Origin of the sequence: Methanogenium marinum (assembly GCF_028912405.1) — an archaeon.
Taxonomy (GTDB): Archaea; Halobacteriota; Methanomicrobia; order Methanomicrobiales; family Methanomicrobiaceae; genus Methanogenium; species Methanogenium marinum.
In genome coordinates this window covers 979,429-1,037,099 of the sequence record NZ_JAKELO010000002.1, presented here as the reverse complement: position 1 = coordinate 1,037,099, position 57,671 = coordinate 979,429, and the positions used below count along the sequence as shown (strand labels likewise).

General features: G+C 50.4%; 56 protein-coding genes and 1 pseudogene (2 of these 57 only partly in view). 33 read left to right on the top strand and 24 right to left on the bottom strand.

What is annotated here, in order from left to right:
* From L0665_RS05405 to L0665_RS05380, 6 genes are all read left to right on the top strand, one after another.
* On the top strand, positions 1–107 hold the final stretch of the coding sequence (locus L0665_RS05405; protein WP_274924678.1) for a desulfoferrodoxin family protein. 295 nt of this gene lie to the left of the window's left edge; 107 of the gene's 402 nt are visible here — the last part of the coding sequence; the start codon falls outside the window, past its left edge; its stop codon occupies positions 105–107.
* A 133-nt stretch (positions 108–240) separates the two neighbouring features.
* Positions 241–1,710: a TrkH family potassium uptake protein gene (locus L0665_RS05400; RefSeq protein ID WP_274924677.1), complete on the top strand. Its 1,470-nt coding sequence runs from the start codon at positions 241–243 to the stop codon at positions 1,708–1,710.
* 74 nt (positions 1,711–1,784) lie between these two features.
* Positions 1,785–2,294 carry a YqhA family protein gene (locus L0665_RS05395; RefSeq protein WP_274924676.1) on the top strand — a complete coding sequence of 170 codons (510 nt, stop codon included), beginning with the start codon at positions 1,785–1,787 and terminating at the stop codon, positions 2,292–2,294.
* A gap of 51 nt (positions 2,295–2,345) precedes the next feature.
* Positions 2,346–3,164, top strand: a complete 819-nt coding sequence (gene cfbC / locus L0665_RS05390; protein WP_274924675.1) for a Ni-sirohydrochlorin a,c-diamide reductive cyclase ATP-dependent reductase subunit — start codon at positions 2,346–2,348, stop codon at positions 3,162–3,164.
* Positions 3,124–4,176 carry a nitrogenase component 1 gene (locus L0665_RS05385; protein ID WP_274924674.1) on the top strand — a complete coding sequence of 351 codons (1,053 nt, stop codon included), beginning with the start codon at positions 3,124–3,126 and terminating at the stop codon, positions 4,174–4,176. Before cfbC ends, L0665_RS05385 begins: the two co-directional genes overlap by 41 nt.
* Positions 4,169–5,287: a nitrogenase component 1 gene (locus L0665_RS05380; RefSeq protein WP_274924673.1), complete on the top strand. Its 1,119-nt coding sequence runs from the start codon at positions 4,169–4,171 to the stop codon at positions 5,285–5,287. Before L0665_RS05385 ends, L0665_RS05380 begins: the two co-directional genes overlap by 8 nt.
* Before the next feature lie 11 nt (positions 5,288–5,298).
* On the opposite strand, the gene L0665_RS05375 is transcribed toward L0665_RS05380, so the two are convergent.
* On the bottom strand, positions 5,299–6,153 hold the full coding sequence (locus tag L0665_RS05375) for an ion transporter (RefSeq protein ID WP_274924672.1): 855 nt from the start codon (positions 6,151–6,153) through the stop codon (positions 5,299–5,301).
* A gap of 151 nt (positions 6,154–6,304) precedes the next feature.
* Between L0665_RS05375 and L0665_RS05370 the strand changes: the two genes are divergently transcribed.
* The 4 genes from L0665_RS05370 (at position 6,305) to L0665_RS05355 (ending at position 11,078) form a co-directional block, all read left to right on the top strand.
* Positions 6,305–6,853 (top strand): diacylglycerol/polyprenol kinase family protein, encoded by a 549-nt coding sequence (locus L0665_RS05370; RefSeq protein WP_274924671.1) that lies wholly within the window; start codon positions 6,305–6,307, stop codon positions 6,851–6,853.
* Between the two features lie 71 nt (positions 6,854–6,924).
* The gene (locus L0665_RS05365; protein WP_274924670.1) at positions 6,925–8,271 is read left to right on the top strand and encodes a hypothetical protein; all 1,347 of its coding nucleotides are present in this window, start codon (positions 6,925–6,927) and stop codon (positions 8,269–8,271) included.
* A 194-nt stretch (positions 8,272–8,465) separates the two neighbouring features.
* The gene (locus L0665_RS05360; protein ID WP_274924669.1) at positions 8,466–9,851 is read left to right on the top strand and encodes an MATE family efflux transporter; all 1,386 of its coding nucleotides are present in this window, start codon (positions 8,466–8,468) and stop codon (positions 9,849–9,851) included.
* A 27-nt stretch (positions 9,852–9,878) separates the two neighbouring features.
* A complete protein-coding gene (locus tag L0665_RS05355) occupies positions 9,879–11,078 on the top strand; it encodes a deoxyguanosinetriphosphate triphosphohydrolase family protein (protein WP_274924668.1) in 1,200 nt (399 codons plus the stop codon).
* Between the two features lie 131 nt (positions 11,079–11,209).
* Here L0665_RS05355 and L0665_RS05350 read toward each other — a convergent pair whose 3' ends face one another.
* The 9 genes from L0665_RS05350 to L0665_RS05310 all read right to left on the bottom strand — a co-directional run bounded on the left by L0665_RS05350 (position 11,210) and on the right by L0665_RS05310 (position 19,473).
* Positions 11,210–11,806, bottom strand: coding sequence for a CDP-alcohol phosphatidyltransferase family protein (locus L0665_RS05350; protein WP_274924667.1), 597 nt, complete (start codon positions 11,804–11,806; stop codon positions 11,210–11,212).
* Complete coding sequence (locus tag L0665_RS05345) at positions 11,803–12,315, bottom strand: adenylate kinase family protein (RefSeq protein WP_274924666.1); 513 nt, start codon at positions 12,313–12,315, stop codon at positions 11,803–11,805. The genes L0665_RS05350 and L0665_RS05345 overlap by 4 nt, the downstream gene beginning before the upstream one ends.
* Positions 12,312–13,376 carry a pyridoxal phosphate-dependent aminotransferase gene (locus L0665_RS05340; protein ID WP_274924665.1) on the bottom strand — a complete coding sequence of 355 codons (1,065 nt, stop codon included), beginning with the start codon at positions 13,374–13,376 and terminating at the stop codon, positions 12,312–12,314. Before L0665_RS05340 ends, L0665_RS05345 begins: the two co-directional genes overlap by 4 nt.
* On the bottom strand, positions 13,357–14,490 hold the full coding sequence (locus tag L0665_RS05335; protein ID WP_274924664.1) for an aspartate aminotransferase family protein: 1,134 nt from the start codon (positions 14,488–14,490) through the stop codon (positions 13,357–13,359). The genes L0665_RS05340 and L0665_RS05335 overlap by 20 nt, the downstream gene beginning before the upstream one ends.
* A gap of 45 nt (positions 14,491–14,535) precedes the next feature.
* Entirely contained in the window at positions 14,536–15,453 is a 918-nt protein-coding gene (gene guaA, locus L0665_RS05330) for a glutamine-hydrolyzing GMP synthase (RefSeq protein WP_274924663.1), read from the bottom strand.
* A gap of 6 nt (positions 15,454–15,459) precedes the next feature.
* Positions 15,460–17,046 carry a CTP synthase gene (locus L0665_RS05325; protein ID WP_274924662.1) on the bottom strand — a complete coding sequence of 529 codons (1,587 nt, stop codon included), beginning with the start codon at positions 17,044–17,046 and terminating at the stop codon, positions 15,460–15,462.
* A gap of 209 nt (positions 17,047–17,255) precedes the next feature.
* Positions 17,256–18,365: an SPFH domain-containing protein gene (locus tag L0665_RS05320; protein ID WP_274924661.1), complete on the bottom strand. Its 1,110-nt coding sequence runs from the start codon at positions 18,363–18,365 to the stop codon at positions 17,256–17,258.
* 1 nt (position 18,366) lies between these two features.
* Complete coding sequence (locus tag L0665_RS05315) at positions 18,367–18,816, bottom strand: NfeD family protein (protein ID WP_274924660.1); 450 nt, start codon at positions 18,814–18,816, stop codon at positions 18,367–18,369.
* A gap of 240 nt (positions 18,817–19,056) precedes the next feature.
* Positions 19,057–19,473 (bottom strand): PaaI family thioesterase, encoded by a 417-nt coding sequence (locus tag L0665_RS05310; RefSeq protein ID WP_274924659.1) that lies wholly within the window; start codon positions 19,471–19,473, stop codon positions 19,057–19,059.
* 97 nt (positions 19,474–19,570) lie between these two features.
* Here L0665_RS05310 and L0665_RS05305 point away from each other — a divergent pair, with 97 nt between their 5' ends.
* The 3 genes from L0665_RS05305 to L0665_RS05295 all read left to right on the top strand — a co-directional run bounded on the left by L0665_RS05305 (position 19,571) and on the right by L0665_RS05295 (position 21,953).
* Positions 19,571–20,086 carry a DJ-1/PfpI family protein gene (locus L0665_RS05305; protein ID WP_274924658.1) on the top strand — a complete coding sequence of 172 codons (516 nt, stop codon included), beginning with the start codon at positions 19,571–19,573 and terminating at the stop codon, positions 20,084–20,086.
* 5 nt (positions 20,087–20,091) lie between these two features.
* The gene (locus L0665_RS05300; RefSeq protein WP_274924657.1) at positions 20,092–20,793 is read left to right on the top strand and encodes a dolichyl-phosphate beta-glucosyltransferase; all 702 of its coding nucleotides are present in this window, start codon (positions 20,092–20,094) and stop codon (positions 20,791–20,793) included.
* A gap of 89 nt (positions 20,794–20,882) precedes the next feature.
* On the top strand, positions 20,883–21,953 hold the full coding sequence (locus L0665_RS05295; protein ID WP_274924656.1) for an HD domain-containing protein: 1,071 nt from the start codon (positions 20,883–20,885) through the stop codon (positions 21,951–21,953).
* Between the two features lie 121 nt (positions 21,954–22,074).
* Here the strand turns inward: L0665_RS05295 and L0665_RS05290 are convergent, their stop codons facing one another.
* Positions 22,075–24,363: an efflux RND transporter permease subunit gene (locus tag L0665_RS05290; RefSeq protein ID WP_274924655.1), complete on the bottom strand. Its 2,289-nt coding sequence runs from the start codon at positions 24,361–24,363 to the stop codon at positions 22,075–22,077.
* A gap of 223 nt (positions 24,364–24,586) precedes the next feature.
* Here L0665_RS05290 and L0665_RS05285 point away from each other — a divergent pair, with 223 nt between their 5' ends.
* On the top strand, positions 24,587–25,876 hold the full coding sequence (locus L0665_RS05285) for a COG1361 S-layer family protein (RefSeq protein ID WP_274924654.1): 1,290 nt from the start codon (positions 24,587–24,589) through the stop codon (positions 25,874–25,876).
* 5 nt (positions 25,877–25,881) lie between these two features.
* Positions 25,882–27,228 carry a COG1361 S-layer family protein gene (locus tag L0665_RS05280; RefSeq protein WP_274924653.1) on the top strand — a complete coding sequence of 449 codons (1,347 nt, stop codon included), beginning with the start codon at positions 25,882–25,884 and terminating at the stop codon, positions 27,226–27,228.
* Positions 27,229–27,351: 123 nt separating this feature from the next.
* Here L0665_RS05280 and L0665_RS05275 read toward each other — a convergent pair whose 3' ends face one another.
* Entirely contained in the window at positions 27,352–27,585 is a 234-nt protein-coding gene (locus tag L0665_RS05275; RefSeq protein ID WP_274924652.1) for a hypothetical protein, read from the bottom strand.
* Between the two features lie 6 nt (positions 27,586–27,591).
* Between L0665_RS05275 and L0665_RS05270 the strand changes: the two genes are divergently transcribed.
* Positions 27,592–28,194, top strand: coding sequence for a hypothetical protein (locus tag L0665_RS05270; protein WP_274924651.1), 603 nt, complete (start codon positions 27,592–27,594; stop codon positions 28,192–28,194).
* A 126-nt stretch (positions 28,195–28,320) separates the two neighbouring features.
* Entirely contained in the window at positions 28,321–28,773 is a 453-nt protein-coding gene (locus tag L0665_RS05265) for a DUF6508 domain-containing protein (protein ID WP_274924650.1), read from the top strand.
* Positions 28,774–28,945: 172 nt separating this feature from the next.
* Here the strand turns inward: L0665_RS05265 and L0665_RS05260 are convergent, their stop codons facing one another.
* The 3 genes from L0665_RS05260 to L0665_RS05250 are packed head-to-tail and all read right to left on the bottom strand — an operon-like array spanning position 28,946 to position 34,440.
* Positions 28,946–30,562 carry a response regulator gene (locus L0665_RS05260; RefSeq protein ID WP_274924649.1) on the bottom strand — a complete coding sequence of 539 codons (1,617 nt, stop codon included), beginning with the start codon at positions 30,560–30,562 and terminating at the stop codon, positions 28,946–28,948.
* On the bottom strand, positions 30,552–33,542 hold the full coding sequence (locus L0665_RS05255) for a response regulator (protein WP_274924648.1): 2,991 nt from the start codon (positions 33,540–33,542) through the stop codon (positions 30,552–30,554). Before L0665_RS05255 ends, L0665_RS05260 begins: the two co-directional genes overlap by 11 nt.
* Positions 33,532–34,440, bottom strand: coding sequence for a CheR family methyltransferase (locus tag L0665_RS05250; RefSeq protein WP_274924647.1), 909 nt, complete (start codon positions 34,438–34,440; stop codon positions 33,532–33,534). The genes L0665_RS05255 and L0665_RS05250 overlap by 11 nt, the downstream gene beginning before the upstream one ends.
* A gap of 482 nt (positions 34,441–34,922) precedes the next feature.
* Here L0665_RS05250 and L0665_RS05245 point away from each other — a divergent pair, with 482 nt between their 5' ends.
* The 4 genes from L0665_RS05245 (at position 34,923) to serS (ending at position 37,398) form a co-directional block, all read left to right on the top strand.
* Positions 34,923–35,486 carry a hypothetical protein gene (locus L0665_RS05245; protein ID WP_274924646.1) on the top strand — a complete coding sequence of 188 codons (564 nt, stop codon included), beginning with the start codon at positions 34,923–34,925 and terminating at the stop codon, positions 35,484–35,486.
* The gene (locus L0665_RS05240) at positions 35,483–35,632 is read left to right on the top strand and encodes a hypothetical protein (protein WP_274924645.1); all 150 of its coding nucleotides are present in this window, start codon (positions 35,483–35,485) and stop codon (positions 35,630–35,632) included. Before L0665_RS05245 ends, L0665_RS05240 begins: the two co-directional genes overlap by 4 nt.
* Positions 35,610–35,990, top strand: coding sequence for a cupin domain-containing protein (locus tag L0665_RS05235; protein WP_274924644.1), 381 nt, complete (start codon positions 35,610–35,612; stop codon positions 35,988–35,990). Before L0665_RS05240 ends, L0665_RS05235 begins: the two co-directional genes overlap by 23 nt.
* A 130-nt stretch (positions 35,991–36,120) precedes the next feature.
* Positions 36,121–37,398, top strand: a complete 1,278-nt coding sequence (serS, locus tag L0665_RS05230) for a serine--tRNA ligase (RefSeq protein ID WP_274925723.1) — start codon at positions 36,121–36,123, stop codon at positions 37,396–37,398.
* Positions 37,399–37,525: 127 nt separating this feature from the next.
* Here the strand turns inward: serS and L0665_RS05225 are convergent, their stop codons facing one another.
* The 3 genes from L0665_RS05225 to L0665_RS05215 all read right to left on the bottom strand — a co-directional run bounded on the left by L0665_RS05225 (position 37,526) and on the right by L0665_RS05215 (position 40,216).
* Positions 37,526–37,906: a hypothetical protein gene (locus L0665_RS05225; protein WP_274924643.1), complete on the bottom strand. Its 381-nt coding sequence runs from the start codon at positions 37,904–37,906 to the stop codon at positions 37,526–37,528.
* Positions 37,907–38,088: 182 nt separating this feature from the next.
* Positions 38,089–39,495 (bottom strand): hypothetical protein, encoded by a 1,407-nt coding sequence (locus L0665_RS05220; protein WP_274924642.1) that lies wholly within the window; start codon positions 39,493–39,495, stop codon positions 38,089–38,091.
* Positions 39,488–40,216, bottom strand: a complete 729-nt coding sequence (locus L0665_RS05215) for an ABC transporter ATP-binding protein (RefSeq protein ID WP_274924641.1) — start codon at positions 40,214–40,216, stop codon at positions 39,488–39,490. Before L0665_RS05215 ends, L0665_RS05220 begins: the two co-directional genes overlap by 8 nt.
* 268 nt (positions 40,217–40,484) lie before the next feature.
* Here L0665_RS05215 and L0665_RS05210 point away from each other — a divergent pair, with 268 nt between their 5' ends.
* The 8 genes from L0665_RS05210 (at position 40,485) to trpA (ending at position 48,551) form a co-directional block, all read left to right on the top strand.
* Positions 40,485–41,858 (top strand): serine hydrolase, encoded by a 1,374-nt coding sequence (locus L0665_RS05210; protein ID WP_274924640.1) that lies wholly within the window; start codon positions 40,485–40,487, stop codon positions 41,856–41,858.
* 343 nt (positions 41,859–42,201) lie between these two features.
* On the top strand, positions 42,202–43,692 hold the full coding sequence (locus tag L0665_RS05205; protein ID WP_274924639.1) for an anthranilate synthase component I family protein: 1,491 nt from the start codon (positions 42,202–42,204) through the stop codon (positions 43,690–43,692).
* Positions 43,689–44,264, top strand: coding sequence for an anthranilate synthase component II (locus L0665_RS05200; protein ID WP_274924638.1), 576 nt, complete (start codon positions 43,689–43,691; stop codon positions 44,262–44,264). Before L0665_RS05205 ends, L0665_RS05200 begins: the two co-directional genes overlap by 4 nt.
* Complete coding sequence (gene trpD / locus L0665_RS05195) at positions 44,261–45,277, top strand: anthranilate phosphoribosyltransferase (RefSeq protein WP_420847022.1); 1,017 nt, start codon at positions 44,261–44,263, stop codon at positions 45,275–45,277. The genes L0665_RS05200 and trpD overlap by 4 nt, the downstream gene beginning before the upstream one ends.
* A complete protein-coding gene (locus L0665_RS05190) occupies positions 45,274–46,023 on the top strand; it encodes an indole-3-glycerol phosphate synthase TrpC (RefSeq protein WP_274924636.1) in 750 nt (249 codons plus the stop codon). The genes trpD and L0665_RS05190 overlap by 4 nt, the downstream gene beginning before the upstream one ends.
* Positions 46,014–46,583, top strand: a complete 570-nt coding sequence (locus L0665_RS05185; protein WP_274924635.1) for a phosphoribosylanthranilate isomerase — start codon at positions 46,014–46,016, stop codon at positions 46,581–46,583. The genes L0665_RS05190 and L0665_RS05185 overlap by 10 nt, the downstream gene beginning before the upstream one ends.
* Positions 46,580–47,746, top strand: coding sequence for a tryptophan synthase subunit beta (gene trpB / locus L0665_RS05180; RefSeq protein WP_274924634.1), 1,167 nt, complete (start codon positions 46,580–46,582; stop codon positions 47,744–47,746). Before L0665_RS05185 ends, trpB begins: the two co-directional genes overlap by 4 nt.
* Positions 47,733–48,551, top strand: coding sequence for a tryptophan synthase subunit alpha (trpA, locus tag L0665_RS05175; protein ID WP_274924633.1), 819 nt, complete (start codon positions 47,733–47,735; stop codon positions 48,549–48,551). The genes trpB and trpA overlap by 14 nt, the downstream gene beginning before the upstream one ends.
* A 25-nt stretch (positions 48,552–48,576) precedes the next feature.
* On the opposite strand, the gene L0665_RS05170 is transcribed toward trpA, so the two are convergent.
* On the bottom strand, positions 48,577–49,458 hold the full coding sequence (locus L0665_RS05170; protein ID WP_274924632.1) for a hypothetical protein: 882 nt from the start codon (positions 49,456–49,458) through the stop codon (positions 48,577–48,579).
* A 219-nt stretch (positions 49,459–49,677) separates the two neighbouring features.
* Between L0665_RS05170 and L0665_RS05165 the strand changes: the two genes are divergently transcribed.
* Entirely contained in the window at positions 49,678–50,103 is a 426-nt protein-coding gene (locus tag L0665_RS05165; protein ID WP_274924631.1) for a hypothetical protein, read from the top strand.
* A gap of 80 nt (positions 50,104–50,183) precedes the next feature.
* Here L0665_RS05165 and L0665_RS05160 read toward each other — a convergent pair whose 3' ends face one another.
* On the bottom strand, positions 50,184–51,758 hold the full coding sequence (locus tag L0665_RS05160) for a hypothetical protein (protein ID WP_274924630.1): 1,575 nt from the start codon (positions 51,756–51,758) through the stop codon (positions 50,184–50,186).
* A gap of 224 nt (positions 51,759–51,982) precedes the next feature.
* On the opposite strand from L0665_RS05160, the gene L0665_RS05155 reads away from it, so the two are divergent.
* The 3 genes from L0665_RS05155 to L0665_RS05145 all read left to right on the top strand — a co-directional run bounded on the left by L0665_RS05155 (position 51,983) and on the right by L0665_RS05145 (position 55,068).
* Positions 51,983–53,314 carry a condensation protein gene (locus tag L0665_RS05155; RefSeq protein ID WP_274924629.1) on the top strand — a complete coding sequence of 444 codons (1,332 nt, stop codon included), beginning with the start codon at positions 51,983–51,985 and terminating at the stop codon, positions 53,312–53,314.
* Between the two features lie 317 nt (positions 53,315–53,631).
* On the top strand, positions 53,632–54,135 hold the full coding sequence (locus L0665_RS05150) for a TIR domain-containing protein (RefSeq protein WP_274924628.1): 504 nt from the start codon (positions 53,632–53,634) through the stop codon (positions 54,133–54,135).
* 12 nt (positions 54,136–54,147) lie between these two features.
* On the top strand, positions 54,148–55,068 hold the full coding sequence (locus L0665_RS05145) for a macro domain-containing protein (RefSeq protein WP_274924627.1): 921 nt from the start codon (positions 54,148–54,150) through the stop codon (positions 55,066–55,068).
* Positions 55,069–55,394: 326 nt separating this feature from the next.
* Here L0665_RS05145 and L0665_RS05140 read toward each other — a convergent pair.
* The 4 genes and pseudogenes from L0665_RS05140 to hisD all read right to left on the bottom strand — a co-directional run.
* Positions 55,395–55,739 (bottom strand): annotated as a pseudogene (locus L0665_RS05140) (histidinol dehydrogenase); the annotation flags it as partial.
* 34 nt (positions 55,740–55,773) lie between these two features.
* Positions 55,774–56,322 (bottom strand): hypothetical protein, encoded by a 549-nt coding sequence (locus L0665_RS05135; RefSeq protein ID WP_274924626.1) that lies wholly within the window; start codon positions 56,320–56,322, stop codon positions 55,774–55,776.
* Positions 56,323–56,411: 89 nt separating this feature from the next.
* A complete protein-coding gene (locus L0665_RS05130; RefSeq protein WP_274924625.1) occupies positions 56,412–56,627 on the bottom strand; it encodes a type II toxin-antitoxin system HicB family antitoxin in 216 nt (71 codons plus the stop codon).
* Between the two features lie 179 nt (positions 56,628–56,806).
* A protein-coding gene (hisD, locus tag L0665_RS05125; protein WP_274924624.1) for a histidinol dehydrogenase crosses the window boundary here: on the bottom strand, positions 56,807–57,671 show its 3' portion. Its footprint extends 383 nt past the window's final position; 865 of the gene's 1,248 nt are visible here — the last part of the coding sequence; the start codon falls outside the window, past its right edge — the gene reads right to left on this strand; it ends in the stop codon at positions 56,807–56,809.

Genomic DNA, 57,671 nt, shown 5'->3' with positions numbered 1-57,671 from the left:
ATTATCTAAAACCCGGGGATGCACCAGAGGCCATATTCCCCTGCCCGGACACGAACGTGAAAGCGTATGAGTGCTGTAATATCCACGACCTCTGGGTAAATCGCTGAAACGTATCCCCTTCATCCCTATTTTTGAATATTTCCACAATTATGCGCATATTTTGTGATTCAGCCGGAATGTTGTATTTCCTGTCCTGTAACAAAAGCCTAATAGTTGCCCTCCTGCAATGAGTACATGCGTATGGATCGTCTTCACCAGTACCTGACACTGACCACGGATATCGGCATAATTCTCCGGTATATCGGTGCCGGTACCTGTATTCCGCTTGTAGTTGCCCTCATCTACCAGGAATATGATATGCTCCTTCCGATGGCATCAGTGCCGGTGTTCCTCGTATGTCTCGGGACGGTTTTCATCCATCTTCCGGCAACAGACCGGGAACCGCGTCTCTCCATGTCCCTTTTTTCGGTGGCTGCAATCTGGCTGATTTGTGCTCTCGTGGGTGCGCTTCCCTTTGTATTCGGTGCCGAAATGTCCTATATAGACGGTTTTTTTGAGGCGATGTCGGGGTGGACAGATACCGGAATGACAATGGCTCCTGATGTGGATGCCCTGTCCCACACCCTTATTTTCTGGCGTACCCTGATGGAATGGTTTGGTGGAATTGGAATTGTTGCGTTTACCGTTGCTCTCTTAAACCGTTCCTCTGTCTCACGGCACCGCCTCTACAGTACAGAACGTATGGAGGGGCGCAGTGATGCCTTCATGCCAACTGTGGTGGAGCAGGGAGCACAGACGTGGCGAATTTATCTGATTCTTACTCTTGCCGGAGTGCTTCTCATTCTGTTATCCGGTGTCCCGCTCTGGGACGCCATCAATATTGCAATGACTGCTATTTCCACCGGTGGGTTCACCATCCACTCCGGGGGTATCCCATCATACAACAATGTGCTCCTCGAATTGCTTATTATTCCTGTGATGCTTGCAGGGGCACTGCCATTCAAGATATATTATCTGATGTACCGGAAAAAAGAAGTAAGTCTGTTTAAAGATGAACAAGCAAAATTGCTATTTTTGCTGGTTCTTCTGGGGTTCCTTATCATAACGGCTGACCTGATCGTCTTTAACGGCCTGGACGAGGGGTCTGCACTTGTTAACGGACTCTTTATGGCATCCGCGGCAGTCACATCAACGGGATTTCAGACAGCAGACCTGGCAGTCTGGGAACCGGTATCTGTCCTCTTTCTTACCCTGCTGGTCTTCATTGGCGGGTCATCCGGCAGTACATCGGGAGGAGTAAAACTCTCCCGTGTTCTGATCGGTCTGAAAGGTATCAAATACTGGTTCCGCCGGTCGTTCGTCAGTCCAAAGGCGATGCTCTCTCTAATCTACAATGGGAAGAGGTATCAGCGGGCTGAGGCCGAATTCCTTGTTTCGCGCAATATGCTCACGTTTATTCTCTTCCTGCTGCCGATTTTCTTTGCTCTTGTCATTATCATGCATTTTGAACAGCCTGACATTGATACCACCCTTGTGATCTTCGATGTGGTCTCTGCAACCTGCAACAATGGTATTTCCACCGGCTTTGTGACACCTGATTTGACCGTCTGGTCAAAACTGGTTCTCATTCTCCAGATGTGGCTGGGAAGGCTTGAAGTGATGGCGGTGATGGTCTTCTTTATTGGTCTGATTCGTGGATTTGAATGGTGATATCTGAAGCAGGGGTGAGGGATATCATTATATGAATGAAAGATTGTCTTTACTGCAAAAAAGGCGGGTAAAAGATGGTCTGGAAATATTTTACGAAAACACGATATCTGGTAATAATCGCAGCGATTTCCTCTTTTTTTGGTTCGGCGCTGATGTTTTTCATCGGTGTTGAAAAGACCATCTCAGCATTCGTTTACTTTTTTTATGGGCGTTCGTTGTCTGGAGGGGATATCCTTCCCGAATATCTGACACCTGGTGATCTCGCAACGGTGTCACTGGCGCAGTCTATTGATGTCTTTCTTTTTGCTCTGGTGATGATGATCTTTGCCTATGGCATTCTGTATCTCTTTCTTGTAGAAGATGAGGAGAAAGAGCGGCTCAGTTTTCCCGGATGGCTGCGAATAAAAAACATTTTTCAGCTGAAGATGATTCTCGGGGAAGTCATTGTCTTCATCCTCTTTGTCCATTTTCTTGAGACGGCGACAAAAACAGGGTATGCCAACCTGACCCTTGAAAGCCTTATTTTGCCGGCCTCAATTCTTCTTCTTTCAGTCAGCCTGATGGTACTCCGGCAGGGTGAGTGACTTGTCCTCAATCAGGAGGAATAAAGAGCTTGCACAACTAAACTTTAGTCAATGAAACAGATCGCCCTCTACGGGAAGGGTGGTATTGGGAAGTCCACCACATCCGCAAATCTTTCGGCAGCCCTCTCTGACTGTGGGCTTGACATCATGCAGATTGGGTGTGACCCGAAACATGACAGCACACGGATGCTGATGTGGGGGGAGTGGATTCCGACCGTCCTTGATCTTGTCCGTGAACGTGGAGATGCTGATATCACGGTGTCTGATGCAGTGTTCACCGGGTATGGGGGTATCCGGTGTGTTGAAGCAGGCGGGCCGGAACCAGGCATCGGTTGTGCTGGCCGTGGTATCATCGCCACATTTCAGCTGCTCCAGCGCCTGGAGGCACTCTATGGTGATGTCATCATCTATGATGTCCTCGGTGATGTGGTCTGCGGCGGGTTTGCGATGCCGATGCGTGAAGGGTATGCACGGGAGATATATCTCGTGACCTCCGGCGAGTTTATGTCGCTCTATGCGGCAAACAATATCTGTAAGGCAATCGCCCGTCTCTCCAAACGCACCCGCAGTGTGTGTTCCCTTGCAGGCGTAATCTGCAATGCGAAAAATATTCCCGGTGAGGAAGAACTGGTGCGTGAATTTGCTGAACGCGTGAACTCACGGATGGTTGCCTATATTCCCCGTGCAAGAATCGTCCAGATAGCTGAGGTGAATCAGCGAACGGTTATTGAGTATGCACCGGAGTCAGAACAGGCAGATGTCTACCGGGAACTGGCCAATACGATTATGGAGAACACCACGTTTACTATCCCCACCCCCCTTGAGATGAATGAACTCGAAGAACTTGCACGGTCGCACCTCACGCTATGAGGGATGTACGGTCATGGGCGTCCTCTCGGTCAGTGCCTTTCTGACAGACGCAGTGACCCTGATCCATGGGCCGGACGGGTGCACCCATATCAATACATCTCTCCTCTACTCCACCCTTGCTGAACATGATATCTTCCGCATCCCGGAGATTGTCTCCACCGGCCTTGGAGAGGATGAGATCATATTCGGCGGTGAAGATGCACTGGAAGATGCCCTGACAACTGTGTGTGGCAATGACCCTGCTGCGGTGGTGGTTGCAAGCACCTGTGTCTCCGAAACCATCGGGGATGATGTGGCGGGAATCTGCAGCCAGTCGTGGGATGTTCCTGTCATCTATGTGCCCAGTTCCGGGTTTCTCGGCGGCACCTTCACGGATGGATATACCAGTACACTGACTGCTCTCTCTTCTTTTATCGCGCCTCCCTCCTGCTGGAAAAAAAATACCGGCACGGTAAATATTGTCGGTGAGAAAAACCTCGAGTTTGAGGCGGAGGACAATTTCCAGGAAGTCTCTCGTATTCTCGGTCTGCTGGGTCTTGACGTGAACATCCGGTATGTGCGTGACATCACGGTTGAGGATATCGGGATATTTGGCGATGCAGAACTGAACCTGTTCCGGGAGGACAAATATGGAATTCTGGGGCGGCACTTCGATGCCTTCACTGGCATCCCCTCCCTCCCTGAGTTTCCGGTCGGACTCTCTGCTACTCTTGATTTTATCCGGGACGTGGGTCGTCTCACTGGTCGGGACACAACAGACGCAGTCAGTGCCGAAGAAGAACAGCTGGCTGGCCTCACGGATGAATTTTCTGATCTAAGAGGTGAATATGTAACCTTTGATTCGTTTGGGTTCCAGTCAGCAGAGATGGAAATGTTTACCGAGGTGGCAGAGGCGGTGGGTATCAGAGTTTCTGAGGAAGGCACGGTTATTCCTATTCCCTTCTGTATGCCGGTGGGCACCCTCGGGCTGCGGCGGATGCTCCGGCAATGGCGGAGGTTTATCGATGGCTAAACCATGCACCAATCCCATTTGGCCCTGTGCAATGGTCGGTGCAGCAGCAGCGATGGCCGGGCTGGACGGGGCAGGTGTCATCATCCACGGTGCATCGGGGTGTTACTTCTATGCAGACTCTGTCATCCCTGACCCGGTGAACTGCACCTATCTTGTTGAAGATGAGGTAATATTTGGCACCGGTGACCGCCTGCAGGAGGTGGCAGAGGGCCTCATGCCCTTCAGTGAGAAGATTGTGGTCATCAATTCCTGTGTGCCTGCAACCATTGGTGAAGACCTCGCACCATATTGTGCGGGTGCTGATGCACTCATCATCGATGCCCCCGGCTACTGTGGGGATATGATGGATGGGTACAGGATTGCACTGAAAGCCTTCCCGGCAGAGATTGATTCGGGACGTAAAGGAGTGAACATTGACGGGCTCATATCGACCGATCCATTTGCTGTCGGCAACCGGATGGAAGCTGAACGCCTTCTCTTTTCTGCGGGCATCCCGGTTGCGGCGAAATACTGTAATGATACGCTGGCGTCAGCCCTCAGTCCGGCAAAGATGACGGTGACGGCGCTTCCCGATGTGGCATCCGGTATTGGGCAGTCGGTTGGATCACTGTGTGGACTGGATGCGATTGGGGCAACCTTTTCTTCCCTGCAGGAGGTGTTCCCCGATGCAGACTGTGCCCCTGTCATGGATATCTGTGAGGAGACCGAAGAACTGGTGGTCAAGGCGTGTGATCGCTATCTCCGTGTCAACGATCCCCCGCGGGTGGCCCTCTTCGGGATCGCAGGCTACATGGATATGGCAGCAAATTTACTCACCACATTCATGGAGGCTGAAATATGTGGTGCCGGTGCCCGTAACCGGCCTTCGGAAGACTCGGGATGCACCTGGGCACCGGATCTGGGGACGGTGAAACAGATAATTGCAGCAGGTGAGCCTGATCTTATCATCGGATCCCGGTATGAAGCAACCCTAGCACCGGGCGTCCCCTTTGTGCAGACAACGATACCCATCCGGAAACATTCAATGCTCTGTCATCGCCCGCTGATAGGTACAGAGGGAGTCCTCTGGCTCATTGAGTCTGTGGTAAACGCAGGAAAAAACGGGTGCTGAATATCTGATTTTTATTTCTGTCTGTCTTCCGGACGTATTTCACGTCCACAGTGAGGACAGACATCATACTCGCCTGTTTTATTCGTATCTTTTTCCGATTCCTGTTTCAGTTTTATCTCCTTCTCTTCTCTGACGACTTCGGAGTATCCGGATGCAAGGATACCGGCAGGGAGGGCAAAAAGACCGATCCCAACGAGGGAGATGACAAAACCCAGTCCTTTTCCCAGCGGGGTGACAGGCACCATATCACCGTATCCGATGGTAGCGATTGTTACAATGCCCCACCACATCGATTCAGGAATGCTGGAGAATACCTCCGGTTGGGCAGAATATTCAATCTGGTACATCAGGGTTGAAGCGATGATGATGACCACCATGATGATGAAGACGGCACCAAGCATCGATTCTTTATTTCGCTCCAGTACCCGGATCATAACCTGGAATGATCGGGAATATCTGCCCAGTTTAAAGAAGCGAAATACCCTGAGTGTCCGCAGGAATGTGACATTGACGCCGGGTATCAGCAGGGTGAGATAATAGGGCAGGATGGAGACAAAATCAATGAAGACAAGGGGTGTCAGGGCATAGCGTAATCGCCCGGTAATTGGTTTATGATATCGTTCATCTTCTGTGCATGACCACATCCTGAGAATATATTCAATGCTGAATGCAACTGCAGTGACGATTTCAATAATGATAAATATCCACAGATGGCGAATGAGCATACCCGGGACGGTTGCAAGAATTAACTCTGCAACGCTGATGGTGATGAGACAGATGATGACCATATCAAACCAAAAACTGGTTTTGTCCCCCTCTTCAGGTGAAGATACAATCTCAAATACGCGTTTTTTTATCCGGCCCATCTGTCCATCCTCCTGTGTTAGTATTTTTTATCAGATTTCTTCAGGGTTTTGGTCTGCTGTTTATTTCGGTTCTTCTTTGGTATTCTTTCTGTGTCACCTTTTGCGGGTCAATTCCGGCGCATTTATCCGCTGGTATCACAAATACCGGATAATGAATGAAGACTGCCGTCAGCTGGTGCATCTGGGGTTTGGTGTCCTCATTGCCCTCGCGATATTTATCCTTGGCAGGGAATATGCTATCATGGTGCTTGCCCTCGGCCTCTTCGGTGGGTTTGTGCTTATTGACCTTGTGGACCGCGGATATCGGGTACCTGTTGCATCAGCGCTGGTAGATAATCTTGAACGCACCGGGAGGATGCCGGGATATGGGTCGGTATGTTTTGTGCTCTCTGCGTTATTCTGCCTGATTTTCTTCCCGGTGGACTATGTGGTGGCAGGAGTGCTCACCCTTGCGGTTCTGGACTCTTTCAGCACGATTGTGGGGCTGCATTTCGGCCGGCATCGGATCTTCAATGGCAAATCATGGGAGGGCACCGCAGGTGGTATCATTGCTGCATTTATTCCTCTTGCATTCCTTCTGGCACCCTTCCCTGCAGCAGCTGCGGCAATTGTTGCCGGTATTGCAGAACTTTTCTCACCCATTGAAGACAATCTGGTGATACCGCCGGTTGTCTGCCTCCTCTGTTTTGCTCTTGTATGAGAGTATTCCCCCTTTTTTGACGGTCTGATACAAAGGCATATCCCCCAGTAACCCGGATTCCCTGAGTGAATATGAAAGATCCTCGGGCCCGTCATGCTGAAATGCATCCTGCTTCGGCGTTTGATGTTGCAAATATCCACTTTTCAGCGGTCTATGACCCTATGCTCCACCTTGTTCTGCAGGCAGATGGTGCCTTTGATGTGTCTGCTCTGGAAACTGCAGTGGAGGCAGCCGGAACAATGGCGCCCATCCTTGCATCACACTATGGTGAGAAAAAGGACCGGGGATACTGGCAGTGCGGTATGGGTGAGAAACCTGCTTTTTCGGTTCATGTGACAACGGGGACAATGGACCCGAATCTTCTCCCGCTTGCGTCAATAGACCCGTTCACCGGCCCTCAGCTGGATGTGCGCCTCTGCAGGAGTGCAAAAGAAGATGGAGGAAAGAGTGGAGATGTCCTTATCATCTCCGCCCATCACGGGGCGATGGATGCAAACGGTCTTTTTCAGGCAGCATCCCTCTGTGCTGATGCCTATCGGCGGGTGTGTGAGGGGAAGCCTCCGGTCTTTCAGGGGCCGTCATGGGAACCCCGTGGCACAGATGCTGTGAGTGCGCCGTTTTCAGCAGAAGAACTCGAAGCTGTGTATGAGCGTGAGTCTTCGTTTACCGACGACTGGTCGTTTCCGTGTCGGGAGGGACCATGCGGGCACCTTCTCTGGGACACATTTACGATTGGGGCAGATGAAGTAACTGCCCTCAGGGCTGCCGGGAAAGCTGCTGGTGTGACCCTCAATGACCGGATTATGGCAGCTTTTTTCTGTGCTCTCATGGAGGTCTGCGGTGATGCGTATGCGGATTCACCCCGTCTGGGTATTCTCGGTGCAATGGACCTGCGCCGGTATCTCCCTGTTGCACCATACAGGAGTATCAGCAATCTTTCCGTTGAATATGAACTCCCTCTTTATCCCGCCTGTGGTGAAGGGATGGGTACAGCCCTGCCTGCCGTTTCTCAGGCGATGCAGGGGATGAAGGAGGGGAACTTCGGTCTGGGATCGATGGAATTATATGAACGTCTCTATGCAGGCGGCGCCGGTGCGGTGAAGGCATTTCTGGCCGGTATTGCAAAGGAGTATCTTGTTACCGGGAAGAAGAATCCCTTCCTGAGTAATGTGGGTGCTATTCCTTCGACCGCGGCAGCATTTCAGCATGGTGAGGAGGGCACACCTCTGCAGGTAACGGCAGCATACCTCACCTCCCGTGAAGTCTGCCCGCCGGGCATTGGAGTCTATGTCTCCACCTACCGCGGGGAGATGACGGTGACCATTCCCTCCTGTGCTGATGCACATGATCCGCAGGATATTCGTGCCCTTGCGGGTGCGATGCGGGGGTATCTCTTAGAAGATGTCTCCCTTCAGTGACATTTTATTATCATTATTTTATAGGATTTTTCCTCTCCGGGGCAGGGTTATCATTTCTGCGGATTAAATATCAGGTAGATGAATGGTATTCAGGTGGTTCGGGTCTGTCTTTTGCTCTGGGTTTGTATCTGGTATGACATCAGATGTATCTGCAATGGCCGTAATCCATCCCCCTGCATGCCGGAGGGAACTGCATGAAAGGTCAGATGAAAGCAGGTGTCGAAACCCTTCTCGGAGATCCGAAACCGGCCATCCGCAGTCTCGCCTGGCCTGTTATGGTCGGCATGTTGCTCCAGACGATCTATAACCTGACCGATGCATTCTGGGTGGCAGGCATTGGTGCTGATGCGCTTGCGGCAGTCGGTTTTTTCTTCCCGTTCTTTTTTGCCGTATTCGGCTTTGCAAACGGCATGGGAGTGGGTGTGGGGGCGGCTGTCTCCCGCCATATCGGGATGCGGGATCATGAAGGAGCGAACAATGTTGCTACACACACGGCTGTTCTGGTTCTGTTATTTTCTATTATCATCACGATCGCGGGGCTCTCTGTTACCGGCAGTTTCGGGAAGATTCTCGGAGATACACCTGTCACAGCGATGGCCGCAGGATATGCTCAAATCATATTTTTAGGCACATTTTTTATTCTCTTTCTTGCCATCGGGAGTGCGTTACTCCGCGGTGAGGGAGATGCAAAACGAACCATGTATGTGATGCTCGTCAGTTCTTTGGTGAATATCATCTTAGACCCTGTTTTTATCTATGGGCTGGGACTCGGTGTCGAAGGTGCGGCCTGGGCGACGGTTGTCGCATTTATCACCGCCTGCATCCCGATGTTCTGGTGGATCTTTGTGAAACGGGATACCCATGTTCAGCTGGATTTTGCCGGTTTTTCGTTCTCACGGCCCATTACATGGGAAATTCTGAAAGTAGGTATTCCTGCCTCATTTCAGCATGTGTCAATGGCAATGACGACATTTGCTCTGAACCTCATCATTCTTATCGTGGCAACCACCGACGGGGTTGCTATCTTTTCCACTGGCTGGCGGGTGGTTTCTATCGGCATCACACCGCTTATTGCCATCTCCACTGCGGTTGTTTCAGTTTGTGGGGCAGCCTACGGGGCGGGCCTCATTCGCAAGGCAGAAGAAGGGCATCTCTATGCCATCCGGCTGGGGGTTATAATCAGCCTTTTTGTCACAGTCTCGGTCTATCTCTGTGCCCCATATATTGCCCAGGTATTCACCTACAGTGAGGGTGCGGCACATCTTTATCCTGGTCTTGTATCCTTCCTGCAGACGGTCTGCTTATTTTTCCCTGCAGTGAGCTTTGGTATCTTTTCGGCATCCCTTCTTCAGGGATTTGGGCGGGGCTTTGACTCCCTTGTGATCACCGTTATCCGCACCATTGTCATGACAGTCATATCGTGCTATCTCCTGGCAGTTACCTTTGGATGGGGCATTATGGGCATCTGGTGGGGTCTTGTCATCGGGAATTCGGTGGGTGCCGGTATTGGATATGTCTGGGCCCGGTTCTATACAAAAAAGCTCATCAGGGAGACGGGTCTGTTGGAAGAATCGGTTTAATGATGTCCGGCAGGCAATCCTCATACCATGGAGATTACGGATGTACAGCTGGAGAAAATTACCCGGCGACAGGAGGAGAAGGCGGCGCTTCTCTCTTCTCATGCCTGCCGTGACGATGCGGCCATCCGGCGGGATGGTGGCCTTCCTGAGGACCGGATCATCCGGCCGCCCTTCTTCCGGGATGTTGACCGTATAATCCACTCCCGTGCATTTTCACGGTATATCGACAAAACCCAGGTATTCTATCTCTTAGATAACGAGCAGATCACCCATCGGGCTATCCATATCCAGCTGGTGGCAAAAATAGGCAGGACCATCGGCCGTGCCCTCTCCTTAAATGAGGATTTAATTGAGGCCATTGCCCTTGGCCATGACATCGGCCACCCGCCGTACGGCCACTTTGGGGAATCCTGCCTTTCCACTCTCTGTAAAAGACATCAGATTGGCCCCTTCCGTCATGACGTGCAGAGCATTCAGTTTCTGGACTCGATAGAGGACACCAACCTCACCCTGCAGGTTTTGGATGGCATCCTCTGCCATAACGGGGAGGTGCACAACACCCACCTTGCCCCGGAACCGATCACTACCCGAGAGGAATTGTCCCGGAAAAAAGAGATGCTTTTGCAGGGAGGTGATCCAGCCCCCGGCACCCTTGAAGGGTGCGTGGTGCGGGTTGCAGACACCATCGCCTATATCGGCCGCGACCTGCAGGACGCAATCGAAATCGGTTTTCTTACTCCCTCCCTTCCCGATCTGCCGAAAGACTGCCGGAATACATTTTCCCTCACGGGAGACTACCGCCGGTTTAACGCATCCATCATTGATACCGTCTGCCGGGATGTCATCGCCTGCAGTTTCGATTGTGGGGAGGTTCGTTTTTCACCGGAAATATCGGCCTGTGTGAAGGCACTGAAGCAGTACAATTATGAAATGATTTACGAGAATCCGGTTCTGCATGCTCAGGACCCTCTCATCAAAAACCTCTATGGGGTCCTTTTTGACCGTTTCCTCAGAGATATCGAAGAGGGGCGAAAAGACTCTTTCATCTACAAGGATTTTATTGAGGCGAAGTGGGTCTCATTGGCATACCTGAATACAGCCTCACCCGCAGAAATGGTGCGGGACTATGTCGCGGGGATGACCGACAAATACTTTGAGTCGATTGCCCGGGAACTGTTGATCCCGAAACGGCACTTCCGGAATCATGTAGGGAAAAAGGATGAGTAAAATAGTCTGAATCAGATTCTGTGGGATTTGGTATAGGGGAGTGTACCCTACGGGAACTGAAGACTCAGGTATATACTGTATTTGGATTGAGAGATTCTGAGAAAAAAATATTTTTATCGTTTAAGTAAAAATCAGAGCTGTTTCCATGTTCCGTGGAAACGCTGCAGAGCAGTGATATGACCCAGGACACCGAATATCAAAAGCATCACATCCATCACCGTGATGCCTGCATACACCGCTCCCGAAATAAATGCGGCTGCGATGCCGAAGACAATCAGAAGGAGCAGGCGGTCAGCCCTCCCGAGGATGCCGCCATAGACCCTGCCCACACCCACTGCCTGTGCCTGTGTCCCGAGATAGGAGGACATGAGGACGCCGGTGAGGGCAAAGACGCCGATAAAGGGTGAGGCAAGAGGACCTGCGAATATGCCGGTGATGATGAATATGTCCGCATACCGGTCGATGACATGGTCGAGGAAGTCCCCTTTCAATCCTGCGGTTCCGGTGACACGGGCAATTGCTCCGTCCACCCCGTCAAAGAAGGCATTGAGGATGATACAGATGACAGCCAAAAGGGCCGCTTCAAAATAGAACGCAGCCCCCCCGGCGACCGCCACCACAAGTGCAATAACAGAGCAGACATTCGGGGTAAACCCGACTTTTGCCATACCCTTCGCTACTGGTTCAACGATCCATTGCACACGGGGGCGGAGGTTGTCAACTGTCATACATGTCTTCCCAGAAATTCTGACCAGTCAGGTACTGTGAGGGTATGTGGCGCATCACTACGGATAAATGCCTCGATTTCATCCGCTGTGTCTTCCGGATTCTGTTCTGTTGTGTCAATTACCATGATATGGGTCTCCGGGTGCACTTCTAATGCTTCAATAAGGATAGCATCAAGTGCTTCTGCCTCTGCATTCTCCTGTACCTTCTCATCATGGTATCCTCGCTCTCTCAGCCGTGCGGCAAGGATATCCGGGCGGCAGCGCAGGACAACCACACGGTCTGCCGGCAGAAGGTGGGTGAGATGGCCTTCGATTATGCCATCAACCGGGACAAAGGCATCCACCCATGCATCCTCATCGATGATATCGGTGTCGCGCTCAGCGTCATGCTCGAGGAGATAAGGTCCCATCGTCTCCTTCTGCGACAGAGTCTGAATCCCACGTGCCCTGAGTACGGACGCGATGGTTGATTTTCCGGTGCCGGGTGTCCCGGTAAGTGCTGTCATCATGGCTGGTAAATTTCACCTATTGCGGTGATGAATGCTTCGTTCTCCCATGGTTCACCGATGGAGACACGGATATAATGGTTCGGAAGACCGGGGAAACTGGCGCAGGACCGGACGACGACACCTTTTTGTGCAAGTTCTGTCACCACATCCTCGGCTGTGTGGGGTGCCACGTCTATCATCACAAAGTTTGCCCCGCCGGGAACGACAGGATACGGGCATTCATCGATGAACCGCTGCCGCCACTCCTGGACGACCGATACAATCGTTTTCACATGCACGGTGTCTCTCAGTGCCGCTGTGGCGGCTGCCTGTGAAACCACGTTGAGAGTGAAAGGGGTTGCCGCCCGATGGTAAAATGGTTCATACCATTCCGGCACAAAGGCGTATCCAACCCGAAGACCAGCAAGGGAATACGCCTTGGACATTGTCCTTCCTATGATGAGGTTGTCGTATTTCTTCATCAATGGACGGTAGTCGGTTCCGTCAAATTCGATATATGCGCAGTCAAGGAAGAGAATCCCGTCATAGTTCTCGCAAATATTTGCGATTGTTTTCGGTGTCTCTGTTGACCCCGTCGGATTGTTCGGGGTGCAGAGGAAGGCAAGTTTTGTCCCTGCTGCTTCCCTGCAGAATACTGCCGGATCAACGGAAAAGTCGTCCTTCCGGGGAACAGATATAGCAACTCCTCCCTGTGCCCGGACAGCAAGCCCGTAGTAGGAGTAGGTGGGTGTTGCCACTGCAACCCGGTCACCGTCTGAGATAAGAGTGCGGAGGATGGTATCAATGATACCGTCCATCCCGACGCTTGCCACAAACTGGTAGTCACCGTGTCGCTTTTTCAGTGCGGCAATGAACTCCCGGTTTGTCTCATCCGGGTAGCGGTTGGCGGTGGGCAGGACATCTGCTGCCGCTTTGATTGCCTTTGATGATGGCGGATATGGGTTTTCGTTGCTTGCCAGTCGTGCCGGGCGGGTGTGCCCCGCAGCACGGGCTATATCTGCTGCCCGTGTCGCGAAGACATACCCTTCTTCCAGAAATTCTTTACGAATTAAGTGCTTCATTGATGACCCTGACCGCCTGGTCAATATCCTCGTCTGTGATGACGAGCGGCGGGACGATACGGAGGTTTCCGCTGGTGCAGTTGACAAGCACCCCATGTTCCTCACAATACTGCTTCACCGGTGCACAACGGTCCCCGAGGGTCACCCCAATCATGAGGCCCCGCTGACGGGGATTGTATGCAGCAAGACCATCACGGAAACGGCGACCTTTGCGCTCGATATCACCGATTATATCCTCAATGACGTCCATCGTTGCGTGTGCTGCTGCACAGGCGAGTGGGCCGCCGTTGAATGTACCGCCGTGCTCGCCGGGGAGAAACTCCAGTCCCTCCCGTGCGACGATACCACCCATGGGAAATCCTGAGGCGATGCCCTTTGCCATCGTGATAATATCAGGCTTGATTGAAGTGTGCTGGAAGGCGAACCATTTGCCGGTCCGTCCGAATCCGGTCTGCACTTCATCAACGATCATGAGAGCGTCATTTTCGTTGCAGACGCTGCGCACATCCTCCATGAAACCTGCCGGTGCAGGAATGACTCCTGCTTCTCCCTGTATTGGTTCAATAATAACAGCAGCAACCGTTTCGTCCATTACGGCCTTCAGACCTTCGATGTCTCCGTATTCGACGAATTCGCATTCATATGGCAAGGGGGTGAAGGGGAGGCGGTAGTCTTCCTTGTGTGTCATAGAAAGAGCCCCATAGGTCCGGCCGTGGAATCCGGATTTAAACGCGACGAATTTCTTTTTTCCGGTACGGACACGGGCAAGTTTAACAGCCGCTTCAACGGCTTCACTGCCGGAATTGGAGAAGAAAACACGCCCTCCATTGAGACCTGCCTTCTCTGCAATCCGTTTTGCTAGTTGTGCCTGGCCGGGGATGTAGAAGAGGTTTGAGATATGGATAAGCTCTTTTGCCTGGCGGCAGATGGCATCAGCAACCTTTGGGTGACAGTGGCCGGTGGAACAGACAGCAATGCCTGCCACACAGTCGATGTATTCATTTCCCTCATCATCCCATACCCGTGCTCCTTTGCCCCGCGTGATTAAAATATCACGGCTGAAGTTGCGCATCAGGTATGTTTCACACATATCGCGGTATTCATTCTGTACCATTATTTTTCGCTTCCTCTGTATGTATCTTAATTATGTTTTTTGTATTCACTCGTATTCGATTGTTGCGGGTGGCTTTGGGGTGATGTCATAGACTACCCGTGAAACACCCGGTATTTCTGCTGTTATCCGTGATGCGATGCGGTGCAGGTTTTCCCATGGGACTTCGACCGGTTCAGCAGTCATTGCATCACGTGAGTATACTGCACGGACAGCGACAATCCAGCCATGGAGGCGGATGTCTCCTTTCACACCGGTACCGAGGCCGATGACTGCTGCAAGGCACTGCCATGGGTTGAACTGTTCGACGAGTTCTTCTTCTGCGATGGCATTTGCCTCGCGGACCACGGCAATCTTCTCTTCTGTTACTTCGCCCACACAGCGGACGGCAAGGCCGGGGCCGGGGAAGGGCATCCGGTGCTGGATCTCGGTGGGCATGTTAAGGGCGCCTGCCACTTCTCTGACCTCATCTTTATAGAGATCAACGAGCGGTTCGATGACGCCCTTGAAGTTGATGTCAACGGGGAGACCGCCGACATTGTGGTGGCTTTTAATGCCGCCTTCACTTTCGATGATGTCAGGGTAGATGGTGCCCTGTAAGAGGTAGGCGGCATTTGTCTCGCGTGCTTCTCGTTCAAATACACGAATGAACTTCTCGCCGATAATTTTGCGTTTCTTTTCCGGGTCTGTAACGCCTTTCAGGGCTGAGATGAACTCCTCGCCTGCATCGACCATCTTCAGACTGATGTCACAAAAGAGTTCTTTTATCCGCTCGCTCTCACCCTTGCGCATCAGACCGGTGTCCACATAAATCGGAATCAGGCGGTCGCCTATTGCCCGCTTCGCAAGTTCTGCACAGACGGAACTGTCCACGCCGCCGGAGAGTGCCATAACGACATAGTCATCGCCGGCCTTCTGCCGGATATCCGCGATTGCTTCTTCGATAAATTTCTCTGCTTTTACCATGATTGTCTACTCCTGGTTCTGTAATTTCTGTTCACGGCATGCCTGCACAAAGCCGACATAGGGGGGTGACGGGCGGGTTGGTGTTGATTTGAATTCGGGATGGAACTGGGTCGCGAGGAAGAATGTATCCTGATTTAGTTCGCAGGTCTCCATTCGCGGGCCGCAGGTGCCGGAAAATACCAACCCTGCCTCTTCTAACTGTTCGATATATTCAGGATTCACTTCGTAGCGGTGGCGGTGCCGTTCGGTGATGGTGTCAGTGCCATAAAGTCCATGCACCCGGGTACCTCTGCGGATATCTGCGGTGCAGTTTCCAAGGCGCATCGTGCCACCCAGGTTTTCTACATCTTCTTGCTCAGGAAGAATGGCGATGACATGGGAACCGGGGCCCATCTCTTCGCTTGTCGCATCTGTGATGCCTGCCACATTGCGGGCGAACTCGATTACTGCGAGCTGGAATCCAAGACAAAGGCCGAGATAGGGCTTCTTATGTGTTCGGGCATATTCAATGGCCCGAATTTTCCCTTCAATCCCCCTTTGGCCAAATCCACCGGGTACAAGGATGCCGTCCACATCTGTGAGTTCATCGCAGGAGAACGTTTCTGCATCCAGCCACCGGATGTCCACCTCGGTTGCAAGAGCGAACCCTGCATGTTTCAGGGATTCCTTGATGGAGATATAGACATCCTCGATGCCGTATTTGCTTATGATGGCGATGGTCACACGGGCCGTGCTCTCCCGGTTGATGAGAGTGTACCAGCTGTTTTCCGGAACTTTCGCCTTCAGGTGCAACTGTTCGGTGATCACTTCTGCAAGCCCCTCTTTTTCCATCTCCATTGGTACCAGGTAGATGTCGGGTGCTGTTATTGCGCTTATTACCGCCTTCGCGGAAACATCTGTGAAGGCAGATATTTTTCTCTTTGTTGAAGCACTCATGATGCAGTCACTTCTGCCAACGATAACGTCCGGCTGAAGGCCCAGTTCCCGCAGGGCCTTCACTGAGTGCTGGGTTGGTTTGGTCTTGTGGTCACCCATATTGTCAGCAGGAACCAGGGTGACATGGACAAGAGCCATATCCTCCTTTGGAAGTTCTGCGCGCATCTCACGGACTGCCTCTAAAAATGGCATGCTTTCGATGTCACCAACCGTGCCGCCAACTTCCACCAGGCAGATCTCCGGAACCTCACCTGGACTGACCTCAATTTTCGCAGCTTCTGCGATTGAATTTCTGATCTGAGCAGTAATATGGGGGATAATCTGGACGGTTGCACCGAGATAATCTCCCCGGCGTTCTTTCTCGATTACTTCACGGTAGACCTTGCCTGTGGTAATATTATGAGTGGAAGTGAGTTCGATGTCTAAGAACCGCTCATAATTACCAAGGTCAAGGTCGACTTCGCCGCCATCTGAGAGGACATACACCTCTCCGTGCTGTCCCGGGTTCATCGTACCTGCGTCAATATTCAGGTACGGGTCTATTTTTACCGCGGTTACTGCATACCCACGGTTTTTTAGCAGACGGCCAATAGATGCGGTGGTGATGCCTTTCCCAAGGCCACTCATCACACCGCCTGTTACAACAATATATTTCACCTGATTTCCCCTTCCCGACCGGAGTTAAGAGAACCTACTGGTACTCCTTGCCTATATTATTACATGTACCCTGACTTTATCATTGAGGTTACGGGTAGTCGGTGCTATTCACAGTTAGGAGTATTGTGAACGGGTTGGTGGGACAGGAAACCTGGCGGTGCGCAGTGGGGTCTGTGAAACCGAAAAAATGGGTGAAGAAAGAGACCAGGTTATTCCCGTTCTGTGCGTGGGGGTTCCGACGGTTTGACGGTGGCATCCAGATTCACCGGAGTGGTCGGGTCTTCCAGGGTCTTTATCTTTCTCTCGATTTCTTTTACATACTCTGTGGCGTCCTCAATTCCTTCTTCTGCCGGAGATTTGCCGAGGATGGATTCGTCGAGATCAATATTCTTCCAGTCTTCATCGACGAGAATTTCTGCTTCTTCGCCGAGGAACTTTGCACTCTGTTTAATGAGGCCAGAGAGTTCGAACGGGAAGATTATCTTCGTTGCCTGTCCGTCAGCCATCTGCTTGAGGGCATCCAGAGAGAGAACAGTGATGGCTTTCCTGTCAAGCGCCCGTGACCCGAGAGAGAGGATGCGCAGACCCTGTGCCTCACCCTGTGACTGCAGGATACGGGATTTCCTGTCACCTTCCGCCCTGAGAATCTTACTCTGACGGTCCCCCTCTGCTTCGAGGATCATGGACTGGCGCTTTCCTTCCGCGGTGAGAATCGCAGATCGCTTCTCACCGTCTGCACGCAGGATTGCAGCACGGCGTTCACGTTCTGCTGCCGTCTGTTCGGTCATCGCATTCTTGACGGCACCGACCGGATCGACCTCTTTTATCTCGACCCGCTCTACTTTTACTCCCCACTGGTCAGTCTCGCGGTCGAGAATGTCACGCAGACGGGTGTTGATCATCTCACGGTTGTAGAGTATTTCATCGAGCTCCATGTCACCGATGATGCCACGCAGACTTGTCTGGGCAAGTGCAACGGTTGCCATCCGGAAGTCGGATACCTCAAAGGCGGACTTCTCCGGGTCAACCACCCGGACGTAGACGATGGCGTCAACATTTGTGGGAGAGTTATCCTTGGTGATGACTTCCTGGCGGGGGACGTCCATCACCTGTGTTCTCAGGTCAATTTTGATGATATCCGTGATGAAGGGAATCACCCAGCGAAATCCCGGGTTTAACCGGCCCTTGTACTGGCCCAGCCGTATTTCAAGCGCCTGCTGGTACGGCTGCACAATCACGACACCTTTTGCAAAGATGAGGATGATTGCGAGTACGAGAATGATGGTGAAGAGGGTGTTTCCCAAGTCAATTAATGCCATATTATTTTATTTCCTCAACGACGACGTGCACCCCTACGGATTCCACGACGCGGATTTTTTTTCCAACAGCGATACTGCCGCCGGCAGACCGGGCACTCCAGTCCACATTGCCAATGACGACCTTTCCTTTGATAGAATCCTCCTCCACAGTTATTGTTACCATGCCGGTCTTTCCTGCAAGAGAGTCCTGACTTATTGTTGAAGGCACTTTGTCCGGAGTAATCCGTGCATACAGCCACACACTCCCACCCGCGGCAACGAGGGCGGTCACAATGCCTATCAGAATGATCCAGGTAGAGCTGAATATATCCGGGAAGAGCAGTGAAACGGCACCGATGATGATGAGCGTGGTGCCGGGGACTGCGAGGAAAAATCCCGGGTTGAAGGCTTCAACCAAAAGTAATATGACCCCTATTGAGATCAGAATCCATCCAAGAGCTAATAATTCCATTATTTTACACTGCTAAATACAGGTTAGGATTGTATAAAGATAGTTGAAAAAATGCCCTTTGAAGAGTTTTTTTGAGATAGTGAAAATCCTTGTGTATTTTTGAAGGGCAGGATATTTCAATCCATTTCTCCTGCAAAAGGCGGGATGGGGATGCAATGATGGATTCTGCCTGATTACTACTGCCTAACTCCCCTGATCTGTTGGAAACTATCGCTGAATGACTGTCTGATTACTGCCGGATTACTGCTGTTGTATCACAGCGAAGGATGCAGAGGATTCAGCAAGGGTTTCACCGTCCTTTTCCGGCCGCCGAACTACGGCTTTGGTGAAGGCAACTTTCCTGCCTTTCCGGATGACGGTGCCTTCCGCAACAATTGTACCGTCCCGCACTCCCCGATAAAATGAGGTGGATTCACTGATGGTTGCGGTGATCTCTGTTTCCTTCAGGACGGTGAAGAGAGCAAGAGCCATTGCCTCGTCTGCAAGTGCGGTATATACCCCGCCCTGTAGCCATCCGTCACCGTTCATCATATCGGGCCGAATATCCATGGAGAGGACTGCATGTCCCTCACCGTATGATACAATCTCAATTCCCATCATCCGGAAGAATGGGTTTGCGTCCCGGCCTTTCAGGGATATTTCGTCGAGGTAGCTCATTATCTGTATATTTGCGGTTCTTTCCCTTATGGATTGGGCTTTCCCTGTCCAGTATCATCTGCGCAGGCTTATTATCCTGTGATACTGACCTAACTGTATGAAACTGCTCATGGTCATCGCACATGAAAAGTTCAGGGATGAGGAATATCTGATCCCTGCACAGGCCTTTGCCGAAGCAGGCATTGATTTTGATGTGGCCACTGATCAGCCGGGTTCCTGCATGGGTATGCTGGGGGAGACGGTTGAGGTGAAACAGTCCATAAAGGAGAGTGACCCCTCTCTCTATGATGGGATTGTCATCGTCGGTGGCCCAGGTGCTGCTGAGTATCTCTGGACAGATGCAGACCTGCGCCCCCTCATCCGGGCGATGCATGGAGACGGGAAAGTGGTGGCGGCGATTTGTCTTGCACCAGTTGTCCTTGCCTATGCGGGCATCCTTGAGGGTCGGCAGGCCACGGTCTTTAAGACCCGCCTCTCTGAGAAGTCATTTGCCGATAAAGGAGCAATCTTCACCGACATTCCCGTGGTTGTGGATGGCACCATTATTACCGCCAATGGGCCACTTGCTGCCACAGCATTTGCAGAAGAAGTCATTATCGCCCTCTCCTGCTAACCAGTATGAAGGTCAGTGAAGAGGACTGCACCATTGTAATTCCGGCCTACAATGAAGCGGGTCGGATTGGGGGGCTGCTGGACGGGCTTGCGGAATATCATGGGCAAATAATTGTCGTCTGTGACGGCGATGACAATACCGCAGGTGTTGTCCGTTCCTTTGCAGAGTCACACCCGTCCTGCCGGATGGAGTGCCGGGAATACAACGAGCGTCTGGGAAAGGGCGGTGGTGTCACCGCCGGACTGATGCATGCAAAGACACTGTATGCCGGATTCATGGATGCGGATGGTTCTACGACCATCCACGAGATGAAACGGCTCTTTTCTCATCTTTCCGATGCAGACGGGATCATTGGATCACGCTGGATAGAAGGCGCCTGTGTGCCGGTCAGGCAGAGCAAGGGACGGCAGGTGCAGAGCCGGTTGTTCAACCTGTTTGTCCGGCTTGTCTTTTCCCTGCCTTTCTATGACACCCAGTGCGGGGCAAAGGTATTCCGGACAAAGGCAGTGCAGGCAGTTCTGTCGTCTGTGCAGTCACAGGGGTTTGAGTTTGACGTTGAACTCCTGTGGCAGATGAAGCGGCAGGGATTTGTCATACAGGAAGTGCCCATACGCTGGGAGGACCAGCCGGATTCACGAGTTGGCAGCACGACCGGATTTGCCATGCTGAAAGGGCTTTTGAAGATACGGTTTGGACGTTTGCCATAGGGTAAAAACTGCATAAACCGGATATATACACCACAATACACCACATACAGATATTGGATTCGATACTGGATACGGAGAGATTAGGGATTATGAAAAAGAAAATTACCATTCAGTCACTTGTACCGGGAGATGTGGTTGATGACCTCTTTGTCATCAGCAATGCTGAGGTACGTGAGGGCAGACGCGGGCAGTACATCACCTGTACAATCAGTGATACAACCGGCACAATGGCGTGCAAGATATGGGGAGTTACCGGACAGAAAGGTCTTGTGAAAGGGGCCTATGATGTCATCTGTGAGGGGATGGTCCACCGGATTTCCGGGCAGGCCTCCCCCTATAATGGTGAACTGCAGATGAGTGTGAACGAAGGGATTGCCTATCTTATGGAAGGTCCCGCTGATCATACTCCGCTTGACCCGAATGACTTTGTGTTCTCACCTGCTGACTGTACCGAAAATCGTGCTGAACTTCTCCGGATGGCTGCAGACATAGAACGTCCGGAGCTGCGTTATCTGGTGGAGGATATCTTTGCGTCATATGAAGCCTTCTTTTTCGTCCCTGCCGCACGGGCGAAACACCATGCCTACCGGGGTGGTCTTGCTGAGCACACACTGGAAGTGGTCCGGTACACACAAGCCTTCCTTGCCGGTGCTGAAGGAATTTATGCCGATAGGGATGTTGCTGTTGCAGGAGCTCTTCTCCATGATGTGGGGAAGGCGGTATGTTTTGCCGAACAGGGATTCACATTCTCTCAGCTTCCGGCGTATTCCCTTCTTGGCCATATCAGTCCGGGCATCTCCATTATTAAGCAGATGGCAGAAAAATCTTCGGTGGAGGAACAGGACCTCAGTCATCTGCTCCATATTGTCCAGACTCATCACGGTCTATACAGTGACCCGAAACCCCAGACGGTGGAAGCATGGGCCGTTCATATGGCTGACAATACGAGTGCCATTCTCCATGAGGTAGCCTCAGATGTCGAAGATACCAAGCTGGGGGAGAGCCGGTTTGGAACACGGTTGAAAGGACCGGTATACCACTTCCCTGAAGTATTAGATGTAATATATAATGGCCGTGAATCACCGGGAATGCCGGAGAAGAATTCCCCCGCACCCGACGGAAAAGATGATGAAAAGTCAGACCTTTCCCAGTGGTATTAGGTCTCTTCCCTCACCCCTCTCCATTATCGGGCACAATGAAAATAGTCTCTCACAGATGTGCCTTGTAGTCTGACCATGCATATCCGGTTCACATACAGACTCTGAAAAAAAGATATTCCGGTTATTCCTGGTTGCCTGAAGAGGCAGCAGGTTTACTCTTTCCCTTCCCTTTTTTGAGCCATTTTTCTGTATCAACCATCAGGGTGAGGACCGCAGGCATGATGACAATCGCGCCTACAAGAGAGAATAATACTGCAATGACCGTTGACATGCCGAAACTGGAAACAATGGGGAAAACTGAGAGCATCAGTGCGGAAAAACCGCCTGCTGTCACAAGGCCGGAGACAGTCACCGCAGAACCTATTTTCTGCACCGATGTCCGGATGGCCTCAGAGGGGTCATCTGTGAGTTCCTTCTCCTCGGTGAACCGTTCCATGACAAGAATGGTATACTCTGCCGCAACGCCGATGGTCATTGAGCCAAGGCAGGCACTGATTGGGTTATAGTGGAGACCAATCAGGATCATGGCGACAGCATTCCAGCCGACGATGCAGATGATGGGTACCACCGGTGTGATGGCATATATTCTCCGGTAGGCAAGAATTAAAAAGAGGAATATCAGGACAAATCCGAGGTTTGTCATTGCCTCTTTGCTGGATGAGATCATGTCCATCAGGTTGGTGTAGAGGTCAAAGTCGCCTGTCGGGTAGACTTCGATGTGGGGCGGTGGTTCTGACCAGATGACATCTGCTGCAACCTGCTTTTTTAATTCGTTCTGTTCATCGATGGTCAAAATGAGGGTGGTAAAGGAGATGACCGCTTCTGTGTCGCCCATCAGGTATGGATCTTTTTCTGAATCCGGGATTGCTGCAAGGATTGCATTCAGGGTTCCCTCGTTATCCGGCATTTCACCATTGTTCTGTTTTCGTACGAGTGATGCAATACTGTCTGCTTTGGTTATTTCGTCATGTTCTGAAACAGTTCGGGTGCTGAATGTGTCGATCCATTGTATCGCATCGATACTTTTCAGGTCATCTCCACGGATGTAGAGGGGGAACGGGGTGACAGAACCCCGGACATCCTGCACCTTGTCGAGGGCAATCTGGGCGGGAAGGTCTGCGGGAGCCATGGATTTGGTGTCTGTGTCGATGGGAATTGATGGGTCAAGTGAGATGCCTGCAAAGGCAATAACTGCTGCAATAATGAGGATGGGAACTGCTGCCCGGGAAATTCGTGTGACGAGTCCCTCAAGAAAATGCGTATACCGGTTCATTATCCGCATCATCAGTGTCGGTTTCCCTTCTTTTGGGATATATCCGAAGAGTGCAGCAAGGGCAGGGAATCCAAAGAGTGCTGTCAGGTAACAGCAGGTGACACCGATGATTGAGACGACGGCAAAGGTCTTTATCATCGGCACCGGGGAGATGAACATCGCGATAAAACCCATAGAGGTGGCAAGCATTGCAAGGAGAACAGCGGGGCCGGTATTTTTCAGAGTGTCCCGTGTGGCAGCCTCCATCGTGGCACCTTCCCGCCGTTCTTCATCAAACCGTGCATGAAACTGGACAGCATAGTCAATGCCAAGCCCGAGAAGAATGGGAAACGATGCAATTGCCCCGTTATTTATCTTCACCCCCAGAAGACTCAGCAAGGCGAAGGTATAGACCAGACCGAATGTGAGGATGATAAGGGGAAGGAACCAGTGGCGCATATTGGAGAAGAGGAGGAAGAGCACAATTGCCATCAGGATGAGTGCACCCACGATGAGGACTACTCCTGACATGACCATGTCTTCCTGCAGTTCAACATTATAGGGTGTTGCCCCGGTCACATCAATGACGGTGCCGGGGGGGAGATCTGCTTCACCTGTCAGTGTTTCGAGATTGGGGAGGATGGTCTGCGAGACATCTGTTGATATGCCCTGTTTGATTGTGACGTATAATAGTCCCGTCTGGCTGTCGGGAACGAACGTTTCTCTTAGTTCATCGGGCAGAAGTGATAGTATTTCTTCTGTTACTTCCTGATTCTGCGGAATTATCCCGCCATTGAATTCTTTTAAGACATCGCCGAGCGAGTTTGTCTCTGTCACATATTCAAGGCGCTGAATCTCTTCTTCCAGTATCAGGAGGTCCTGCAGCAGCGTATAGTCTGTCGGGTCTGCCGTCTGGATGAGGAGAATATAGGTATCTGAAACGAATTGTTCATTGTATTGGTCATAACGTATCCCTGCGGGAGTTGATTTGTCCAGGTACTGGTCAGACGATGACTCAAACTGAATGCCGGTTGCAGTAAAGATTCCTGCAACAAAGAGGATAACCATGATTACAAGAACAGATCTGTGATGCTGATGTATGGCCCCCGCAAGGCTGCTGTATAGTGAAGGAATACTGATTGTTATGGTGCGCACCATCCATGTTCCCGTTAGATACTTCCTGAAATTTCGTCCCGGAAAGTATATTTCCGGATATTTATACCCGGATAATAGTATGATTCTGATTCGCCCTTAAAATAATCCTCTGAATCTGACTTCTCTTATGTAAAGACGTTTAAAGAAAACGTATAATACTGTTAGTACCGGAATGGGTGTTTTGTTCTGACAAAATAAGGTGTTCCGGTAAACGCTGGTGTATCCTATGAAACCACTATATCTCTTTGTGACTGCCGTTCTTCTTCTCCTGGTACTGGCAGTGTCCCCCGGCCTTGCGGGAGAAAAATTCTTTACCGAAGGGCCCGCCGTCTCAGTCTCAGTATCCGGGAGCAATCAGTTCAGTCCGGACGAGGATACGGAACTACCTCTTCTCGTGGAAAACAGGGGTCTTATCGATATGAAACTGATCCGTCTGGATTATCTGACTCCTGATTATCTGCCCAATACGGCACGGTCAGTGAAGGTGACCCTTCTGCCGGGAAACGCTCCTGTAACGGTGAAGTCTGACACGCAGGTGCTTGGCATTCTTCCGTCAGGGATTGTGGAGAAGGCCTCCTTTGCTATGCATGTCCCTGATGATGCTGCCTCCGGCACCTATACGATGACAGCTCATGTGGAGTATGAGTTCATGCAGTCGTATGACCAGTTGGGGATGGATTCCATCACCTATCATTTCAAAACGGTCACAGAAGATATTCCGGTGACGGTTGTTGTAACTCCCTCAGTTATCCTTGCAATAACAGATGTGGTGTCCTCTGATCTGAATGCAGGGGGTGAGGGATATGTCACGATGACCGTGAAGAATACGGGTACCGATGACGCCGCCCATTTTGCCCTGTATATTGAACCGGGCGGAAATGGCCCGCTCACACCTGTTGAGGGGAATATCTATGTCGGGGACTTCGCCGCAGGGGAGACAATTACTCCGCGGGTGAAGGTCTCGGTATCACAGGATGCGGATGAGACACAGCAGTATCCGCTGACCATCTTCGGTGTCTACAAGGACTACGAAGGGATGGATGCCATGACCAGTCCGGTTCTCATCGGGGTGGACTTTCTGGGGAAAATCACCTTTGCTGCAGTAAGTGATCCTGCGGTGGCAGAGGTGGGAACAGATAACCTGGTTCATGTGACCTATAAGAATACGGGTGCTGCAACCGCATACCAGGCACAGGGCAGAATCAGTGTCGTTGATCCATTCTCCAGCACGGATTCCAATGTATATCTCGGTGATCTGAAACCCGGAGAATCAGCAGAGGCTGTCTACCAGGTTCAGGTGGGTTCGTCTGCTACCATCAAAAAATACTCGCTGGACTCTGAAATTCGCTACAACGATGCCCTGAACAATAATTATGTCTCTGATACGGTGAAGGTCATCGTTGATGTACGGCCGGTGGATAATACCACAACGTATCTCGTTGTTGTTATTGGAATTGTGATCGTCGCAGGCGGCGGATTCTATATGTACCGCAGGAAACAGCAGGGCGGAAGGTAGGAATTGTGAGGTGTAATTGTCTTCTGCCCTCATCCGGTATGGGCAGGAAAAACAAGGGAATCGGGGGAAATCTCCTCTGTGTGATTCTCGCAGGGCTTCTTCTCTGTGCGTTTTTTGGCCCGGTTTCCGGTGCGGGAGAAGGGTTCATCCGGAGTGAACCTTCCCTCTATGCAACACTTGAGGGAACCAATGAGTTTTCTCCGGGGACAGATATCCGGCTGGATATTATCGTCGAGAATCAGGGAGTGGATAATGAAGTCCTTCGGGAACTGGAATATACTCCCTATACAATAAATCCGACCACCGCACTGGGCACGGTTGCAGGGCTTGAACCTGCGGGTGCACCTCTCTCGGTGCAGTCAGAACCGTATCTTATCGGTGATATTCAGGCGGGGTTGAGCAGTCCGTTTACGGCGTATGCTCATGTGGATGAGAATGCCCCGGCAGGGACGTATACCCTTATTGTCAGCACCAATTATCACTACGCAGCGGCCCAGTATATGCTCCCTTCCGGGGATTGGGAGTATTCCTATGAAGAAAGGACTGCCCGTCTGGAGGTGCCGGTGCGAATCAAAGGGGAGGTGAAGCCGAAGATTCTCTCTCTTGAGGCAGAAAATCTTTATCCCGGACAGACAGGGACGATTACGGTTTCTCTGGAGAATATTGGATATGCAAAAGGGACCCGTTCTGCTGCTGAACTATCTGGTATATCCGGTGTCTTCCGGCTGGTGGATGGCGGGGTATACATTGGTGATTTTGCTCCGGGTGAGGTTACTGTTGTTACTTTCACTGCATATGTGAGTGATGATGTCAGCGCAGGCACATACCCGGAAGAAGTGATGATTGCCTACGCCGGTGAAAATGGCGAATCACAGGAGTCTGTTTCTGAAAGGGTGGGCATTCCTGTTGGTGAAGGAGCGTCCTTTGCAATCGTCTCTGATCCTATTGCAATCGAGCCTGGTGAGACAAAATCTATTCAGGTGACGTTCAAAAATACGGGTGATGCACCGGTCTATGACGCACGGGCACGGATCGTGCCAAGTAAACCACTGACAGCACCGGTGGATACGGCTCTTCTTGGTGATATGGCACCGGGCGAGACGATGACTGCTGATTTCACCATTTCGCTTGAGTCCGGGGCGCTTGAAGTTCCATACGGTCTGAATACGGAGATCAAATATCGGGATGCACAGGATACCCTGATTCTGTCCGATCAGATTGTGCTGCAGGTGGACGGGAAGGCGGGAAATCCTGTCACCGATCTGTTGGTGAACCCGGTTTCTCTTGCGGTGATTGTGGGAATTGTGCTGCTGGCAGGATATTATCTGTATGCCGGCAGGCGGAAGAACTGATAGTTTCTTCTGCGTTTTCTCTATTTTTTTAGGGGAATTCCCCCTCTTTTTATTTGATATTCTTCTTGTGTTCCACTCACTTCCACCTGACTTCCACTTAGTCTTCCACTCGTTTTACGCTTATTATATGGATGAAATTGAAATCTGTGGATACTTGGCTCTCTGATCAATTTGACTTCCACTTGCCGCCGGGTCATATATACCCCCACTCACATCCACACCGGTACCGGGATTGTTGAATGATATGAGAATTGAGTGGAAGACTCCTGTACTATATGTGCATATATCTATACTAATGTCTTTTTTACAGGAATAACCATCAATATGGGCATTGTTTAATGTTCCACTTTTTGCCATATTTGAGTGGAAGTTGGGTGGAAGAGTGGAACTCTACAGTGGACATCATCTCCCGCAGGCTGTCACCGTCTGTATTGTCATCCACATCAATTTCTGACTCCAAAGAAATACCATTTCCTTCCTGCCCCACAGGAAGACGACCTCTCAAAGGGTATTCTCGAAGCAATTGACATGGACAGCTATCGGGCGGAAAAGCAGGCAGTGGTACGAATACAACTTCCGGACGAGGACGCTGAAATCAACCCGGTGCCAACAAGCGGTGGCGGACACAAACCGGAGCCTGAACTCGACCGGCTTTCAAATATCCTCAGGACCTTTAACGACCAGTTTGGCAATATTCCCTGGACCAATGGCGATCAGGTGCATAAGCTGATAACGGAAGATATTCCGGCACGTGTCCTGGCTGATACAGCCTATCAGAACGCAAAGAAAAATTCCGACAAACAGAATGCCCGTATCGAGCATGACAAAGCCCTTCTCCGGGTGATGAATGCCATATTAAAAGATGATACGGAACTGTTCAAACAGTTCATGGATAATGAATCATTCCAGAAGTGGATGAAAGACACCGTGTTTGGCCTCACGTATGAGGATAAAGCCACAGGATAATCATCTGCCCGAATTATCCGTCAGGTCTTCTCTCTGGTGCACACAAATCCGGGAATCATTTTTTCATGGTTTCACGGTATTATTTTTGATGTTCCTTTTAAGGCAATATGAGGAGATATACAATCAATGACGCAAATGAACTCATCATCGCCTTTACCACTCAAACAACGCCTCCATGTGATCGCTGCATTTCTGCCGCTCTTTGAACATCCGGGTTTCACCTTCGGGGATTGGGATGAACCGGAATATGTTGAGCCCGGTGTTACGACAATGCCGGATTTCCAGTTCTCGGGTGTTGCCTATGCGTTTATAAAAACAGCCTATGATCATGGCTGGGTGTGCACAGACTTTAACTGGCCCGACTGGGCACATTCGCCGGAAGCGGAAGGGTTACGTGATGATCCTGAAAAAATGGCCAACGCCACACAGGAACAACTCTCCCGGCTTCTTACAGTAGTGATCCGGCAGGAGCGTTTCTGTGAAGGCGCTCTTGAATCTGCCTTTGAGTCTGGTCTCTTAACCGCCATCTGCCGGCGGGCCGTCCAACTTGAATCTGTTACTGATGATGGGGATGTATGACGATGGATCTGTGCCTCTGTTTATCCCAATACTGACCCGGGTGCCGGGTAACTGCTGCCCCTCAACACCAACCGAACACGTCCCTCATGGCCTGTTCCAACGCTCAATAACGGTAAAAAAAGAGCAAGAGATGCCGAAGAATTGTTTTTTTAGGATTTTTGCCCTGGTATGGTCATGGTTTAGGAGAGGGTGATGTTTCATTATGAGACTTCCAGACCCCTACAGGAATGTGCAGTTCAAACCGAGCTCCTTCTCCCGGCGTTCCGGTTTCACAGACGCTAATACCAGTAATCCCCAGAATTTCCGAGCAGAAGAAGAGTCCCAGCCCGGTCCCTTTTCCCACGCCCCGTTCGAAGATCTGTTCTTTCATATCATCTGGTATTCCAATGCCGTCGTCCTCAACTACAAGAATACCTTTTCGGCCATTCTGGTGAAATGAGACGGTAATCCTGCTGATCTGACCCCCATGCTGCTCGGCGTTTTGAAACAGGTTGGAGAATACGTTGTTCAGCATCATGTCGGCATACACTTCGATGGCATCAATTGAAGGGTCAACGGTGACCGGAATATCTGTTGTTTGCCGGGTCATTTCAACAACAGTCCCGGCAGACTGCCACACGGGTTTTCTCGCACCAAGACCCTCGTAGCTACGGGTAAACGTAATAAGACGACTTATTGTTTCCTTTGCTGATTCGCATCTGGCAATATCCACATCGATCGGGGCCCCCTCCTCTCTTTTTATCCGGATGAGATCCAGACTTCCGGCAAGTACCATGACCTGGTTTAAAATATCGTGCCGGGTTATGTTGGTGAGGAGGTGGAGTTTCCTGTTTACCTCCCGGAGGGCATCCTGATACTGGTGCAGTTCGGTTATGTCACTGATGGCAACAATACAATGACACTCATTATTTTCTGATTGAATACCCTTGCCAAAAAAGTGCAAATGCCGTGGATCTGAGAGCAATGTGTGGCCCGAACGAGAGATGAATTCTGAGATCTTCTTTGTTTCTTTATTACAGCACTCGATATAATACATGTTAAAGGCAGCAAGAGTTTCCTGGTCCAGAAACATGGCGAGACGCCTTCCGGTCAGGTAATCCGGGGTGGTGCCAAAGAGTTCGGCGGCACGGTGGTTGCACTGAATAATCATGGTGTTTGGGCCGATTACCAGATATCCGACCGGTGCTATATCAAAGAGTGTCTGATACTCCTGCCGGAGTTCGTCTGTTGCCTGCCTTGCGTTGATGAGTTTTTTGTTCTGCAGTTCCAGTTCGGTCTGATGAACCTGTAGTTCCTGCTCGACTCTTCTGCGTTCTGCCAGTTCCTCCTTGAGCTCGGCGGTCCGCATCTCAACGATTCTGGCAAGGTACTTCTTCTCGTCCAGTTCCCGAACGTTTGCCGCCTTGATCTTCATCATGGCCCGGATCTGGGCGATGAACTCCGCATCATCAAAGGGTTTGGATATGAAGGCCTCCCCTCCCAAATCCAGTGCCCGTATACGGCTCTTCCGGTCACCCCGGAGTGCGGTGAGGAAGACCACCGGTATGTGCCGGAGCTCCTTGTCCTGCTTCAATATCATGCAGACCTCAAAACCGTCCATGACTGGCATGACAATATCAAGGAGGATGAGATCCGGATTGTGTTCACGTGCCAGTTCGATGCCTTTCTTTCCATTCTGCGCCGTAAAAACCCGGGCACGAGGAAAGGCATCGATTACAAAGGCTTTCAATGCCACAAGGTTGTCGCTGATGTCATCTATGGCGACGATGGTCGGGTCCTTATGCTCCATAGAGGGTCCTCCAGATGGTCTGTTCCAGCAGTTCCGCGTCCACCGGCTTGGAGAGGTAGCCATCGAAGCCGCGGGAGAGGATGTCCGCCCGGTCACCTTTCATCGCCCGGGCGGTCAGGGCGATAACCGGGATGTGCCGGAGTTCCTCGTCCTGCTTCAATGTCCTGCAGACCTCGAACCCGTCTTTGCCCGGAAGTGAGATGTCGAGTAAAACCAGATCAGGCTTCTCTCTTCGTGCCATATCGATGCCGGACTGGCCGTCAGCAGCCCCGATGGGGGTGTAGTGTTCACGGAGCAGGGCTTTTGCCGTCATCATGTTGTCCGGGTTGTCCTCCACGATGAGGATGACCGGCCGATCCCGAACCCCGTGCCGGGGAGATTGTGCGGGCTTCTGGCTCATCTGTTCCAGGGGTTCTGAAACCATCCTCCCCACCGTTCCGAGGAGGCTCTTACGGTCGATATCCCCTTTCTGGATGAGCTGGTGGATGCCGTTCCCCTCCAAAAACGAGAGCTCCTCTTTCGTGATGTGCTTTGCTGTCAGGATGAGCACCGGGATGCGAACGGGCTGATCGCCGCTCCGGAGCATCCGCAGGACGGTAAAGCCGTCCACCTCGGGCATCATCAGGTCGAGGATCATCGCGTCCGGCAGTTCATTATTGATCTCTTCCAGTGCTTCCTTCCCGTTCCGTGCGACCCTGATGCGGTAGCCTTCCTCTTCCAACAGGTCCTTTATCTGGATGATGGCCGGTTCGCTGTCTTCCACGATGAGGATGGTTTTTCCCGCACCGGGGTGTTCAACGGGGTGGTAGGGAGTTTCGCTGTGCCCGCTGACCTCCCACTCGGCAGCCCCGTGGGTTTCGGGGATGGGCAGGGTGATCGTCAGCGGGAGTATGAGGGTAAATGTCGATCCCTTCCCGGGTGTACTCTCAACCGCGATGCTTCCGGAGAGGAGGGTAGCGTATTTATTGGCAATTGCGAGCCCGAGACCACTCCCGCCATACTGGCGTGCAACTCTCTCATCAGCCTGCCTGAACTCGTCGAAGATGATGTTGATCTGGTCTTCTGAGATGCCGATGCCGGTGTCTGTGACCGAGATGTGCACCTCGTCGTCTGCGACTATGGCCGAGACTGTCACTTCGCCCTCTTCGGTGAACTTGACGGCATTTGCCACCAGGTTCTCGAGGATATGCTGACACTTGGCAAAGTCACTGGTCATGAGGGGGAGATCCGGGTTCACCAGATTCTGCAGAGCGATTCCCTTCTCCACTGCCTGTGGGCCGATCCGTTCCTCGGCCATGTTGCAAAGCTCCAGCACCGGAAATGTCCTGAGGCTGATAAATTCCCGGCCGGACTCGATCCGGGCGATGTCCAGGATATCGTTGATCAGTGCCAGGAGGTGCCTGCCATTACGCAGGATCACATCGATGTAACTGTACTCCTCTTCGGGGATGGTACCCCGGAGCCGGCGGTTCAGGACCCCGGAGAGTGCGATCACCGAGTTGAGCGGGGTCCGGAGCTCGTGGCTCATGTTCGAGAGGAAGACTGTCTTTGCCCGGTTTGCCTCGTCCAGCTGCTTCTTCTGCATGTCGAGCTCGATGTTATGCTCACGCAGTTCGTCTGCCTGGAGTGCGAGCTCCCGTGACTTCTCGTTCAGTTCCCGGTTTTGCTCTTCGAGGGTCTCTGTAAACGCCTGGATCTTCTGGAACGCCAGCAATCCGTTTAACCGGGCGGTTATGAGGCCCCAGATGTCATCGATGTGTTGGAGTGCCGTTGCCGGATAGGCCCGGACGCTTGCAAGCGAGATGATGGCAACGACCTCTGTTCCGGAGAGGACGGGGATGGTGAGAATATCCTTTGGCCGGATATCGCCGCTCGCGGTAGAGAGGGTAAATACTGTGTCCTCCGGGATGTCAGTGATGTGCTGGATCTGCCGGGTGGCGAGGGCTGCGCCGAACTCCCCCTCGTACATGGTGGCAGAGAAGGACGGGCGGGCTGATGCAGAAAGTCCGATGGACTCAAAGAGCGAAAACTCTGTTTTTTGGGCGTTTATAAGGTAGATGGCGCCCACCTGCGAGTCGGTGTACTGCATCAGCACGACCAGAATATCGCGGCAGAACGGCTCTAACTTATCTTCATGGAGGCTGATCGCAGCGATACCGGTGGCGATACCGGTGGCGTTCTCCCTCGCCTGCAGCTCGGTTTGGAGCGTATCAGCAAGGGTGTTGAAGGAGGTGGCGAGCGCCCCCATCTCGTTTGGGGAGACAATCCGGCTGCGGGCACTGTAGTCCCCATGCTGGTACCGTTCGCTGACACCGGTCAGTTCCAGCAGTGGGTCCCGCACTGCTTTCAGCAGGGCGTAACTGATAACGAAGAAGAGCAGGAGAGTGACGGCTAAGAGGGCCGCGAGCTGCACGGTCTGTTCATCTTTATGCTGCTGTGCGGACTGGTATAACTCATCGGCTTTCATTAGGGCGGAATCGCCGATGATCAGGCCATCCCCTATCATCTTCTCGATCAGGGCGCCCTCAACACCGGTACTTTTTGTCCGGCTCGCCGCTTCAGCAGTTTTTCCTTCCCGCAGCAACCGGATGGTCTCGCCGCGGATGGTGTTCCACTGGACAAAATCAGTATATACAGTATCGATGTCGGACCGGGAACCAAGGTAGCGGTCATACAGGATATCAAACTGTTGTAAGGCATCTGCCTCGTCGGCACTGATCCCCTGGAGGATTTCCTCCTGTTCCTGCTCATTCTCCGTCAGGAACAGGTTTTTCATCCCCCGGTCCATCCTGAGGATGTCTGCCTCGAGTGCGCCCGCCGCCCTCCTGACCTTGAGCGGGTGTTCGTAGAGGTCTGACGTATCCTCCCACAGGCTCTCCTCCTGCACCACGGCCGTTGCGCCAAGCAGGACAGCCATCGCGGTGATGATACCAACCCCGATCATCAGTTGTGTGCCGATCTTCAGATCCTTAAACGCCATGTTCTGCCTCCTGTCTGCATGATTCCGCTGTTCCCGCCCCGGTTCTCTGTTCTGTCTTCATATGCGTCCTGCTACTCTTCCGGTACACTGCCGCCGACCGGAAGACTGGGTATATGTTGTCTAACTGCTCAACCATCTCCCGCTCAGCTTCCCCGGTCACGAGATACCCTCCCGGAACCAGGGAATGGTTCAGCTTTTCAAGGATGGACTGCCGGACCTCCGGCCGATAATAGAAGAGCAGGTTGGCGCAAAAAATAAGATCAAAGCCCCCGTAGATGCTCGTCGGGGGGCTGATGGAGTGCTCGTCCAGCAGGTCGTACCGGGAAAAATCGATATGGTCCTGAAGTCGCGGGATGACTGTATAGGTATCCCCGCGTGAATGGAAGTAGGTGTGAAGATGCTTCAGGTGTACATTCTGCACCCGTGCCGCATCGTAGACGCCGCTTTTTGCGTGTGCGAGTTCATCTTCCGAGATGTCGGTGGCAAAGATCTGGTATGGGGCGGGATGTTCTGATGCCGTGGCCCGTTCATTGAGCAGGATTGCTATAGAATACGCCTCCTCTCCTGCAGCACACCCGGCAGACCAGACTCGGATGCCACGCCCCTCTGCCCCCTGCCGCTCCATCAAAAGGGAGGGCAGCACAAGGGATTCAAGCAGGGCAAAGGTGAGGGGGTTTCTGAAGAATTCGCTGTGGGTGTTCTGCAGAGAGCGGGAGAGTGCGCCTGCCTCCTCCCGGTGCTCTGACAGGTACGTACAGTATTCATCAATTGTCGCAGATGAAGTCTCGATACACCGTGTTTCAAGCGATTTGGAAAGGACCGACTCGTCATAGCACGAGAGATCTGTCCCATACGCTCTGCTCATCACGGTGATTACTTTCTGCAGATCTGTTTTCATGTTACAATCTTGGATTTTCCCTCTTTTCCTGCCTGCTCCAAGAGGGAGTTCATCTACTGGTTTTCACTCGATCATCCGCAGTTCCCGGCTGACTGCATTCCCTGTCGTCTATATAGTGATTTTGGTAATCCGGCTTTAAGTATTTTTTGGGAATTACCTGCTATATTATATCAGATGGTTCCATTTGTCCCGTAATTAGCATTTAATGGGGCCTACGCCGCTTTTCTATCAGTTTCTCAAGACTGGCAGCGGCTCTGGTGATCAGGAGTTCCGGCCTGCTCACCTTGAATCTGTTACTGATGAAGTGGATGTATGACACCGGGAGTGATTCTGATTTCGGTAAGACTCCGATGTGGTGGGAAATAAAATGAATGGAATCATTATGATTTATCACCTCATATTTTGCCAATATTTAATATTATGTGTGAATTTGGGATTAAATTGCAAATTTATATCCTCATGTATGCCAAAAACAGTTTATAATGGATGATTCGGGGGTATCAGAGAATATCGGCAGTATTCTCATGATATTTGTTCTGGTGGTACTGGCCGGAGTGGTTTTTGTATATGTGATGGATATCGGAGGAAACAATGCTGTCGCTGGCTACACTCCCCAGTATGCCATTGTGAATGCTGAAGTTGTGCCTGGACTTTCAGCGCTTGACACGTGGAATGCTGATTCTATAAAAATAACGTTCTCTTTCGGAAATGAACTCGACCTGCAGTATGAGGAAGGGGTGTATGCCGGCACAGAAGGCATCAAGTTCATGCTTATTGACCCGGATGGTGGGTCACATGAGGCAATGCAGTCAATAACCATGAAAGGGCAGAAGATACGACCGGGCGACACATTTTACTACTTTACTGTATCATCCGGTATCAACGGTCAGTATTATATCACCAATGACTACACACGAATTGACGATAAGAGCACCTGGGGGAGTGGATGGTCATACCTGAAACCCTTTGCAGCAGGGACATGGCGGGTTCAGATAGCAGATGACAATCTTGGAGTAATTATTGCAGATGAGGAGGTGGTGGTATGATGGATGATTCTGGTGTGTCAGAATTTATTTCCTCAATGCTAATTGTTTTTCTGGTAATCGCTGCTGCCATCATCCCGCAGGGGAGTACCTTTTATTTCATGACCACTGTCAATAGTTCCGTGTATGATACTCAGACACGCAGATGAGGTACCCCCGGAAGAAATTAAAAAACCCGGATTTTCCAACATAAAGGTCCGGTTTCTCCTGACTGCTGCCGATGACAATCCGCAGTCTGCCCTCTGGATTCTGGAATATGGTCCGGGGGGGTCAACCGACTGGCACCGGCACCAGGAAGAACACGCGATATACCTGCTTGAAGGAGAAGGGGTTGTTGTCGGTGATGACAAGGATGAAGTTCCAATCCATGCAGGCGATGTAGTCTATACCCGTCCCTGCGAGAATCACATGATCATGAATACCGGGACGGACGTGCTGAAGATGATCTGCGCTGTCCCCATTCTCTCCGGAAAGACCGGAAGGAAGACTTCGCCGTGTGATGAATAGGTGAGAGGTATTTTGGTATTTTCCCTTTTTTTGTCAGATTTCTCTCTGTGAATACTGAAGGTTCTGATTGCAGTTGTTGACAGGCGCTCGTAACAATAATCCCCTATGATGGGCATAAATGAATGAACTTATGCTTGAACTAAAATTTATTCGAAACAACCCGGATGTCGTCAGGGCTGATCTCACGAAGAGGGGTGATGTGGAAAAGCTCGCCTGGATTGATGATCTCTTAGAAAAGGATGTCCAGTCGCGTGAGATGCAGATTGAAATTAACACCATGCGAAACCGGCGCAATATCATCAGCCGGGATATTAAGGAAGCAAAAAAGGCTAAGCAGGACATCTCCGGATTTCTTGAAGAAGCGAAATCCCTGCCTGCTAAAATAAAGGAAGCAGAAGCCGAAATTGAGGAGATAAACAAGAAAATAAAATTCTACCAGATGCGGATCCCCAATCTCCTCCACGAGAGTGTTCCGGTCGGTGCGGACGATACTGAGAATGCAGAGATCAAAAGATGGGGTGAACCTGTTGTTCCTTCATTCCAACTGAAAAACCACGGTGAGCTTGCGGTTGAAAAGGGCCTCGCGGAGTTTGAGAGGGCGGCAAAAATTTCCGGTGCGGGATTTTATATGCTGAAAGGAAACCTTGCGCTCATGGACCTTGCACTCCAGCGTCTTGCCCTTGACGTCCTTGGTGAACGTGGGTATACGCCGGTCATCCCGCCCTATATGATGAACCGTGCTGCGTATGAGGGTGTCACTGATCTCGGTGATTTTGAGAATGTGATGTATGCCATTGACGGTGAGGACGAGTTTTTAATCGCCACAAGCGAGCATCCCATGGCTGCGATGTACATGGACGAGATCTTTGATGAGAAAGATCTCCCACTCAGACTGGCAGGTGTCAGCCCCTGTTTCCGGCGTGAAATCGGCTCACATGGGATTGATACCCGTGGACTCTTCCGGGTTCACCAGTTCAACAAGGTTGAGCAGTTTGTCTACTGCAAACCGGAGGATTCATGGGCACTGCATGAGGAACTTCTCAAAAACTCAGAGGATATTTTCCAGATGCTCGGTCTCCCCTACCGGGTGGTAAACATCTGTACCGGAGATATCGGGACTGTTGCCGCGAAGAAATATGATATGGAGGTCTGGATGCCGCGTGAGGAGGCATACCGTGAGGTTGTTTCATGCTCTAACTGTACGGCATACCAGTCGGTGCGGCTGAATATCCGTGCGAGAGACGCACATGATTTCGAGAATAAGTATCCCCTCCATACATTAAACAGCACGGCGGTTGCAACAACACGAACAATTCGTGCAATTATGGAAAATTACCAGGAAGAGGACGGAACGGTTGTTATTCCTGAAGTCCTGCGGCCCTACATGAACGGGGCAGAGACCCTCTAATACTTTTTTAGATCCTTTTGAAGGGCATAAAAAGGTTCATAATAAATTGTTCAATCGTTTTAATACCCCATACATTTTCTAAAAAGATTCGCGGACACCCGAACAGATGTGGCAAGACTCCTCAGGATCAGGATCGTGCAATCAGCATGCTGTAATAACTCCCGTTCCAGTACATAGCTTTGTATTTGTGGCCGCCTTCAATGCAGTCTTCAACGGAGTATTTCGACCGAATCTCGTCAATTGCCTTTCCCTGAACACGAACCGAACTTATAAATTCCCCGCCATCCCGATCGATATTTTCAAACAATTCCCTCAGCTGGGGATATCTCTTAAAATCGTCCTCTGATACTTCTACTATTTCGGATGTTATATTGTCTCCCGGGGTTTCGCTAAGATAGATGGTTCCTCCCAGATCCTGAGATACAAAATACAAACCGATGAACAATACCGATACGATCACAATTAGTATTATACCGGCAGCCAACGCCAGTTTTTTAAATATTCCCATGTAATCCGTCTCCAATTATTGGTGTTTCTTGTTTCTCTCTCTCTCTTTCAACTGACGGGCATGTCCCCCAGGCTGAAAACAATACACATGTATCAGACAGTCTCTATTTTGTTCATGCTATATGTCTGTTCTGAAAATAGTTATAAAATAAAATTATGTGTTTGAAATATGATTTTTATCATCTAAAATCCTGTAAATTCAGCGTTGTCCCACTTCTTAAAACCGCTTTGTATGAAGTACCATGAAGGAATCAGGAGGAAAATCCCCGCAAAGGCGAAGAGCGGACTCGCAAAGGTAAGGGCGATGAGAATGAGTACTGGCGGCCCGATGAGAAGCATGTAGGTCAGAAAAACTCTGGCGTTATAGATAAGCGTGGTGGGAGAGAGGCCGCATAACCGTACAAGGACAGAGAGTGCATAAAAGGAGATGCAAAGAGAAATTACCAGTGCATGGGGGATGTATGCAGCAGTGCCTGAAAAAAGGGCAACACAGGCAAGAAATATAACCGGAACTACCTGAAGCACGGTGAATGATTCTATTTTTGCTTTGATAACAGACGATACCCGGAGGGGCAGGAACATATACGACGCTATTGCATCGAATTCGGTCAGCCAGGTGTACATGGTCGAGGATATAACGCCGGTAACTACTGCAAACATCAATAACACCAAATCTTCCGGCAGGAATCCTCCCATGAGAGAAAGAATCAGCCATATAATGCCCAGTGGCAGAATAAATGAGAACAGGGTCTGCCCGACTCCGATACCACTCCGGTAGAGATCGATGAAATCTTTTGCAACAAGATCATGTTCCGGCAGCATGTCAAGTCTTTTCGAAAGCAGGGGGTGTCGGTTTTTGTAGTGTTTTTCCGCACTCTGGTATTCTGAGGTAAAGAAGATCATCGAGAGGGCAAAAAGGACGAGAATGACACCTAAGGCTACTGCAAGGCTTCCTGCTGAGAACGAATAAAAGACTGCGAGCGGGGGGAAAAGAGCGGTTGCCCCTCCGTTAAATCCGAATACGAACAACCCGGCCGAAACTGCCATGATTGCAATAATACCTCCAAACGCTGCCTTGTTACGGGAATATCCTGCTGATAACAGAAACACGGCACACAGTCCGGTGAGAAAGGAGAGGGTGAGCGTTAATAGGGTCAGAAGCGGATAATAGAGGCTCATTCCCATCAGCGGTGCAGCCAGAATAAATCCCATGCAGAAGGGCAATACCCAGAGAATGAAGTAATACACGATGTCTTTGATAACGAAATTCAGAAAAATCCGTTTTTCCGTGACCGGAAGGCTGCGTGCCGAATAGGCAATAAGGCTTGCCTGCCCGAACCTGCGGTTCATTATTTCTTTACCAAGGAGACCGAATGAGCCGACCATTATTCCCAGAAGGGCAAAGTTGCCGTGCATCAGGAATACCAGGACGGATACGTCCATCACGCTACCAATGAAGGGCAGCAAAAATGCGCCCATAAAGGCGATTCCAAATATCAGCACCGGAAACAGGGCAAAATTCAGACTGCCAAACAGCGTTGAATGCATCCGCCATTCTTCTTTGAACATGCTGGTGAACATTTCAAACATTCTTGTTTCCCCGTTCAACAAGGTCCATGAAAAAATCATCCAGATGAATGTTTTTTTCTGTCAGTTCACGCACCGTTCCCGTGTGCAGCAGTTTTCCCTTATGGAGGATGGCAAAGTCGGTACAGATTTCCTCTGCAATTTCAAGGATATGGGTTGAGAGGAAGATGGTTTTGCCGGACTGCACATAGTCTGTCAAAAACTGCTTCACCTTTCTCTGCATGATGGGATCGAGGTTAATCAGGGGTTCATCTATCAGTGCAAGCTCTGGTGAGTGAAGGAATGCCTGGGCAAACATCAGTTTCTGCCGTGTTCCCCGCGAGAGATCCTTGCAGAGGACATCTCGTTTGTCACCGAAGTCAAGATACTCAAACCACCATTGCGACTTTTCTTCAATACCTTCGATATTCCGTATTTTTCCGACGAATGCGAGATACTCAACTGACGTCAGAAAACTCGGGGGGGTTTCCTGTTCGGGGATGATTCCGACCGCTTCTCTGACCGCTACCGGTTCTTTGGAAGGGTCAATGTCAAGCACCTCTGCAGTCCCGGAAGATGGCTTCATCTGTCCGGTGAGCATCTTAATCATCGTTGTCTTTCCCGAGCCGTTCTGTCCTAAAAGCCCGAACAGACTGCCCTTTTCAACAGAAAGAGAGACTGTATCAACTGCTCTCAGGTCTCCAAAAAGTTTGGTATAGGTATTGGTTTTGATGACAGGCGGCATGAATATCTCCGGTAATGATAGGTATCTCAGATAAAATGGAATATATAGGTGCTGATAAACGCATGCGGTGGCAGAATAATTCGAAAATAAGCCCAATAGCCGAATTGTCACAGATATATGTCCAAAATTAAATGCATCCTCAAACAGGACGATAGATAAATTCAATAGTTCTTTTGCATTAAGGCACATATTTTTTATTCTGAATCCTGAATATAATGTGTGAGTTGTGGTTCCGTGATTCAGAAAAAGAATTGAGAGAGGTACAATTATGAAATTGAAAATTGCAGGAATTTTTCTGGTTATTATTACCATCATCTTTACTGCCGGTTGTGTTACATCGTCCCCGGTGGCGGAAAGCGACAATCCGGATGCCGCTGCCTCTACAACAATATCACTTTCTCAGGCTGACGAAGCGACATCAAAAAATCTTGACGAATACATGACGGCGCTTGACGATGCGGGTCAGTTCAGCGGAACTGTATTGGTGGCCCGGGGTGATACCATCCTCCTCTCGAAAGGATACGGTATGGCAAACGAAGAGTTCTCTGTCCCTAACACCCCGCAGACGGTATTCCCTATTGCCTCGAACACCAAGCAGTTCACTGTTGCTGCCCTCATGAAGCTGCAGGAGCAGGGGCGGCTGAATATTACTGATCCGGTTATGGATTATATTCCCGATGCCCCTCAGTGGAAGGATATCCGTATCTATCATCTCATGAACCACACCTCGGGGATCCCGAATCTGGGAGGATATCTGATTATCGATTATGACGATATTGCACTTCCCGAACTCGTGAAACGGTTTGCCGACCTTCCGCTCACCTTTGAGCCTGGCGAGGGATATGCCTATTCCAATAACGGCTACACCACGTTAAGCTACATAATCGAGCGAGCATCGGGCCTGTCATATGACGAATATTTTAAGGAGAATTTCTTTTTACCTCTCGGAATGACCAACACAGGACCGGACAATGCCCGCGATGTTTTTACCAATCGTGCATCCGGGTATACCACAATGGACGGGAAGCATATTCATTACGATCTCCAGAATATCCACAATCTGTACGGTGCCGGATCGCTCCACTCCACGACCGGAGATCTCTTTTTATGGGAGCGGGCATTCCAAACCCCTGGTGTTATCCTTACTTCGCAGTCGCTTGATGCAATGGCAGAATACGATTTTGGGATTACCAGTGGCGTCATTGCCAACCGCACCTTTATCGGCCATTCCGGGCATGTGTTAGGGTTTGTTTCGGAGACTGCCTATTGCCCGGATGAAGATGTGTATGTCATTTTCCTTTCAAACCATGACCGTGCGCAGATGGAAAGTCTCCATGAAAACCTTCCGGCAATTGTCTTTAACGAGCCGTATTCCCTGCCACAGAAGATCGATCGCAGGGCTGTTTCCCTGACAGCAGAAGAACTTGGGGAATATGTAGGAGTTTATCCGTCGGATTTGGATGAGACATGGACGTATACGGTATTTACTGAAGGCAATCGCCTTTTTTACACCTCGGTTGTGCCTCATGAGTCCGTTGAACTCTTCTATGAAGGAAATGATACGTTTTTTGTGACCCCGGAATCAGCAGACTCATTCATATTTACGCGGGATACCAACGGGACGGTCAATGGGATGTTGTAAGCCATACCTGTTCACATCAGTACACTGAATGTGAGTTGTCCCTTTCTCAGGTTGAGAATGGTGCTCAGATTCAGTATGTTCTGATATTCTCCTGCATTTTTACGAATTCAATGTGCAGTCAAATACGCTTAGGCCGGGAAAGATACATTCAGAGCAGATATCGGAAGAATCGATTCAGATGTCAGCATTTTTTGTGTAATACTTTTTTCGAACAATATATCCGGGTTCATTTATGTTCAGGAATATCCGAAATCAATTCATCCATAGAGGGAGGGCACAAGGGGATATTCCGGACATATTAATACAATGAAGTACAAATATGTGCATAGGTGATGCCGGTGGAATGGAAACCGCAATACAACTAAACATATCTTTGGAAGAATTTGAAACGATTGCAGAAAAATGCACAAAGCCCGCAATAATCCCTCTCTGTACGAGCGTGCCGGAAGATTTCTCTCCTGAAGGAGAGTGCGGATTTATTCTTGAATCTATGGATAGAGAGAGGCGGGATGCACGCCACTCGGTTTATGGGATGGAGCCGGTGCTGACGATATCCGTCGGAGAAACCCTCAGTCTGACCGGTGATGAACGGTATGTTGCCTGTGCACGCCGTGCGGCAGTAGAGGGAACGCCGGTTGAAACAATCCGGTCGATTGTTGATGCCTTTACGATATGTGCAGAAAACACGCCGGATTTTACCGGATGCTTTGCCGGATACTTCGCCTATGATCTGGTCTATGCACTTTTTGATAAACTCCCCCCGCGTCGGAAAAATGATGCGGTAATCCGGAGTGATACACCACTGGCTGCGTTTATGCTCGCCCGTGAGAGCATTGTCACCGATCACGATGAGAATAAAAGCTACCTCGTTAGCTATCCCCTTATAACCGAAGACTCCGTCCCATCTGAGGAGTATAAGAATGCATTCGGGCGGATTCAACAGATACTCTGTGCACCTCCGGCAAAAAAAGATGAGCCGATTTACCACGGCACAGCAGAGATACCTCATACCTCAAACTTCTCACAGGAGACCTTTGAAGAACGGGTTGCACAGACGCGGGAGTATGTCCACGCGGGAGAAATTCTCCAGACAGTAATCTCACGGAGAATGGAGTGCCCCTACACGGCACCGTCCATTACTCTCTATTCAGCCCTCCGTGACGTGAACCCGAGCAATTATATGTATTTCATGGACTTTGGGACGAGGCAGATTATTGGTTCCAGCCCGGAGATGCTGGTGCGGGTCGAAGGAAAAACGGTAACAACCGTCCCCATTGCAGGCACTCGTCCCCGCGGACGAAACGGTGAAGAGGATATCGAACTCGCACGGGATCTCCTCGCAGACAAAAAGGAGTGCGCCGAACATCTCATGCTTGTTGATCTTGCTCGCAACGACCTCGGCCGGGTATCCAGATATGGCACCGTTGTTCCGGAGACGTTCATGAAGATTGAGAAGTTCTCTCACGTGCAGCATATCGTTTCACGGGTGAGCGGCGAACTCAGGGATGGCTGCGACCGGTTTGATGCGTTTGTCTCCTGTTTTCCTGCAGGAACCGTTTCCGGTGCGCCCAAGATACGGGCAATGCAGATAATCAATGAACTCGAAGACGACCCGAGGGGCATCTATGCAGGAGCAGCAGGGTATATCGGGCTCAAAGGGGACCTGAATCTCGCGATAGCCATCCGGACGATAGTAATTGAAGACGGACGGGCCTCTGTTCAGGCAGGAGCGGGTATAGTCGCCGATTCTGTCCCCGAAAAGGAGTATGCCGAGAGCGGGATAAAGGCCCGTGCCATGCTTGAAGCCATTCAAATGGCGGAGGAGCGATCATGAAAGTGCTTGTTATTGACTGCTATGACAGTTTTACCTACAATCTCTGCCAGATGATCGGCCACCTGGGTGCAGAGCCTGTTGTTGTGAGAAACGATATGCCGCCTGAAACAGTCAGTCTCCGGGATATCGAACGGGTGATTCTCTCTCCCGGGCCCGGCCACCCTGAGGAATCCGGTCTCTCTCTTCACGCTCTCAGAACATTTTCACAGGAAATTCCGACACTGGGAGTCTGCCTTGGGCATCAGGCAATCTGCCAGAACTATGGAGGAAAAATCATCCGGGCAGAGAACCTGATGCACGGGATGACCTCCAAAATATCGCATGAAGGAGCCGGAATATTTTCGGGAATTGATAATCCGTTTACGGCGACCCGGTATCATTCCCTTATCGTGGACAGAGATTCCCTTCCGGAAGAACTGGCGGTGACTGCGGTCAGCTGTGATGACGGGTACGTGATGGGTGTTCGCCACCGGGACTATCCGGTGGAGGGCATCCAGTTTCACCTGGAGAGCATACTCACGGAGCATGGTCTTCATATGATGGAGAATTTCCTCGGGAGTGGGTGCAGGTGATGCAAAGCGCAATTGCAATGGCGACGGCTCATACCGATCTCAGCGCAGCAGAGGCAGCCTCTGCCATGACGATGATGATGACCGGCGGTGCCACCGATGCCCAGATTGGGGCTTTCCTGACGGCAATGAGCATGAAGGGAGAGACAACAGCAGAGATTGCTGCCTGTGCCCGTGTGCTCAGGGAACATGCAGCATCGGTGCACCCACAGGTGGCGGGCACTCTCGTTGATACCTGCGGGACGGGTGGGGATATGCGGGGTACGTTCAATATCAGCACGGCCGCTGCATTCGTCGCCGCCGGTGCGGGTATTCCTGTTGTGAAACACGGTAACCGGAGTGTGAGCAGCAGATGTGGTTCAGCTGATCTGCTGGAACGGCTGGGTGTCTCTCTTTCTTTCCCCCCGGAGCATATGTGCCGCATCATCGATGAGATTGGAATCGGCTTTTTGTATGCACCTCTTCATCACCCGGCCATGAAAATGGTCGCGGGACCGAGAAGAGAGATAGGTACTCGCAGTCTCTTTAACATTCTTGGCCCGCTGGCAAACCCTGCCGGAGCAAAGGCGCAGCTTGTAGGTGTTTATCGCCCGGAACTGACAGATACCGTTGCTGAAGCCCTGAAGCTACTTGGAACACAACGGGCGATGGTTGTCCACGGTGACGGACTTGATGAGATCACAACGACCGGAACAACACGGATTTCAGAACTGAAGAACGGGACAATAGAGCAGTATGAACTTTGCTGCACTGACTTTGGCATACCAAAGGCCGACCCGGCCAGCCTCAGGGGAGGCGATGCCAGAGAGAATGCAGAGATTTTGATGGGAGTCCTTGGAGGAGACGAGGGCCCGCACCGTGACATTGTTCTCATAAATGCCGGGGCTGCAATTTGCATTGGCGGATGGGCGGATTCCCTTGAACAGGGCATCCGTTGTGCAGAGGCCGCTATTGACTCCGGACGGGCCCAGGGAAAACTTGCGTCTCTGATTACCATGACAGGAGCTCTCCAATGATACTGGATGATATTATCCAAAAAACAGCACTTCGCAGCCCGGAGCCTGCACCCCGCGGAATGACAAATAATTGTCCGCTGAGTCTGAAGGAGGCAATAACCTCTGTTCAGGGCAGGCACGCGGTGATTGCTGAGATTAAGTTCTCTTCCCCGTCCCGTGGTATGATACGGGAACGAACCAACCCGGGAAAGATCGCAGAAGAATACCGGAAGGGTGGTTGTGTAGCTCTCTCGGTTCTGACGGAACCTGATTTTTTCGGGGGCAGGGCAGAGGATATTGCAGCGGTGAAGGATGCTGTCTCTCTTCCGGTTTTAAGGAAGGACTTCATCATTGATATGTGTCAGATTGAAGAAACAAAAGCCCTCGGAGCAGATGCCGTGCTCCTGATTGCGGGTCTTCTCGAAGAACGGCTCTGTGACTTTGTCTCTGCTGCGTATGCGGCAGGGCTTGAACCCCTTGTCGAGGTGCACACACCTGATGAAGTTACAATGGCACTTGCATCCGGTGCGGAAATTATCGGCATAAACAACCGTGACCTCCGGACGATGCAGGTCATGCCGGAAACAACAGCCGCCCTGGCGGGTTCCATACGGGATGCCGGCAGGCTTGTTGTCTCGATGAGCGGGATTGGAGGGCAGGAGGATATCAGACGGCTTTCTTCCCACGCCGATGCCTTCCTTGTAGGGACAGCCCTGATGTCAGCAGAAGATCCACGAACGGTGCTGGAGGAATTTGTATGCGCATAAAAATATGTGGGGTGACAACACCCGCGGATGCATGCTACGCAGAAGAGGTCGGGGCGGATGCGGTGGGCATCGTTGTCTTCAGTGATTCGCTGCGTTCGGTTGCAGTTGAGCGTGCCGGAGAAATTCTTGACTCTCTTGGCCCCTTCACTACCGGAGTATGTGTGACGGCAACAGAAAATGCAGAAGAGATAGATGAGATATTGTCCCTAAACCCGGCGGTAGTGCAGGTGGGGGCAGGAGTATCCCTTCCTCGCACCCGTGCCAGAGTTCTGCGCATGGTTGCTCCCGGAGAACAGCCATCACAGAGTTGTGATGCGGTTGTGATAGATGCGAGCAGAGGGAAGGGACTGCCCTTTAATCGTGAGTTTGCCCGGCAGGTTTTGGAGAGATCTTCTCTCCCGGTCATTCTTGCCGGAGGATTAACACCGGAGAATGCCCGGACAGCGGTGGCCCTTGGCCCCTATGCCCTTGATGTGGCATCAGGTGTCGAATGCCGGCCCGGTGTCAAGGACCCCCGGCTGGTGCGTGCATTTGTTACTGCATGCAGGAGGTCAACATGAGTAAAGGACGTTTTGGAGATTTTGGCGGACAATTTGTCCCCGAAACCCTCATGGCAGCCGTAACGGCACTTGAGGAGGGGCGGAATTCAGTCTGCCCGACGAAGGAATTCAGAGAAGAGCTTTCGTTCTACCTGAAGGAGTATGCAGGAAGGGAGACTCCCCTGACCTTCTGCAGGAATGTTTCGGCAGATATGGGGTGCAGGGTGTATCTCAAACGGGAAGATCTCCTCCACAGCGGGGCGCACAAACTTAACAATACTCTCGGACAGGCCCTTCTGGCAAAACACATGGGCAAAAAACGCCTGATTGCAGAGACGGGTGCCGGGCAGCATGGTGTTGCAACAGCGATAGCAGGTGCCGTGCTGAATCTTCCTGTCGAGGTGTATATGGGAGAGACCGACTGCCAGAGGCAGAGCCTGAATGTATTCCGGATGGAACTTATGGGCGCAACAGTCATCCCGGTGAAGGGCGGCACGGCGACCCTGAAAGATGCTGTCAATGAAGCGATGCGTGAATGGGCGGCCAGTAGTGAGGATTCGGCCTACATCCTTGGTTCTGTCGTCGGCCCACACCCGTATCCTGAGATGGTACGGGATTTCCAGACTGTTATTGGAACAGAGGCCCGGCGTCAGATCCTTGAACACGAAGGGCGTCTCCCGGATACGGTTATCGCCTGTGTGGGCGGTGGATCCAATGCCATCGGCATGTTCCATCCCTTCCTGAAGGATGATGTGAAGCTTGTCGGTGTTGAAGCCGGCGGCAGAGGCAAAGCGCCCGGAGAACACGGTGCTTCGCTTGAGAGTGGCCGGCCGGGGATTCTGCACGGCGCTCTTTCCTACCTTCTTCAGGACGACGATGGGCAGGTTATTGAAACGTACTCTGTTGCAGCAGGCCTGGATTACCCCTCGGTCGGGCCGGAGCACAGTATGCTCAAAGATACCGGCCGGGTGCACTATGAAAGTGTGCCTGATGATGAAGTCCTGAACGCATTCCGCTACCTCTCACGCAGGGAGGGCATTGTGCCGGCCCTTGAGTCGGCGCATGCGGTGGCGTATCTCCTCCGTGAGCAGGACCGGTTTGAGAAAGATGATATTGTCATCATCAACCTTTCGGGGAGGGGTGACAAGGATATCACACGGGAGGTTGTCCATGAACAGATTTGAAACGGTCTTTGAGCGACCGGCATTCATCGCCTTTACGGTGGCAGGCGACCCTGATCTGACAACATCGCTTGCTGTGGCACAGACAATAATTCATTCCGGAGCAGACATTCTGGAACTGGGTATCCCGTTCTCTGATCCGGTGGGTGACGGGCCGGTCATTCAGCGGGCCGATGAACGGGCACTTTCTGCCGGGGCAACGACCGATTCGGCCTTTGCACTGGTGAGAGAGATCAGGAAAACATCAGAGGTTCCGGTTGTCCTGCTTGTGTACTGCAACACGGTCTATTCCCGCGGGCCAGCACGCTTCTATAAGGATGCAAAAGCGGCCGGTGTTGACGGCATTCTGATCGTTGATATGCCGGTTGAAGAAGGCCATCTGGTGATGCAGTATGCGACAGAGTCTGGAATTGCACCGATATTCACGGTGACACCGACCACCCCGCCGGAGAGGGTAAAAAAGATCACAGATCTGGCCGGCGGTTTTCTTTATCTCGTCTCCCTTTCCGGGGTGACCGGGAGACGTGAGACGCTCTCTGAGGCCGCTGTTCCTCTCATCCAGAGAGTCCGGAAAGAGACCTCACTACCGCTCGCCCTTGGCTTTGGAATTGCCACAGAGACCCATGCCCGGCAGGCGGTTGAGGCAGGCGCTGACGGGGTTATTGTCGGCAGTGCCATTGTTGAGATTGTTGAGAGACATGTCGGGGATTTGGCGGGCATGGAGCGGGAACTCTCTGACTACATTGCCCGGATGAAGGCGGCGGTGGTGGGTTCCGTCCCGGTGGATGAAGATCAGAATTATGTGTGAGACAGCACAGACATTTCTCTGGCCATCAGCTGATAAGACCAGTAAAAGGGAGTATCATCACAGAAACGATGAAACATAATGTGAAGGCAGAGATTTCCATCCATTTTTCCGGTATCTTTGACTGTATGTAATAGAGAGGGGCAGCGGCCCCAACGGATACTGCAAGAACAGGAATAATCCATATTGGGAAGAAATTTCGGATGCACGGGAGTCCTGCCAGGAAGTTCCAGGGCAAAGCGATCACTACCGCTGAGATGATCATTCCTGCTGAAATCCTGAAATCACGGTGATTCCCTGCATCTTTCATACATGCATTGAGAATGATGAGTATCAATACTGCAACCGAGGCTGATGCGACAGCGTAGGTGAACCATATTGTGGCGGGAATGAGTAACCCAAATATAATCAACATGCATTTACCCGGCTTCAGTTTTTCATAGACTCGTCTGATAACAATCAGGGTGCTTACCGCAGCGAGTGAAAGAATAAGGGGGCCGATACAATCTCCCAGAACCGCAACATACCACGGGTAGTATCCGACCATGGCAGGGCCTCCGCACTGGTATTGTGAGGAGCGAAAGTATGCCGGGTAGAGGACAGATATGAGAAATACTGCTATCAGTTCGTCTTTTGTATGCAGGTATCGTTTAAAGACAATCAGGGGTGCGATGAGTATCAGAACTGTTCCAATTGTTCGGGTAATCTCACCTGTTAAACTGATCCCGGAAAAACCGCTGGAGACTGCCACCAGGAAAAAACCGCATGCAATTGCGGTAAAGAACTGATATTTTTCATTTTTGAGCTTCTGTATTATCAGATATATCAAAACCGAAAACAATGCAAAGGTAACACTGACCAGAGCGAATGAATTTATGAAAAAGTCAAAGAAAACGAGGATAAAATTCATATTTCCCTTAACCAGGTACATTTTTGGTTAAGGTCGTATATGCGGTTATTGCATCACTGCCAAATGCAAAATCTATTACTATGTTGTACTGATTCCGGTGTTTGGCGGCAGAAAAGATACACTCCATCGGTAAGGTAGTCTGGTACAGCAATTGTACACCGGAAAAATGAGATTTCCCCCTGCAAACCTTCATGGAAGAGAAGATGGAATCCTCCTCCCATGAAAGAAGGGTATGCACGGCTAAGTCCTGAGAGAAAAAACGGTCTTTTTGTTCTCTATCTTCTCGGCTTTGCGATTCTCACTGTTGGAACCTATGCGTACCCAATTCTTGCCGTTATTCTGCTCTTTGCGTATCCTGCTGGTGCCCTGCTGTTCGGATATATGACCGGCGACAGTATCCGGGCATTTATTGCGGGGTTTTTCTCGTATGTTTTCTTCATTCTCATTATTCTCCTCTCACCTGGTTTTGCGACGTATCCAATGGATACAGCTTATCTGATCCGTTTTGCAGGATACCATCTGGTTCTGCCATTCATTCTCGGCGTGATCGGGTGGATGTCTTCAAAAAAAGAGAATCTTCCGAGAATACTTGCCCTCCCTCTCTCGGTTCTGTGGGTGCTGTTGTTTTTCTCGGGGATTTCATGAAGTAGTAACCTGGGATTTCGCCAGTTTTTTTCCTGTATCTCTGTCCTGCCCCGCCTGTACACCCTCATTCATCCCTCCTTTCAGAGAGGAGAAGAGACGGCGATGAGATATCCGCCGTCTGCTGTTCCCATGCCCTTGAGAGAGTACGGGTTGGCCTGCATATCATATTCTCTCTTCCAGATCTTCTGACCGGCATCATATCCGGTAATCGTAATGCTCTCCTCACCGGTGTCGACCGAGATGTATCCTCTGACGGGTGACGGGATGACGTCTCCACCGGTATCTTCCACCTCCTGTAATCCGGTTACGGTGCCATCGTCACTCAAAGTGATGAGGTGACTGGTATATACCCGAACGATTTTTCCCCAGAGGTTTTTGGGGGATGTGATTGTCCGATAGAGAATAGTATGACCCGACGGGTTTTTCCAGACACCCAGCAGGGTATCTGCATTTCCACTGCCGAACGTCTGTTCCCAGAGGATGGTGCCGTCTGCGTCCAGACGAATCGCCATCAGGGGAATCTCGAAGTGTTCGCCGTTAAATACATGGTTTCCCTCGGTGCAGATGAGGATGCCACCTGCATCTGCCGGGGAGATGAGCATTACCTCCGGTCCGCTGCCGGCGTTAAGGGTAGTGTCCCAGAGTCTGGTGCCGTTGTCTGTCAGGCAGACGATTTGGTTTTGCCAGGCGGCACAGAAGGAGCCATCATTCCGTGCCAAAAGGGAGATTGGTGCCGGGCCCTGACTCTTGTTTACCAGAGACTTTATCCAGACGGTCTCTCCCTCGTGACCGATGCGAAGGATTCCCGGCGTGTCTGTTGCAAGGAAGAACCTGTTGTCGGGTGCGGGGACGATGGCTGATACTTGACCAAATTCAGTTCTGACTTCCGTTTGCCTGAGGGTGGTTCCCTCCCGGTCAAACAGAATCAGATGCACGATACTGGATTCCTGACAGTATTCTGTTGTTGCGATGGCATAGCCGTCTGAATATTCGGTGAGGGCATCTGCTCCGTCGTAGGTATTGATGTCCACGGTTGTTTTCCATTCGAGATCGCCACTGGAGGAGAGTTTGATTACTAAGAGGTCGGTCGGCTGTTCTGACGGGCCGCACGAATACGGAGCAGGGGGAATAATGCCGGTGGATGTGCCTACAGTGGCCAGAAGCAGTGGGAGGACAATCACCGCGATGGTGACGATGGCCACCGGGATGAGAGGGGCAAACCCCAGTCCCCCCTCCTCCTCCTTCCTGATGAATGAGGCAAAGAGTCCCCCGAAGGCGGCCACCAGTACTCCGCAGGCGAGGATGATGAGGAGTTGCGGTATGGTTGAGAGAAGCGAGGAGATGATATAGGCGGGCTTCCCGACGAACGGCAGGATGCGGGCCACGCCTGCGGCGATGAGGCCGGTCAGGGCGGCATGCATGAGAATTGTGGGCCGGGAACTGGTATGAAGCATGAAGGGAATGCAGCATCCGGCAAAGAAGAGCACTAAGAGAAGGGATACATCTGTGTGGACAACTCCCATCCCCATGAGGGTCTGGTTATATGATGTGAGGTGCCACCAGCCTTTTGAGAAGACGGTTATCACTACGGTGATGATTATTCCGGCACCAAGACCGAGTAGGGCACTGCACAGGGCAGGGTTTCTGTCAGTCACAAGTCACCTTCGGGGGGAATCGCTTCATACTGAGAGTGGAGCGCAATGCAGCAAAATGATTCCCGTAACGGGACGATGCTGTGCCATTGATGCTCTGAAATCTTTTTTCGTGTCTGATCCAGAAATAGGATCTATTCCGGTATCTGTTTATTTGTCATTCCTGAGGATGCCGCGAAAACAGCGTGTGAAAGCACATATCCTCTTCTGAAAGAATATCATCTGATATGATCTGTCCCCCCGGCCATCCCGCACCTGCCTTTGACCTCTTCAATGTCTATTTTGAGCGTATCTATGACCCGACGATGCACATCGTCTTTGCGTTTGACGGGCACCTCGACGAAGCGGTGCTGCGGATGGCCACCATGCGCCTGCTCGAATCAAATCCCTATCTCCGGTCACGGTTTGCGGAAGGGGACGGTATGCCCTGCTGGGACGAGATTCCTGAAGGAGAGTGGGAGCGGGCCTTTGTTTGTCTTCCGTCTAATGATGGAGATGGAGATGATAATCCGATGCCTCCTGAGTCTCCCCCCGCACCCCTTGACGTCCGGAACGGGCCCCAACTGCGGGTCAGCCTGTCACGGGAAAAGGGAGGCGACCGGGTAACGGTCACCTGCCACCACGGTTTCTGTGACGCAGGCGGCCTCAGGGATCTGGCCCGGCAGCTCTTTGCAAACTATCGGGGTATTGAAACAGATTCGGACTTCCGGCCCGCCCCCACCGGGTGGTACGACCGCAGCACCGGTCCGGTTCTTGCCAGGTTCACGGCGGAGGAGATGAAAGAGGCGCAACAAAACGAGGAGCCCTTTGTGGACCGATGGCGGTTCCCCACCGAACGAATGGAAAAGGGGAATTCCCGGATTGCCTCACGAACCCTTTCGTCCGACCGGCTCCGGCGGGCAAAAGAGTTTGGGAAAGAACATGGTGCCACAGTAAATGACATCATGATCGGTGCCTTTTTTTTGGCCTTTCGTGCTGTCCGGGACGACCCTGCAGATATCGATGCACCACGTTCCCTTCTCACTTCTGCAGACCTCCGACGCCCCCTCACTGATGCAAACGGCCCGAAGGAGTATCCGCCATTGAACCTCTCGGTCGCCTACGAGGTTACCATCACCGCCGTTGAAGACGCACGGTTGGAGGATGTCATCGGCCAGGTAACAACAGTGACAAAACAGCGGAAAGCGGAGGGTCTTGGAATGGGACTTGGGTGCATCCTCTTCTATGAGGATATTTGTGCAGGTGGTATGCCTGCGGTCAAAGAGTTTTTTGACGGGATGATGCAGATGTACGAAACGACAGGCCAGAAAAATCCGGTATTCTCGAATATCGGGATATTCAGGGAAGAAGACTTTCTCCCGCTAAAGGGAACGGACGGCCGCCCCCTTGGTCTCCGGGATGTCTGTCTCCTTCCGTGTGTCTGCTGGCCGTATGGTTTCCTCATGGCCCTCTCCACCTTTAAGGGTGCAATGACGATTGTCACGGCCTATGAGGAAGGGCCGTATTCGCGGGAGACGATGGAGCGGTTTTTGGAGTGTGTGGACGGGTATTTGCCGTGACCCTTTTCTCCCCTTTTTCACCTTTTTAGACTCCCTGTGTTTTGGGATTTGGGGACAAAATGGGCGTATTTTTAGTTCTTGTTTGTTGCCGGAAGAATGTGGATGCTGTGCCTTTTATTTGCTAAACCATTTTTATATTGTGGATTATATTGGGGCCGCTATTGGTGGATATTTTGAGAGGATGTTATGGGTTGTCCCGACTGAGAACGGCACGCTCCGGGCTTATGTGAGGGTGTAATTTTTTGTATGGTGGTTATTCATATCAGAAGCTTATTCTAAATTAAAATGAATCACAGCATATTCATTTTGGTGTATATATGGCATATAGAAATAAAACGTACGTTTGTTTTGACGGTGATACTGATATTCATTATTACCGGCTCATGGTAGCATGGAAAAATAATGATGGAATTGATTTTAATTTTAATGATGCACATGATCTAAATAACGCATTAGATTCAAGTTCTGAAGAAACAATAAAGCGAAAATTAAGAGAACGGTTTGCCAATTCAAAAGCATTTGTTGTTCTCATTGGTGATAAAACAAGATATTTAACAAAATTTGTAAAATGGGAAATGGAAGTTGCATTAAAAATGGGATTGCCTATAATTGGGGTTAATTTAAACGGCCTTAGATCAAGAGATTCTGAAAAATGTCCATCAGCAATAAAAGATAAACTTGTTATTTACACAAGTTTTAATGCCAAAATAATTCAACATGCATTAGATAATTGGCCTGATTCACATGATGAATATAAGAAAGAAGGAAAACAAGGACCATATTACTATACAGATACTGTTTATACGAATTTAGGGCTGTAATATGGAAATATAATGGTTTTAAAAGATTATTTGCAAAAAAAGAGGATTATTAATATATTCTCCCTTTTTTTAGCAATATTAGGTGCATTATGGTTAATTCTGGAAATATCTTCATATTTTATTCCAAAAATATGTAGCCAATATATTGTTTCCTTAGGTGTTTGGTTTTTAGCTATTCTCATTCTGGTAGCACTGGTTATTTCAGTATTCATTAATCGACCAATAAATTCTATAAATGAAAAATTAAACAACCGTGATATTACCATAAGTATAGTAATTGGAGATTTTTTTGAACAAAAAGGGGATTATATTGTTGGGACGAATACAACTTTTGATACTAATTTAACAGAAGGAATTATTTTTAAAAAAAGTATTCAGGGACAATTTACAACCAAATATTTCGAAGGAAAAATCGAATTATTGGATGAATTAATTGAAAAACAGCTTGAATTGGAAAATGATTTCACTATTGACAGTATTAAAACAGGAAAGTGCAATAGATATCCAATAGGTAAAACAATTCAAATAAAAAATAATGATGTTACTGCATACTTTTTAGCTCTGGCTGAAATGAATAGATACGGAGTGGCCTCCTCTTCTTATGAGAATATATTATTATCACTTTCGAATTTATGGGATTATATTTCATCTCATGGAAGCACAGATCCATTAGTAATTCCAATATTAGGCACTGGTTTTTCAAGAATTGAGATTGAAAAAGAAATAATAATTCAGGAAATAATAAAATCATTTATAGCAGCATGCTCAGAAAAAAGGTTTACAAACAATTTAATTATTGTAATATACCCTAAAGATTATGAAGACGCAGAATTAGATCTGAATAAACTACATGAATTTTTAAAGTGCCAGTGTAAATATGCAGAATTCAAACGAAATTTGAATGATAGATCCGGGACGGGAATTGAAAAATAACTGATTATCAACTATCAATTATGGAATCAATCGAGTGATCATTGGAAAAATTGAGATTGATGGATTATTCATTTTCCTTTTCATATAATGCTTGCACAATGTTTTTTTGAAGGATTTATACGAGGCCAAAAAAATCCTTAAAAATTGAATTTAAAAATGAAATATCAATTTTCTACAAAAGTGGTATATCACTAAAATGAAGAAGAACGGTGATGAGAATTTAAAATGTAAATTTATCTTCATTAATCATATGGGGTCAAATGAACGCTCTGAAATTATATGAATCAGCTTCGGTCTGTTTCCTCATCAAAAAATAATTCCATTTATCACCGTCGTCGAATCCTTACCGACTCAGCATGTGCATGCAGCCCTTCCGCATCGGCAAGGGTCTCAACGATATCGCCAATCGCCTCAAGCCCTTCCTGGTCGATCATCTGGATGGACGATGTCTTGCAGAAGTGGTCGACATTGAGGCCTGAATACATCCGGGCATATCCTGCTGTTGGGAGGACGTGGTTTGTGCCTGATGCATAGTCTCCGCAGGCAACCGCGGTGAAGGGGCCGGCAAAGATTGAGCCTGCGTTTTCTATTTTTGAGAGCACGGCAAAGGTGTCAGCCACCTGGATGGAGAGATGTTCGGGTGCAATCTTGTTCATCAGAGAGATGGCTTCCCTGTTCATGAACCAGTATTTTTTAAAAGACAAATTACTGGTTAACAACAGTTTTACTTCGTTTATTGTCACTCGCTCTCAACAGATAATATAGTAGTAAAATAACAGCATTTCCGCACAATACTGACAAGAGCACATTTATGTCAAGGTGAATCAGGTCAAGAATGACAAGCACAAGAAGCCAGGTAAAAAAACCAATAAGAGAAGCGATCACTATCAGATAGTTTTGATGAGCCTTTTTTATATCCTCCTCTTCGGTAAGATTCCTGCGTGATATCAGGTGCAGGTAAATAAATAAGCCAGCAGAAACTATGAATGAAAATGGCCCAACGTAAATCCAGCCAGATATGGGTGCTTCATGAATTGAATGATTATAATAGATATTTAGTAATACATACAAAATCGCGATGGGCCCACCGATAAAAACTCCCCACCCCTCTGCATTTTTATAATATTCTGAAACCATAAAGCCACATTCGTCAAAAAGGAAAAAAAGGTATGGGTGCCTGACTCCCGGATCATCCCACAATGTGAAAGATGCGGTCCTCAGATATTTAGGGGCATAAACAAATCGTGTTTGCATCCTTGGCGTTTATGTTCAACCTGAAATCTGACTTTTAAAAATACATGGACCATCTCTTTGCCGAATATCGGGAACAGGTGTTTTGTAACTCATACTGCGAGATCAATGAGGATTGAACCCGGCCGGGATGTTACCTGCCGGGAGGCAATATCGTGGGTGACTTCCAGATAAAGTTCAATGGCTTCCTGCATATTTTTGAGTGCTTCTTCCCCGGTCATTCCCTGGGAGTGGCACCCCTTAAGGGCTGGACAGTGGGCTGAATATCCTCCGCTTTCTTCCTTTTCAAGAACAATGTCAAGTTTCATGAATAGTATGTCCCCGTATTGATATCCTGATATTTGTCGGGTATGTATTCGTTTTTGTGAGGATGCTGTTGGTTGGATGTTTTCCGTGACATTCCGGTTTTATGCATCACATACTTCCCTGTTCTGCGAAATTCTAAAAATTGTATTCAAAAATAGTTGATTTCTGGTTTCTATGGTTTTTATCGTCGCCGAATCCGCACCGACTCAGCATGGGCATGCAGCCCTTCCGCATCGGCAAGTGTCTCGACAATATCCCCAATCGCCTCAAGCCCTTCCCGGTCAATCATCTGAATGGTTGACGTCTTGCAGAAGTGGTCGACATTGAGGCCTGAGTACATCCGGGCATATCCTGCTGTCGGGAGAACATGGTTTGTGCCGGAGGCATAGTCTCCGCAGGCAACCGCGGTGAAGGGCCCGGCAAAGATTGAGCCTGCATTTTCTATCTTTGATAGGACGGAAAAGGTGTCAGCCACCTGGATGGAGAGGTGTTCGGGTGCAATCTCATTTATCAGACGAATGGCTTCACTCAGCGTATCTGCGATGATGTAGCCGGAGTTGGCGAGTGCCTTTTCGATGATTTCTTTCCGTGGACTCTCCTGGAACATCCGGGCCACTTCCGCAGACGCTGCCTCTGCAATTTTTGGATCGGTTGTGACAAGGACACAGGCGGCCTTCGGGTCATGCTCTGCCTGGGCCATGATGTCTGCTGCGATATATTCAGGTATCGCGGTTGCGTCTGCGATGATGCCAATCTCAGACGGGCCTGCCGGAAAGTCAATCTCTGCATGGTCACGCAGCATCATCTTTGCTGCAGTCACAAAGATGTTCCCCGGCCCGACTATTTTCTGGACTGGCTTTACTGATTCCGTCCCGAGAGCCATTGCAGCGATTGCCTGTGCTCCGCCGAGGCGGTATATTTCAGTGACACCGGCGATATCAAGGGCTACCAACGTCAGGGGATGGATGGGCGGCGGTGTGCAGCAGCAGATTTCTTTGACACCTGCCACCCGTGCAGGGATGGCCGTCATCAGGGCGGTGGACGGG

Coding starts and splice junctions, on each gene's coding strand:
- L0665_RS05355 (WP_274924668.1), top strand. CDS start 9,879: ATGGAGATTACGGATGTACAGCTGGAGAAAATTACCCGGCGACAGGAG.
- L0665_RS05155 (WP_274924629.1), top strand. CDS start 51,983: ATGATCTGTCCCCCCGGCCATCCCGCACCTGCCTTTGACCTCTTCAAT.
- L0665_RS05290 (WP_274924655.1), bottom strand. CDS start 24,363: ATGGTGCGCACCATAACAATCAGTATTCCTTCACTATACAGCAGCCTT.
- L0665_RS05235 (WP_274924644.1), top strand. CDS start 35,610: ATGATACTCAGACACGCAGATGAGGTACCCCCGGAAGAAATTAAAAAA.
- L0665_RS05380 (WP_274924673.1), top strand. CDS start 4,169: ATGGCTAAACCATGCACCAATCCCATTTGGCCCTGTGCAATGGTCGGT.
- L0665_RS05320 (WP_274924661.1), bottom strand. CDS start 18,365: ATGGCATTAATTGACTTGGGAAACACCCTCTTCACCATCATTCTCGTA.
- L0665_RS05275 (WP_274924652.1), bottom strand. CDS start 27,585: ATGGCAAAAAGTGGAACATTAAACAATGCCCATATTGATGGTTATTCC.
- L0665_RS05300 (WP_274924657.1), top strand. CDS start 20,092: ATGAAGGTCAGTGAAGAGGACTGCACCATTGTAATTCCGGCCTACAAT.
- L0665_RS05240 (WP_274924645.1), top strand. CDS start 35,483: ATGATGGATGATTCTGGTGTGTCAGAATTTATTTCCTCAATGCTAATT.
- cfbC (WP_274924675.1), top strand. CDS start 2,346: ATGAAACAGATCGCCCTCTACGGGAAGGGTGGTATTGGGAAGTCCACC.
- L0665_RS05170 (WP_274924632.1), bottom strand. CDS start 49,458: ATGAATTTTATCCTCGTTTTCTTTGACTTTTTCATAAATTCATTCGCT.
- serS (WP_274925723.1), top strand. CDS start 36,121: ATGCTTGAACTAAAATTTATTCGAAACAACCCGGATGTCGTCAGGGCT.
- L0665_RS05145 (WP_274924627.1), top strand. CDS start 54,148: ATGGTTTTAAAAGATTATTTGCAAAAAAAGAGGATTATTAATATATTC.
- L0665_RS05370 (WP_274924671.1), top strand. CDS start 6,305: ATGAATGAAGACTGCCGTCAGCTGGTGCATCTGGGGTTTGGTGTCCTC.
- L0665_RS05210 (WP_274924640.1), top strand. CDS start 40,485: ATGAAATTGAAAATTGCAGGAATTTTTCTGGTTATTATTACCATCATC.
- L0665_RS05135 (WP_274924626.1), bottom strand. CDS start 56,322: ATGCAAACACGATTTGTTTATGCCCCTAAATATCTGAGGACCGCATCT.
- L0665_RS05150 (WP_274924628.1), top strand. CDS start 53,632: ATGGCATATAGAAATAAAACGTACGTTTGTTTTGACGGTGATACTGAT.
- L0665_RS05185 (WP_274924635.1), top strand. CDS start 46,014: ATGCGCATAAAAATATGTGGGGTGACAACACCCGCGGATGCATGCTAC.
- guaA (WP_274924663.1), bottom strand. CDS start 15,453: ATGGTAAAAGCAGAGAAATTTATCGAAGAAGCAATCGCGGATATCCGG.
- L0665_RS05340 (WP_274924665.1), bottom strand. CDS start 13,376: ATGAAGCACTTAATTCGTAAAGAATTTCTGGAAGAAGGGTATGTCTTC.
- L0665_RS05245 (WP_274924646.1), top strand. CDS start 34,923: ATGGATGATTCGGGGGTATCAGAGAATATCGGCAGTATTCTCATGATA.
- L0665_RS05215 (WP_274924641.1), bottom strand. CDS start 40,216: ATGCCGCCTGTCATCAAAACCAATACCTATACCAAACTTTTTGGAGAC.
- L0665_RS05260 (WP_274924649.1), bottom strand. CDS start 30,562: ATGGAGCATAAGGACCCGACCATCGTCGCCATAGATGACATCAGCGAC.
- L0665_RS05165 (WP_274924631.1), top strand. CDS start 49,678: ATGAAAGAAGGGTATGCACGGCTAAGTCCTGAGAGAAAAAACGGTCTT.
- L0665_RS05225 (WP_274924643.1), bottom strand. CDS start 37,906: ATGGGAATATTTAAAAAACTGGCGTTGGCTGCCGGTATAATACTAATT.
- L0665_RS05395 (WP_274924676.1), top strand. CDS start 1,785: ATGGTCTGGAAATATTTTACGAAAACACGATATCTGGTAATAATCGCA.
- L0665_RS05375 (WP_274924672.1), bottom strand. CDS start 6,153: ATGGGCCGGATAAAAAAACGCGTATTTGAGATTGTATCTTCACCTGAA.
- L0665_RS05305 (WP_274924658.1), top strand. CDS start 19,571: ATGAAACTGCTCATGGTCATCGCACATGAAAAGTTCAGGGATGAGGAA.
- trpA (WP_274924633.1), top strand. CDS start 47,733: ATGAACAGATTTGAAACGGTCTTTGAGCGACCGGCATTCATCGCCTTT.
- L0665_RS05310 (WP_274924659.1), bottom strand. CDS start 19,473: ATGAGCTACCTCGACGAAATATCCCTGAAAGGCCGGGACGCAAACCCA.
- L0665_RS05250 (WP_274924647.1), bottom strand. CDS start 34,440: ATGAAAACAGATCTGCAGAAAGTAATCACCGTGATGAGCAGAGCGTAT.
- L0665_RS05200 (WP_274924638.1), top strand. CDS start 43,689: ATGAAAGTGCTTGTTATTGACTGCTATGACAGTTTTACCTACAATCTC.
- L0665_RS05295 (WP_274924656.1), top strand. CDS start 20,883: ATGAAAAAGAAAATTACCATTCAGTCACTTGTACCGGGAGATGTGGTT.
- L0665_RS05350 (WP_274924667.1), bottom strand. CDS start 11,806: ATGACAGTTGACAACCTCCGCCCCCGTGTGCAATGGATCGTTGAACCA.
- L0665_RS05130 (WP_274924625.1), bottom strand. CDS start 56,627: ATGAAACTTGACATTGTTCTTGAAAAGGAAGAAAGCGGAGGATATTCA.
- L0665_RS05400 (WP_274924677.1), top strand. CDS start 241: ATGGATCGTCTTCACCAGTACCTGACACTGACCACGGATATCGGCATA.
- trpB (WP_274924634.1), top strand. CDS start 46,580: ATGAGTAAAGGACGTTTTGGAGATTTTGGCGGACAATTTGTCCCCGAA.
- L0665_RS05315 (WP_274924660.1), bottom strand. CDS start 18,816: ATGGAATTATTAGCTCTTGGATGGATTCTGATCTCAATAGGGGTCATA.
- L0665_RS05360 (WP_274924669.1), top strand. CDS start 8,466: ATGAAAGGTCAGATGAAAGCAGGTGTCGAAACCCTTCTCGGAGATCCG.
- L0665_RS05220 (WP_274924642.1), bottom strand. CDS start 39,495: ATGTTTGAAATGTTCACCAGCATGTTCAAAGAAGAATGGCGGATGCAT.
- L0665_RS05385 (WP_274924674.1), top strand. CDS start 3,124: ATGAACTCGAAGAACTTGCACGGTCGCACCTCACGCTATGAGGGATGT.
- L0665_RS05255 (WP_274924648.1), bottom strand. CDS start 33,542: ATGGCGTTTAAGGATCTGAAGATCGGCACACAACTGATGATCGGGGTT.
- L0665_RS05190 (WP_274924636.1), top strand. CDS start 45,274: ATGATACTGGATGATATTATCCAAAAAACAGCACTTCGCAGCCCGGAG.
- L0665_RS05285 (WP_274924654.1), top strand. CDS start 24,587: ATGAAACCACTATATCTCTTTGTGACTGCCGTTCTTCTTCTCCTGGTA.
- L0665_RS05335 (WP_274924664.1), bottom strand. CDS start 14,490: ATGGTACAGAATGAATACCGCGATATGTGTGAAACATACCTGATGCGC.
- L0665_RS05205 (WP_274924639.1), top strand. CDS start 42,202: ATGGAAACCGCAATACAACTAAACATATCTTTGGAAGAATTTGAAACG.
- L0665_RS05345 (WP_274924666.1), bottom strand. CDS start 12,315: ATGATGACAGCACTTACCGGGACACCCGGCACCGGAAAATCAACCATC.
- L0665_RS05265 (WP_274924650.1), top strand. CDS start 28,321: ATGACGCAAATGAACTCATCATCGCCTTTACCACTCAAACAACGCCTC.
- L0665_RS05365 (WP_274924670.1), top strand. CDS start 6,925: ATGAAAGATCCTCGGGCCCGTCATGCTGAAATGCATCCTGCTTCGGCG.